Annotated in this window: 55 protein-coding genes, 1 other RNA gene and 2 pseudogenes (2 of these 58 cut by a window edge); 34 read left to right on the forward strand and 24 right to left on the reverse strand. The window is 65.3% G+C overall.

Annotated elements, in window-relative coordinates:
• Nucleotides 1-434 carry the start of a transcriptional regulator GcvA gene (gene gcvA, locus AC1RRE_RS17245; protein WP_492982708.1) on the reverse strand. It extends 472 nt beyond the left edge of the window, so only the first 434 of its 906 coding nucleotides appear in the window; it begins with the start codon at nt 432-434; its stop codon lies off the left edge, out of view.
• 108 nt (nt 435-542) lie between these two features.
• On the opposite strand from gcvA, the gene AC1RRE_RS17250 reads away from it, so the two are divergent.
• From AC1RRE_RS17250 to AC1RRE_RS17260, 3 genes are read left to right on the forward strand one after another with little or no spacing between them, the layout of a single operon-like run.
• Complete coding sequence (locus tag AC1RRE_RS17250) at nt 543-971, forward strand: rhodanese-like domain-containing protein (protein ID WP_492982710.1); 429 nt, start codon at nt 543-545, stop codon at nt 969-971.
• Nucleotides 968-1,576, forward strand: coding sequence for a glutathione S-transferase family protein (locus AC1RRE_RS17255; protein ID WP_492982712.1), 609 nt, complete (start codon nt 968-970; stop codon nt 1,574-1,576). Before AC1RRE_RS17250 ends, AC1RRE_RS17255 begins: the two co-directional genes overlap by 4 nt.
• A gap of 60 nt (nt 1,577-1,636) precedes the next feature.
• A complete protein-coding gene (locus AC1RRE_RS17260) occupies nt 1,637-2,929 on the forward strand; it encodes a cystathionine gamma-synthase family protein (protein ID WP_492982714.1) in 1,293 nt (430 codons plus the stop codon).
• A 40-nt stretch (nt 2,930-2,969) separates the two neighbouring features.
• On the opposite strand, the gene clpB is transcribed toward AC1RRE_RS17260, so the two are convergent.
• Entirely contained in the window at nt 2,970-5,576 is a 2,607-nt protein-coding gene (gene clpB, locus AC1RRE_RS17265; protein ID WP_492982716.1) for an ATP-dependent chaperone ClpB, read from the reverse strand.
• 214 nt (nt 5,577-5,790) lie between these two features.
• Nucleotides 5,791-6,567: a hypothetical protein gene (locus AC1RRE_RS17270; RefSeq protein ID WP_492982717.1), complete on the reverse strand. Its 777-nt coding sequence runs from the start codon at nt 6,565-6,567 to the stop codon at nt 5,791-5,793.
• 152 nt (nt 6,568-6,719) lie between these two features.
• Between AC1RRE_RS17270 and asnB the strand changes: the two genes are divergently transcribed.
• The 5 genes from asnB (at nt 6,720) to AC1RRE_RS17295 (ending at nt 11,926) form a co-directional block, all read left to right on the forward strand.
• Nucleotides 6,720-8,663: an asparagine synthase (glutamine-hydrolyzing) gene (asnB, locus tag AC1RRE_RS17275; RefSeq protein WP_492982719.1), complete on the forward strand. Its 1,944-nt coding sequence runs from the start codon at nt 6,720-6,722 to the stop codon at nt 8,661-8,663.
• Nucleotides 8,664-8,896: 233 nt separating this feature from the next.
• The gene (locus AC1RRE_RS17280) at nt 8,897-9,646 is read left to right on the forward strand and encodes an electron transfer flavoprotein subunit beta/FixA family protein (RefSeq protein ID WP_492982721.1); all 750 of its coding nucleotides are present in this window, start codon (nt 8,897-8,899) and stop codon (nt 9,644-9,646) included.
• Between the two features lies 1 nt (nt 9,647).
• Nucleotides 9,648-10,583 carry an electron transfer flavoprotein subunit alpha/FixB family protein gene (locus AC1RRE_RS17285; RefSeq protein WP_492982723.1) on the forward strand — a complete coding sequence of 312 codons (936 nt, stop codon included), beginning with the start codon at nt 9,648-9,650 and terminating at the stop codon, nt 10,581-10,583.
• A gap of 23 nt (nt 10,584-10,606) precedes the next feature.
• Nucleotides 10,607-11,479 (forward strand): 3-hydroxybutyryl-CoA dehydrogenase, encoded by an 873-nt coding sequence (locus AC1RRE_RS17290; RefSeq protein ID WP_492982725.1) that lies wholly within the window; start codon nt 10,607-10,609, stop codon nt 11,477-11,479.
• 54 nt (nt 11,480-11,533) lie between these two features.
• Entirely contained in the window at nt 11,534-11,926 is a 393-nt protein-coding gene (locus tag AC1RRE_RS17295) for a hypothetical protein (protein WP_492982727.1), read from the forward strand.
• A gap of 7 nt (nt 11,927-11,933) precedes the next feature.
• Here the strand turns inward: AC1RRE_RS17295 and AC1RRE_RS17300 are convergent, their stop codons facing one another.
• On the reverse strand, nt 11,934-12,473 hold the full coding sequence (locus AC1RRE_RS17300; protein WP_492982729.1) for a TlpA family protein disulfide reductase: 540 nt from the start codon (nt 12,471-12,473) through the stop codon (nt 11,934-11,936).
• A gap of 19 nt (nt 12,474-12,492) precedes the next feature.
• On the opposite strand from AC1RRE_RS17300, the gene argH reads away from it, so the two are divergent.
• From argH to AC1RRE_RS17325, 5 genes are read left to right on the forward strand one after another with little or no spacing between them, the layout of a single operon-like run.
• The gene (gene argH / locus AC1RRE_RS17305; RefSeq protein ID WP_492982731.1) at nt 12,493-13,947 is read left to right on the forward strand and encodes an argininosuccinate lyase; all 1,455 of its coding nucleotides are present in this window, start codon (nt 12,493-12,495) and stop codon (nt 13,945-13,947) included.
• The gene (locus tag AC1RRE_RS17310) at nt 13,944-14,102 is read left to right on the forward strand and encodes a hypothetical protein (RefSeq protein ID WP_492982733.1); all 159 of its coding nucleotides are present in this window, start codon (nt 13,944-13,946) and stop codon (nt 14,100-14,102) included. The genes argH and AC1RRE_RS17310 overlap by 4 nt, the downstream gene beginning before the upstream one ends.
• 30 nt (nt 14,103-14,132) lie before the next feature.
• Nucleotides 14,133-15,416, forward strand: a complete 1,284-nt coding sequence (gene lysA / locus AC1RRE_RS17315; RefSeq protein ID WP_492982735.1) for a diaminopimelate decarboxylase — start codon at nt 14,133-14,135, stop codon at nt 15,414-15,416.
• Nucleotides 15,392-17,956, forward strand: coding sequence for a TIGR02302 family protein (locus AC1RRE_RS17320; RefSeq protein WP_492982737.1), 2,565 nt, complete (start codon nt 15,392-15,394; stop codon nt 17,954-17,956). The genes lysA and AC1RRE_RS17320 overlap by 25 nt, the downstream gene beginning before the upstream one ends.
• A 28-nt stretch (nt 17,957-17,984) precedes the next feature.
• Nucleotides 17,985-18,218, forward strand: a complete 234-nt coding sequence (locus tag AC1RRE_RS17325) for a hypothetical protein (protein WP_492982739.1) — start codon at nt 17,985-17,987, stop codon at nt 18,216-18,218.
• Between the two features lie 64 nt (nt 18,219-18,282).
• On the opposite strand, the gene AC1RRE_RS17330 is transcribed toward AC1RRE_RS17325, so the two are convergent.
• The 3 genes and pseudogenes from AC1RRE_RS17330 to AC1RRE_RS17340 form a co-directional block, all read right to left on the reverse strand.
• Entirely contained in the window at nt 18,283-18,651 is a 369-nt protein-coding gene (locus tag AC1RRE_RS17330) for a response regulator (protein ID WP_492982741.1), read from the reverse strand.
• Nucleotides 18,652-18,866: 215 nt separating this feature from the next.
• Nucleotides 18,867-19,649, reverse strand: coding sequence for a hypothetical protein (locus AC1RRE_RS17335; RefSeq protein WP_492982966.1), 783 nt, complete (start codon nt 19,647-19,649; stop codon nt 18,867-18,869).
• A 69-nt stretch (nt 19,650-19,718) separates the two neighbouring features.
• A pseudogene (locus AC1RRE_RS17340) lies at nt 19,719-19,817 on the reverse strand (zinc-ribbon domain-containing protein); the annotation flags it as partial.
• 202 nt (nt 19,818-20,019) lie between these two features.
• Here AC1RRE_RS17340 and ftsE point away from each other — a divergent pair.
• Genes ftsE through AC1RRE_RS17365 form a run of 5 tightly spaced genes read left to right on the forward strand, consistent with a single transcriptional unit; the run spans nt 20,020 to nt 23,646 of the window.
• Nucleotides 20,020-20,685, forward strand: a complete 666-nt coding sequence (gene ftsE / locus AC1RRE_RS17345; RefSeq protein WP_492982743.1) for a cell division ATP-binding protein FtsE — start codon at nt 20,020-20,022, stop codon at nt 20,683-20,685.
• Nucleotides 20,682-21,572, forward strand: a complete 891-nt coding sequence (locus AC1RRE_RS17350) for a cell division protein FtsX (protein ID WP_492982745.1) — start codon at nt 20,682-20,684, stop codon at nt 21,570-21,572. Before ftsE ends, AC1RRE_RS17350 begins: the two co-directional genes overlap by 4 nt.
• Nucleotides 21,573-21,585: 13 nt before the next feature.
• Nucleotides 21,586-22,143, forward strand: coding sequence for a D-glycero-alpha-D-manno-heptose-1,7-bisphosphate 7-phosphatase (locus AC1RRE_RS17355; protein WP_492982747.1), 558 nt, complete (start codon nt 21,586-21,588; stop codon nt 22,141-22,143).
• Between the two features lie 19 nt (nt 22,144-22,162).
• On the forward strand, nt 22,163-22,930 hold the full coding sequence (locus tag AC1RRE_RS17360) for a YdcF family protein (protein ID WP_492982749.1): 768 nt from the start codon (nt 22,163-22,165) through the stop codon (nt 22,928-22,930).
• Complete coding sequence (locus AC1RRE_RS17365) at nt 22,927-23,646, forward strand: lysophospholipid acyltransferase family protein (protein WP_492982751.1); 720 nt, start codon at nt 22,927-22,929, stop codon at nt 23,644-23,646. The genes AC1RRE_RS17360 and AC1RRE_RS17365 overlap by 4 nt, the downstream gene beginning before the upstream one ends.
• Nucleotides 23,647-23,649: 3 nt before the next feature.
• Here AC1RRE_RS17365 and AC1RRE_RS17370 read toward each other — a convergent pair whose 3' ends face one another.
• Complete coding sequence (locus AC1RRE_RS17370; RefSeq protein ID WP_492982753.1) at nt 23,650-25,773, reverse strand: ATP-binding protein; 2,124 nt, start codon at nt 25,771-25,773, stop codon at nt 23,650-23,652.
• 139 nt (nt 25,774-25,912) lie between these two features.
• Here AC1RRE_RS17370 and AC1RRE_RS17375 point away from each other — a divergent pair, with 139 nt between their 5' ends.
• On the forward strand, nt 25,913-27,052 hold the full coding sequence (locus AC1RRE_RS17375; protein ID WP_492982754.1) for a substrate-binding domain-containing protein: 1,140 nt from the start codon (nt 25,913-25,915) through the stop codon (nt 27,050-27,052).
• 16 nt (nt 27,053-27,068) lie between these two features.
• Here the strand turns inward: AC1RRE_RS17375 and AC1RRE_RS17380 are convergent, their stop codons facing one another.
• Both AC1RRE_RS17380 and AC1RRE_RS17385 read right to left on the reverse strand, forming a co-directional pair.
• Entirely contained in the window at nt 27,069-27,821 is a 753-nt protein-coding gene (locus tag AC1RRE_RS17380; RefSeq protein ID WP_492982756.1) for a YkgJ family cysteine cluster protein, read from the reverse strand.
• A gap of 9 nt (nt 27,822-27,830) precedes the next feature.
• The gene (locus AC1RRE_RS17385) at nt 27,831-28,259 is read right to left on the reverse strand and encodes a YchJ family protein (RefSeq protein ID WP_492982758.1); all 429 of its coding nucleotides are present in this window, start codon (nt 28,257-28,259) and stop codon (nt 27,831-27,833) included.
• 356 nt (nt 28,260-28,615) lie between these two features.
• Between AC1RRE_RS17385 and AC1RRE_RS17390 the strand changes: the two genes are divergently transcribed.
• From AC1RRE_RS17390 to AC1RRE_RS17405, 4 genes are all read left to right on the forward strand, one after another.
• Complete coding sequence (locus AC1RRE_RS17390; protein ID WP_492982760.1) at nt 28,616-30,961, forward strand: adenosylcobalamin-dependent ribonucleoside-diphosphate reductase; 2,346 nt, start codon at nt 28,616-28,618, stop codon at nt 30,959-30,961.
• Nucleotides 30,962-31,026: 65 nt separating this feature from the next.
• Nucleotides 31,027-31,698, forward strand: a complete 672-nt coding sequence (locus AC1RRE_RS17395) for an HAD-IA family hydrolase (protein WP_492982762.1) — start codon at nt 31,027-31,029, stop codon at nt 31,696-31,698.
• A complete protein-coding gene (locus tag AC1RRE_RS17400; protein WP_492982764.1) occupies nt 31,695-33,224 on the forward strand; it encodes a class I adenylate-forming enzyme family protein in 1,530 nt (509 codons plus the stop codon). The genes AC1RRE_RS17395 and AC1RRE_RS17400 overlap by 4 nt, the downstream gene beginning before the upstream one ends.
• On the forward strand, nt 33,224-33,760 hold the full coding sequence (locus AC1RRE_RS17405) for a DUF6817 domain-containing protein (protein ID WP_492982765.1): 537 nt from the start codon (nt 33,224-33,226) through the stop codon (nt 33,758-33,760). The genes AC1RRE_RS17400 and AC1RRE_RS17405 overlap by 1 nt, the downstream gene beginning before the upstream one ends.
• A 7-nt stretch (nt 33,761-33,767) precedes the next feature.
• Here AC1RRE_RS17405 and AC1RRE_RS17410 read toward each other — a convergent pair whose 3' ends face one another.
• Together AC1RRE_RS17410 and AC1RRE_RS17415 are read right to left on the reverse strand one after the other, a co-directional pair.
• On the reverse strand, nt 33,768-34,394 hold the full coding sequence (locus AC1RRE_RS17410) for a gamma-glutamylcyclotransferase (protein ID WP_492982767.1): 627 nt from the start codon (nt 34,392-34,394) through the stop codon (nt 33,768-33,770).
• 2 nt (nt 34,395-34,396) lie between these two features.
• A complete protein-coding gene (locus tag AC1RRE_RS17415) occupies nt 34,397-35,302 on the reverse strand; it encodes a DMT family transporter (protein ID WP_492982769.1) in 906 nt (301 codons plus the stop codon).
• A 118-nt stretch (nt 35,303-35,420) separates the two neighbouring features.
• Between AC1RRE_RS17415 and AC1RRE_RS17420 the strand changes: the two genes are divergently transcribed.
• On the forward strand, nt 35,421-36,446 hold the full coding sequence (locus AC1RRE_RS17420; protein WP_492982771.1) for a DUF2125 domain-containing protein: 1,026 nt from the start codon (nt 35,421-35,423) through the stop codon (nt 36,444-36,446).
• Here the strand turns inward: AC1RRE_RS17420 and AC1RRE_RS17425 are convergent.
• Genes AC1RRE_RS17425 through pheA form a run of 3 tightly spaced genes read right to left on the reverse strand, consistent with a single transcriptional unit; the run spans nt 36,409 to nt 39,351 of the window.
• Nucleotides 36,409-37,371 (reverse strand): prephenate/arogenate dehydrogenase family protein, encoded by a 963-nt coding sequence (locus AC1RRE_RS17425; protein WP_492982773.1) that lies wholly within the window; start codon nt 37,369-37,371, stop codon nt 36,409-36,411. The two genes, AC1RRE_RS17420 and AC1RRE_RS17425, sit on opposite strands and share 38 nt — an antisense overlap.
• Nucleotide 37,372: 1 nt before the next feature.
• Nucleotides 37,373-38,461, reverse strand: a complete 1,089-nt coding sequence (gene hisC / locus AC1RRE_RS17430) for a histidinol-phosphate transaminase (RefSeq protein ID WP_492982775.1) — start codon at nt 38,459-38,461, stop codon at nt 37,373-37,375.
• Between the two features lie 32 nt (nt 38,462-38,493).
• A complete protein-coding gene (pheA, locus tag AC1RRE_RS17435) occupies nt 38,494-39,351 on the reverse strand; it encodes a chorismate mutase (protein WP_492982777.1) in 858 nt (285 codons plus the stop codon).
• Between the two features lie 243 nt (nt 39,352-39,594).
• On the opposite strand from pheA, the gene metX reads away from it, so the two are divergent.
• A complete protein-coding gene (metX, locus tag AC1RRE_RS17440) occupies nt 39,595-40,785 on the forward strand; it encodes a homoserine O-acetyltransferase MetX (RefSeq protein WP_492982779.1) in 1,191 nt (396 codons plus the stop codon).
• Nucleotides 40,782-41,411 carry a methionine biosynthesis protein MetW gene (metW, locus tag AC1RRE_RS17445; protein ID WP_492982781.1) on the forward strand — a complete coding sequence of 210 codons (630 nt, stop codon included), beginning with the start codon at nt 40,782-40,784 and terminating at the stop codon, nt 41,409-41,411. Before metX ends, metW begins: the two co-directional genes overlap by 4 nt.
• 9 nt (nt 41,412-41,420) lie before the next feature.
• On the opposite strand, the gene AC1RRE_RS17450 is transcribed toward metW, so the two are convergent.
• Nucleotides 41,421-42,182, reverse strand: coding sequence for a class I SAM-dependent methyltransferase (locus tag AC1RRE_RS17450; RefSeq protein ID WP_492982783.1), 762 nt, complete (start codon nt 42,180-42,182; stop codon nt 41,421-41,423).
• 45 nt (nt 42,183-42,227) lie between these two features.
• Between AC1RRE_RS17450 and gloB the strand changes: the two genes are divergently transcribed.
• Nucleotides 42,228-43,001, forward strand: coding sequence for a hydroxyacylglutathione hydrolase (gene gloB, locus AC1RRE_RS17455; RefSeq protein ID WP_492982960.1), 774 nt, complete (start codon nt 42,228-42,230; stop codon nt 42,999-43,001).
• A 3-nt stretch (nt 43,002-43,004) separates the two neighbouring features.
• On the opposite strand, the gene AC1RRE_RS17460 is transcribed toward gloB, so the two are convergent.
• The 6 genes and pseudogenes from AC1RRE_RS17460 to ffs form a co-directional block, all read right to left on the reverse strand.
• Nucleotides 43,005-43,718: a substrate-binding periplasmic protein gene (locus AC1RRE_RS17460; RefSeq protein WP_492982785.1), complete on the reverse strand. Its 714-nt coding sequence runs from the start codon at nt 43,716-43,718 to the stop codon at nt 43,005-43,007.
• 140 nt (nt 43,719-43,858) lie between these two features.
• Nucleotides 43,859-44,626 (reverse strand): hypothetical protein, encoded by a 768-nt coding sequence (locus tag AC1RRE_RS17465; RefSeq protein WP_492982787.1) that lies wholly within the window; start codon nt 44,624-44,626, stop codon nt 43,859-43,861.
• Between the two features lie 95 nt (nt 44,627-44,721).
• Complete coding sequence (gene recR / locus AC1RRE_RS17470; protein WP_492982789.1) at nt 44,722-45,315, reverse strand: recombination mediator RecR; 594 nt, start codon at nt 45,313-45,315, stop codon at nt 44,722-44,724.
• A gap of 10 nt (nt 45,316-45,325) precedes the next feature.
• Nucleotides 45,326-45,649 carry a YbaB/EbfC family nucleoid-associated protein gene (locus tag AC1RRE_RS17475; protein ID WP_492982791.1) on the reverse strand — a complete coding sequence of 108 codons (324 nt, stop codon included), beginning with the start codon at nt 45,647-45,649 and terminating at the stop codon, nt 45,326-45,328.
• A gap of 11 nt (nt 45,650-45,660) precedes the next feature.
• Nucleotides 45,661-47,424: pseudogene (locus tag AC1RRE_RS17480) on the reverse strand (DNA polymerase III subunit gamma/tau); the annotation flags it as partial.
• Nucleotides 47,425-47,491: 67 nt separating this feature from the next.
• An RNA gene (gene ffs / locus AC1RRE_RS17485) (signal recognition particle sRNA small type) lies at nt 47,492-47,587 on the reverse strand.
• A gap of 117 nt (nt 47,588-47,704) precedes the next feature.
• Between ffs and nudC the strand changes: the two genes are divergently transcribed.
• The gene (gene nudC, locus AC1RRE_RS17490; protein ID WP_492982793.1) at nt 47,705-48,709 is read left to right on the forward strand and encodes an NAD(+) diphosphatase; all 1,005 of its coding nucleotides are present in this window, start codon (nt 47,705-47,707) and stop codon (nt 48,707-48,709) included.
• A 3-nt stretch (nt 48,710-48,712) separates the two neighbouring features.
• Here the strand turns inward: nudC and AC1RRE_RS17495 are convergent, their stop codons facing one another.
• Complete coding sequence (locus tag AC1RRE_RS17495; RefSeq protein ID WP_492982795.1) at nt 48,713-49,336, reverse strand: TetR/AcrR family transcriptional regulator; 624 nt, start codon at nt 49,334-49,336, stop codon at nt 48,713-48,715.
• A gap of 217 nt (nt 49,337-49,553) precedes the next feature.
• Here AC1RRE_RS17495 and AC1RRE_RS17500 point away from each other — a divergent pair, with 217 nt between their 5' ends.
• Entirely contained in the window at nt 49,554-50,237 is a 684-nt protein-coding gene (locus tag AC1RRE_RS17500) for a glutathione binding-like protein (protein ID WP_492982797.1), read from the forward strand.
• The gene (locus tag AC1RRE_RS17505) at nt 50,234-50,839 is read left to right on the forward strand and encodes a DsbA family protein (RefSeq protein ID WP_492982799.1); all 606 of its coding nucleotides are present in this window, start codon (nt 50,234-50,236) and stop codon (nt 50,837-50,839) included. The genes AC1RRE_RS17500 and AC1RRE_RS17505 overlap by 4 nt, the downstream gene beginning before the upstream one ends.
• 44 nt (nt 50,840-50,883) lie before the next feature.
• Here the strand turns inward: AC1RRE_RS17505 and meaB are convergent, their stop codons facing one another.
• On the reverse strand, nt 50,884-51,888 hold the full coding sequence (gene meaB / locus AC1RRE_RS17510; protein ID WP_492982801.1) for a methylmalonyl Co-A mutase-associated GTPase MeaB: 1,005 nt from the start codon (nt 51,886-51,888) through the stop codon (nt 50,884-50,886).
• Between the two features lie 143 nt (nt 51,889-52,031).
• On the opposite strand from meaB, the gene AC1RRE_RS17515 reads away from it, so the two are divergent.
• From AC1RRE_RS17515 to ffh, 4 genes are all read left to right on the forward strand, one after another.
• Entirely contained in the window at nt 52,032-52,547 is a 516-nt protein-coding gene (locus AC1RRE_RS17515; RefSeq protein WP_492982803.1) for a hypothetical protein, read from the forward strand.
• 130 nt (nt 52,548-52,677) lie between these two features.
• A complete protein-coding gene (locus AC1RRE_RS17520) occupies nt 52,678-53,559 on the forward strand; it encodes a DUF3108 domain-containing protein (protein WP_492982805.1) in 882 nt (293 codons plus the stop codon).
• 17 nt (nt 53,560-53,576) lie between these two features.
• Nucleotides 53,577-53,951 (forward strand): response regulator, encoded by a 375-nt coding sequence (locus tag AC1RRE_RS17525; protein ID WP_492982807.1) that lies wholly within the window; start codon nt 53,577-53,579, stop codon nt 53,949-53,951.
• A gap of 279 nt (nt 53,952-54,230) precedes the next feature.
• On the forward strand, nt 54,231-54,974 hold the 5' portion of the coding sequence (ffh, locus tag AC1RRE_RS17530) for a signal recognition particle protein (RefSeq protein WP_492982809.1). 642 nt of this gene lie beyond the right edge of the window; only the first 744 of its 1,386 coding nucleotides appear in the window; it begins with the start codon at nt 54,231-54,233; its stop codon lies beyond the right edge, outside the window.

Raw genomic sequence — 54,974 nt, forward strand, 5'->3', positions numbered from 1 at the left:
ATCGCGATATCGACATCCTCGCGCGAGAAATCCACCAGCCGCCTCGACGTGTCGATGCGCAGATCGATGCCGGGATAAAGCCCCCGGAAATGCCACAGCCGCGGCACCAGCCAGCCCGCTGCGAAAGACGCGAGCGTGGTAACGGTGACCAGACCGGTCTCGCCGCCCTCGCGCAATCGCGCGGTCGCGGCTGCCATGCGGTCGAGCGCATCGCTCAAGCCCGGCATATAGGCGCGGCCGGCATCAGTGAGCGTGAGCCCGCGCGCCTGCCGGCGGAACAGCGGCACCTGCAGCTGATCCTCCAGCCCCTTCACCTGCTGGCTGATCGCAGCCGCCGTGACGCCCAGTTCGACCGCGGCCAAGGCAAAGCTGCCATGGCGGGCGGCGGCCTCGAAGGCGCGCAGGGCATTGAGGGGCGGCAGGCGGCGGCGCATGGGCCCAGTATCATGCCTTAGCTTTCCTAAGCCAATACCCTAGAAACACTCGTTTGCGCCTTAGGCAGGCTTACGCGACCATCCGGACAGCAACCACGGGAGCCTCCGATGCCCAGCTATGTCGCCGAAACCCCTGCCGCGCCGGCCGCCGAAGCCCGGCTGCATTTCGCCCGCAAATTCACCTTCGAGGCCGACTGCTGGGACGTGCATCACGGCCTGAGCCATGGCCAGCGCGACTTCGTGCTGCTCGATGTGCGCGGCCGCAAGGCCTATGCCGAGAATCATGTGCCCGGCGCGATCAGCCTGCCGCAGGCCGACATCACCGCGGCGCGCATGACCGACAATTTCGCCGACGACACCTTGTTCGTCGTCTACTGCGCCGGGCCGCATTGCAACGGCGCCGACCGCGCCGCGCTCAAGCTGGCGACGATGGGCTATGCCGTGAAGATCATGATCGGCGGCATGACCGGCTGGGCCGATGAAGGATTTTCTTACGCCCGGGGCCGCGAGCCCGGCATGGTGGAGACTGCGCAATGATGACGCTGTATGACTACCTCGATTCCGGCAACGGCTATAAATGCCGCCTGCTGCTGGCGCATCTCGACATTCCCTATCGCCGCGTCGAACTCGATCTCGACAAGGGCGAGACCCGCACGCATGCGTTTCTGGCCAAGAATCCGAACGGCCGCATTCCGGCGCTGGAGCTGGAAGACGGCATCGTGCTGCCGGAAAGCAACGCCATCCTGTGCTACCTCGCCGACGGCACGAAGTATCTGCCCGACAGCCGGCTGGCCAAGGCGCAGGTGATGCAGTGGCTGTTCTTCGAGCAGTACAGCCATGAGCCCTACGTCGCCACGCCGCGCTGGATTCTGCGGCATCTGGGCCGCGAGCATCCGCGCATGGCCGAGATGCCCGAGCGGCTGGAAAAAGGCCGCGCGGCGCTGGCCGTGATGGAGAAGCATCTGCAGACAGGCGACTTCTTCGTTGGCGGCAGCTACTCGATCGCCGATATCGCGCTCTATGCCTACACACACCGGGCGGATGAATCCGATCTCGACCTCAAGCCCTTCCCCGCCATCCGTGCCTGGATGGGACGGGTCGCCAGCCAGCATGGCCACGTGAAGATGTTGCCGTCAGACTGACGAAACCACGCTTTTGCCATTTTGGGTGCGCTATCTTCTGTCCCAGACAGGAGACCCAAGATGGCAAAACGCACCGAGACCAAGACCCGGGCCGGCGACCGCGACCTGCATCCCGAAACCCAGATGATGACCTACGGCTACAACCCCTTCCTCTCGGAAGGCGCGGTGAAGCCGCCGGTCTTCCTCACCTCCACCTTCGCCTACAAGACGGCGGAAGACGGCGCCGCCTTTTTCGACCTAATGGCAGGCCGCACCAAGCTGCCCGAAGGCGAGAAGGCCGGCCTGATCTACAGCCGCTTCAACCATCCCAATCTCGAAATCGTCGAGGACCGCCTGGCACTGCTCGAAGGCGCGGAAGCGGCGGCCGTCTTTTCCAGCGGCATGGCGGCGATTGCCAGCGCCTTCCTCACCTTCCTGCGTCCCGGCGACACGCTCCTGCATTCCTCACCGCTGTATGGCGGCACCGAGACCATGATCCGCAAGGTGCTGCCCGAATTCGGCATTCATACCGCCGAATTCCATGACGGCCTGCATGACCGCGACATCACGGCGGCTGCCGGCACCGCCAAAGGTCGCATCGCCATGATCTTCATCGAGACGCCGGCCAACCCGAACAACGCCATGGTCGACTTCGCCATGGTGGCCAGGACCGCCGATGCCATCGCCAAGAAACAGGGCGGCCAGCGGCCCATCGTGGTCTGCGACAACACCATGCTGGGCCCGATCTTCCAGAAGCCGCTGCAGCATGGCGTCGATATCGCGGTCTACTCGCTGACCAAATATGTCGGCGGCCACAGCGACCTGGTGGCCGGCAGCGCGGTCGGTGCGAAACACCATCTCGACCGCATCCGCAGCTACCGCAACACCTTCGGCAGCCAGCTCGACCCGCATTCCAGCTGGATGATCGCCCGCTCGCTGGAAACGCTGGTGATCCGCATGACCCGCGCGGCCGAGACCGGCCGCAAGGTGGCACAGTGGCTCAACACCAATCCGCATATGAAGGTCACGGTGCGCCACCCGGACCTGATCCCCGACAACACCTATCAGACCGTCTACCAGCGCCAGTGCTCAGGCCCGGGCTCGACCTTCTCGTTCACGCTGGAAGGTGCTTCGCGGCAGCAGAGCTTCAGGCTCATCAACGCACTGCGGCTGTTCAAATCCGCCGTCAGCCTGGGCGGCACGGAATCACTGGTCTGCCATCCGGCCTCGACCACGCATTCGGGCGTCGGCACCAAGATCCTCGACGTGCTCGGCGTCACCGAAGGCCTGATCCGCGTCTCGATCGGCCTCGAACATCCCGACGACCTGATCGACGACCTGGAGGCAGCGTTTAAAGAAGCCGCACACACTTAACAAACCTGCAAGGGCCCCGGGTTACCGGGGCCCTTTCCATTTACTCCGCCGCCACGTCGACGATGCGGTCCTGGATCGTCAGGCCCTGTGGGCCGGCGCTCACATTCACCGTCACGCCATCGGCGATCTCGCCTTCCAGGATCATGCTGGCCAGCGGGTTCTGCAGCGAACGCTGGATCACCCGTTTCAAGGGCCGCGCGCCGTAGACCGGATCGTAGCCGGCATCAGCCAGCCACTTCTTCGCCGCATCATCCAGCTTGAGTTCGATCTTGCGATCGGCCAGCAGCTTGCGCAGCCGCATGAGCTGGATGTCGACAATGCCGGTCATGTTCTCGCGGCTCAGGCGGCGGAACAGGATCACCTCATCCAGACGGTTGAGGAATTCCGGCCGGAAGCTGGCGCGCACCACTTCCATCACCTGATGGCGCAGCGCCTCGTCGATCACTTCACCTTCGGCGCGCGCGAGATATTCACTGCCCAGGTTGGAGGTCAGGATGATCACGGTATTCTTGAAATCCACCGTGCGGCCCTGACCATCGGTCAGCCGGCCGTCATCCAGCACCTGAAGCAGCACGTTGAACACATCGGGATGCGCCTTTTCGACCTCGTCGAACAGGATCACCTGATAGGGCCGGCGGCGCACGGCCTCGGTGAGCGCGCCGCCCTCGTCATAGCCGACATAGCCCGGGGGCGCGCCGATCAGGCGGCTGACCGCGTGTTTTTCCATGTATTCCGACATGTCGATGCGCACCATGGCGCTGTCGTCATCGAACATGAACTCAGCCAGCGCCTTGGTCAGCTCGGTCTTGCCCACGCCGGTGGGGCCGAGGAACAGGAAGCTGCCGATCGGGCGGTTGGGGTCCTGCAAGCCGGCGCGTGCACGACGCACCGCATTGGCGACGGCCACCAGCGCCTCGTCCTGGCCGACCACGCGGCTGCCCAGCCGCTGTTCCATCTTGAGCAGCTTTTCGCGTTCACCCGACAGCATCTTGTCGACCGGAATGCCGGTCCAGCGCGACACCACACCGGCGATGTCACTCTCGGTGACGGCCTCGCGCACAATCGCCTTGTTATCCTTGCCGCCACCTTTTTCCGCGTCCTGCAGCTTGCGCTCCAGATCGGGAATCACGCCATACGACAATTCAGACGCACGATTCCAGTCGGCCTTGCTCTTGGCCTGGTCGAGATCAAGGCGCGCCTGATCGAGCTGTTCTTTCAGCTTCTGCGCATCGCCCAGCTTGGCCTTCTCGCCTTCCCAGGCAGCCGTCAGCGCGGCCGAGCGGCTTTCCAGATCGGCCAGTTCGGATTCCAGCGTGGTCAGCCGGTCTTTCGAGGCGACGTCGGTCTCTTTCTTCAGCGCCTCGCGCTCGATCTTGAGCTGCATGATGCGGCGGTCGAGTTCGTCCACCGCTTCGGGCTTGCTGTCGACTTCCATGCGCAGGCGCGAGGCCGCCTCGTCGACCAGATCAATGGCTTTATCCGGCAGGAAGCGGTCGGTGATGTAGCGGTTGGACAGCGTGGCGGCGGCCACGATGGCGCTGTCGGTGATGCGCACGCCATGGTGCACCTCATACTTCTCTTTCAGGCCGCGCAGGATCGAGATGGTATCTTCCACCGTCGGCTCGCCGACGAAGACCGACTGGAAGCGCCGCGCCAGCGCAGCGTCCTTCTCGATATACTTGCGGTATTCATCCAGCGTGGTGGCGCCGACGCAATGCAGCTCGCCGCGCGCCAGCGCGGGCTTGAGCAGGTTGGAGGCATCCATGGCGCCATCGGCCTTGCCGGCACCGACCAGCGTGTGCAGCTCGTCGATGAACAGCACGATCTGGCCCTCGGCCGCGGTGACTTCCGCCAGCACGGCCTTCAGCCGTTCCTCGAATTCGCCACGGAATTTCGCGCCGGCGATCATGGCGCCGAGATCGAGCGCCATCAGCTTCTTGTTCTTCAGGCTTTCCGGCACGTCGCCCTTGACGATGCGAAGGGCGAGACCTTCAACAATCGCGGTCTTGCCGACGCCGGGCTCGCCGATCAGCACGGGATTGTTCTTGGTGCGGCGCGACAGAACCTGGATCGTGCGGCGGATTTCCTCGTCGCGGCCGATGACGGGATCGAGCTTGCCCTGTTCGGCGGCCTCGGTGAGATCGCGGGCATATTTCTTCAGCGCATCGTAAGCCTGTTCGGCCGACGCGGAATCGGCCTTGCGACCTTTACGCATATCCTGAATCGCCTTTTCCAGAGTTTGCGGCGTGACGTTGCCGGCCTTCAGCGCGTCGCCCGCCGGCGTGCCGGTAGAGAGCGCCAGCGCCTGCAACAGCCGCTCGGCGGCGACGAAACTGTCGCCGGCCTTTTCACGCAGCTTTTCGGCGGTTTCGAACAGGCGCGCCATCTCGGGCGCCATATACAGGCTGCCGGCACCACCGCCTTCCACCTTGGGAATCCTGGCCAGCGCCTCTTCGGTTTTGGCCTTCACGACCTCAGGCTGGCCACCAGCAGCGCGGATCAGGCCGGCCGCCATGCCTTCCGGATCGTCATTCAGGACTTTCAGCAGATGCTCGGGCGAAAAGCGCTGATGCCCGCGGGCCAGCGCCATGGTCTGGGCAGCCTGAAGGAAGCCGCGGCTGCGCTCGGTGTATTTCTCGAAATCCATGTCGAACTCCTTGTCCGGCAGTCCTTAAATCCGGTGCCCCCGCTTGGCGGCTGGCTCCGGGGCGGACCCCGCACCGGAAATGTGGGAAGCCCGCCGCAGGCTACAAGAGGGGCCGTTAAAGAATGCTGCCGGAAACAATGCCGCAGGGGCGCAAGAGTTCGCCTTGATCCAGGTCAGGATGGGCCGGGCCCGGTTTCACTGCGGGGTGGCCCGATCAGACCCGCTTCCCGCAGCCGGGCGAGGTCGGGCCCCTCCAGATCAACAATGGTGGGCGGGCGCGTCCCGACAGGCGGGAGGTCCACCATCCGCCGAGGCTCGCCCTCCTTCGTTTCCGTTCGTTTGGCTTCGTTTGCGTTCGTTTGGCTTCGTTCTCGTTCGTTTTGGTTCGTTTCAGTTCGTTTGGCTTCGTTTGGTTCGTTTCGGTTCGCGCGGCTTCGTCCGCTTCACGGGTCTCGGCCGCGCGCGCCGTCATCAGCGCGACATGCTGGCTTATGCTCTGGGCCACGAAGGCATCCATCTCCCGCCGTTCGTCGGCGATGCGCTTGCGCAAGGCCATGTTGGGCGGCCGCGCGCCGGTTTCGCCCAGCGTTTCGATGCGTTTTTTCACATCGCCGGCAGAGCCTTCCATCGCCTCCTGATCCAGCAGGCAGCGCAACATCTCGGCGTCCAGCGCTTCGGATTCCAGGCTGCGATTGAGCAGGGCGGCGCGGCCACCGGCGGCCAGACGCAGGCCGACAAGTTGCCGCTGGCGCTCCAGCGCCTGCCCCAGCAGGAAGCGGAACCGCAGGCTGCGCTTCAGATGCTCCCAGATGCGGTCTTCCCTGATCGCGAGCGCCGCCGCAATCGCAACCGGCTTCTCACCCTCGGCGAGACGGCGGGCGACCGCCTTCCAGTCGATCATGACCGGGGCTTTGCGCCTCTTCCTTGGCAGCGGCGGCTCGTCCGGGGTGCCCAAGGTTTCATCCTTGAACGGATCATATCGCTCGCCCATGGCGGTCTCCTGTGGATGATTGACATCGCGATAGAGAACATATAGAGTATATAGGAATAAATGTCAATCCGGAGTCCCGCCGTTTACGTGGCTGCGGCGCTCCCCTAAACACTGAGGCAGCCCTCCCCGCGTTTGAACGGACCGAGTCATCTATGTGCGGCATCGCAGGCATCCTGACCGGACGCGACACCCCGGCCGATACGCTGGGCCGTCGCGTCACCGCGATGACCGATGCCATCGCCTATCGCGGCCCTGACGCCGCCACATCCTGGCTGGATGCGCCGGCAGGCCTGGCCTTTGGCCATCGCCGCCTTGCCATCGTCGACCTGACCGAGACCGGCGCGCAGCCGATGCTGAGCGCCAGCGAGCGCTTCGTCATCTGCTACAACGGCGAGATCTTCAACGCCGCCGAAGTGGCGCGCGATCTTCCCGGCATAAACTTCCGTGGCACGAGCGACACCGAAGTGCTGCTGGAAGCCTGCGCCGCCTGGGGCGTGGAAAAAGCCATTCCGCGCTTCATCGGCATGTTCGCGTTTGCGCTGTGGGACCGCAAAGACCGCGTGATGTGGCTGGTGCGCGACCGCCTTGGCATCAAGCCGGTCTACTGGAGCAAACAGACTACGAGCGAAGGCCCGGCCCTGCTGTTCGGATCGGAGCTGAAGGCGCTGACCGCCTATCCGGGCTGGACGCCGATGCTGGATCGCGATGCGCTGGCCGGCTATCTGCGCTTTGGTTATGTGCCGGCGCCGCGCGCGATCTATGCCGGCGTGCAGAAGCTGCCCCCGGGCCATATCCTGCGCGTCGATCCGGATGGCAGCACCACGCTGAGCTGCTTCTGGGACCTGCGCAAGATCGCCGCCACCGGGATGCGCAACCGCGACACGCGCAGTGAACCCGAGCAGCTGGAAGACCTGCATGTCCTGCTGAAAGATGCCGTGAAGCGCCGCATGATGGCCGATGTGCCGCTGGGCGCGTTCCTCTCGGGCGGCATCGATTCATCAACCGTCGTCGCGCTGATGCAGACGCAGTCGACCCAGCCGGTGCAGACCTTTTCCATCGGGTTCACCGACGAGGCCTTCAACGAGGCCGACCATGCCCGCACGGTGGCCAAACACCTGGGCACCGACCATACCGAACTGGTGATCGATCCCGGTCACGCCCGCAACGTGATCCCGAAACTGGCCGAGATGTATGACGAGCCGTTTTCGGACTCGTCCCAGATTCCCACCTATCTTGTCTCCGAGCTGGCGCGCAAAAGCGTGACGGTGTCGCTGTCGGGCGATGGCGGCGACGAAATCTTTGCCGGTTATGTGCGCTATCAGGGCATCGACCGGCTGTGGAATGCCGTCGGCCCCGTGCCGGCCGCGATGCGCAGCGGTGGCGGCGGGTTGCTGAAGATGCTGTCGCCGGACGCCTGGGACGCGGTGTTTTCGCCGGTGCCGCAGCGCTACAAGCCTAAATTCATCGGCGACAAGATTCACAAGGCCGCCGGCATCATGGCCGAGGCCGACGCCGATGCGATGTATGCAGCCCTGGTCACGCAATGGGACGGCGAAAGCATGGTGCATGGCGCGCATCCGCGTGCAGCGCCCGACCTGCGGCTGGCCGGCGAACTGCCCGAAACCGTGGCGCGCCTGCGCTATCGCGACATGACGACCTATCTGCCCGACGACATCCTGACCAAGGTGGACCGCGCCAGCATGGCGGTCTCCCTGGAAGCGCGCGTGCCGCTGCTGGATCACCGCGTGGTGGAATATGCCTGGACCCTGCCGCCGGATCGCCTTTTGCAGGGCGGGCAAGGCAAACGCCTGCTGCGGCAGGTGCTGTACAAGTATGTGCCGCGCGAGATGGTGGAACGGCCCAAGACCGGCTTCGGCATTCCGGTCGGCGACTGGCTGCGCGGGCCGTTAAGGGACTGGGCCGCAGACCTGCTCTCAGAGCAGCGGCTGAAAGCCGATGGCCTGATCGATCCGGGTCCGGTGCAACAGCGCTGGCGCGAGCACCTGAGCGGCCGCCGCAACTGGCAGCACAGCCTGTGGACGGTGCTGATGTTCCAGGCCTGGCGGCAGCGCTGGCCGGGCGTCGCACTGGCCTGACAGAATACCGAATTTCCCTAACGGCACGGTGACTTGGCGAGGCTTTCGGGAACTCTCCGGCCGCATGGCGGTTCGTTGACAGCCCCCCAAGCGGGTTATAGTGTGCAGCGCGAAAAACGTATGCGCGGCCCCGGTTTCCTTGGGATTTCTTTGGGGTTTGACGGGCTGCGCACCGTCTCAAGTGTCACTTTCGCCTTAAATTACTCGCTCGCAACAACCAAGGTTTGACGTCCATGAAGGTTCTGGTCGCGGTCAAGCGCGTGGTAGATTTCAACGTCAAGATCCGCGTGAAAGCGGACAAGACGGGTGTCGATCTCGCCAACGTAAAGATGTCGATGAATCCCTTCGACGAAATCGCCGTCGAAGAGGCCGTGCGGCTCAAAGAAGCCAACACCGCCACCGAAGTCATCGCCGTCTCCATCGGCCCGGCCCAGGCACAGGAGACTCTCCGCACCGCGCTGGCCATGGGCGCCGACCGCGGCATCCTGATCAAGACCGACGCCGACGTGCAGCCGCTGGCCGTAGCCAAGCTGCTGGCCAAGATCGTTGAAGCCGAGCAGCCGCAGCTTGTCATCGTCGGCAAGCAGGCCATCGATGACGACAGCAACCAGACCGGCCAGATGCTGGCCGCCCTGCTGAACTGGGCCCAGGGCACCTTCGCCAACAAGGCCGCCTTCGCCGATGGCAAGGCCACCGTGGTGCGCGAAGTGGACGGCGGTCTGGAGACTGTCGAGCTCAAGCTGCCGGCCGTGGTGACCACCGACCTGCGCCTGAACGAGCCGCGCTATGCCTCGCTGCCCAACATCATGAAGGCGAAGAAGAAGCCGATCGATGAAAAGACCCCGGAAGACCTGGGCGTCGACATCGCGCCGCGCCTGAAGACGCTGTCGGTGGACGAGCCGCCGAAGCGCAAGGCCGGCGTCAAGGTGCCCGATGTGGCGACGCTGGTGCAGAAGCTGAAGACCGAAGCGGGAGTGATCTGAGATGAGCGTCCTCGTCATTGCTGAACACGACAACGCCTCGCTCAAGGCGCCCACGCTGAACGCCGTCACCGCCGCCGCCAAGATCGATGCGGATGTGCATGTGCTGGTCGCCGGCAAGGGCGCCGATGCCGCCGCCGCCGCCGCCGCCAAGGTCGCCGGCGTGAAGAAGGTCATCCAGGTCGAGGGCGAGCAGTATGCCCATGGCCTGGCCGAGCCGCTCGGCGCGCTGGTCGCCACTATCGGCAAGGGCTACGCCGCGATCCTCGCGCCGGAGACCACCTCGGGCAAGAACGTGCTGCCGCGCGTCGCCGCGCTGCTGGATGTGGCCCAGATCTCGGGCATCGTCGAGGTGAAGTCTGCCGACACCTTCGTGCGTCCGATCTATGCCGGCAATGCCATGGCGACCGTGCAGTCCACGGATGCCATCAAGGTCATCACCGTGCGCGCCACTGGTTTCGCTGCCGCCGCCGCCGATGGCGGTTCGGCCGCCGTTGAAAAGACCGACGGTGCCGCCGATGCCGGCCTGTCCAAGTTCATCGGCCAGGAGCTGCAGAAGTCGGACCGTCCGGAACTGACCTCGGCCAAGATCATCGTCTCCGGTGGCCGCGGCATGGGCTCGGGCGAGAATTTCAAGCTGATCGAGGCCGTCGCCGACAAGCTCGGCGCCGCCGTCGGCGCCAGCCGCGCCGCGGTGGACGCCGGCTTCGTGCCGAACGACTACCAGGTCGGCCAGACCGGCAAGATCGTCGCGCCGCAGCTCTATGTGGCCGTCGGCATCTCGGGTGCGATCCAGCATCTGGCCGGCATGAAGGACTCGAAGGTGATCGTCGCCATCAACAAGGACGAAGAGGCGCCGATCTTCCAGGTCGCCGATTACGGCCTGGTTGGTGACCTGTTCAAGATCCTGCCCGAACTCGAAGCCGAGCTCGGCAAGTAAGTAAAGCGAACGGTGGGAACCGCATGATCAAGACCATTGGGGTGATCGGCGCCGGCCAGATGGGCAATGGTATCGCCCATGTCTGCGCGCTGGCCGGCTATGATGTCGTGCTGCAGGACATCAACGCCGAGCAGCTCGGCAAGGCGCTGGAAACCATCGGCGGCAACATGGCCCGCCAGGTGGCGCGCGGCAAGATCACCGAGGCCGACAAGGCCAAGGCGCTGACGCATATCCGCACCTCGAACGACATCCGCGTTTTCGCCGATACCGATTTCGTGGTCGAAGCCGCCACCGAGAACGAGGGCCTGAAGAAGAAGATCTTCGCCGACCTTTGTCCCGTCCTGAAGCCGACGGCGGTTCTGGCGACCAACACCTCGTCGATCTCGGTGACCCGTCTGGCCTCATCGACCGACCGGCCGGAAAAGTTCATGGGCATGCATTTCATGAACCCGGTGCCGGTGATGCAGCTGGTCGAGCTGATCCGCGGCATCGCCACCGACGAAAACACCTTCAAGATGGTGCGCGAACTCACCATCAAGCTGAACAAGACCCCGGCCAACTCCGAAGATTTCCCCGCCTTCATCGTCAACCGCATCCTGCTGCCGATGATCAACGAGGCGATCTACACGCTGTATGAAGGCGTGGGTTCGGTCGAAGCCATCGACACCGCCATGAAGCTGGGCGCCAACCATCCGATGGGGCCGCTGCAGCTTGCGGATTTCATTGGCCTCGATACCTGCCTCTCGATCATGCAGGTGCTCTACGAGGGCCTGGCCGACAGCAAGTATCGCCCGTGTCCGTTGCTGGTGAAGTATGTCGAGGCCGGCTGGCTCGGCCGCAAGACCAACCGCGGCTTCTACGACTATCGCGGCGAACATCCGACGCCGACACGGTAAAACGGATCAACAAAAGCCCGCCCAACCGGCGGGCTTTTTTGTTAGTGTCAGACCATGAAATTCGGCATCTTGAAATCCATCGGCCACAATATCGCGCACTCACTGGCCAGCGGCATCGGCTTGATGATCGGCGTCTACGAAACCGACATTTTCGCCGAGGCCAGACAGTCGCCGGAAGGTTTCATCACGGTCGATTTTTTGACTGCGGCAACGACCGGAGCGCCGCCGTCAACCAAGCTGCAAGGCGCACTCCGCCTGTATGGCGATACGCTGGCCGACCTCTGCAAGAGGCAGGGCATCGATCCCGCCGAATTCGCCGTTCTGACGGCTCGCTTTGGCACTGATGTCGCGTATGGACCGCATTTCACGGTCACTATCGAAGACCGGAAAGGGCGTCGATCGGAAGACGTGTATACCGGATTCGACGGAACGAAGCCGTTCCCATAGAAAAGGCCTATTTCTCAGCGATGGCCGCGTCGATCAGCTTCAGCGCGTCCGGCCCGTCCCAGGTGGCGGCGCCGATCAGGCGGCCGATTTCGCGGCCCTGGCGATCGATCAGGATGGTGGTCGGCAAGCCCACCGAGCCCCAGGCGCGGCCCGACTTCATGCTGCTGTCCATGTAGGTGCCGAGCCGGCGGGCGCCGACATCGCCCAGGAAGCGCTCGACCTTGCCGCGGCCGGCGCGATCCTGCGCCACCGCCACCACCTCGAAATCCCTGGAGCCGCGCAGGCCCTGCAGATTGTCCAGCGCCGGCATCTCTTCCCGGCAGGGAATGCACCAGGTGGCCCAGAGATTGAGCAGCACCACCTTGCCCCGGAAGGCCTCCAGCGTGACGGTCTGGTCCTGGGGGTTCTGGAATTCGGCCAAGGCGACTGGCTTCCGCTCGGCCGAGAGGTTAAGTTTGCGCATCTCGCCGTGACGGGGGAGTTCGGCGGCGAAAGCGGGCTGGGCGACCGCGACGGCCAGGGCCAAAATCGTCAGAAACCGTTTCATACCAGCCATTATCCCGATCATGTCCGCACGCAAGAAATCAGATAAGTCGCAGTCTTCAATTAAGGCTGGGGCCAAGGTTAAGCAAGCCAACACCATGTGGGGTGGGCGCTTTGCCGCAGGCCCGGCGGCGATCATGACCGAGATCAACGCCTCGATCCGCTTCGACCAGAAGCTCTATCGCCAGGACATCCGTGGCTCGATGGCGCATTGCCGCATGCTGGTACGACAGGGCCTGATTTCCTCTGCCGAGGGCAAGAAGATCATCGGCGGGCTGGAGACAATTCTGCGTGAGATCGAGGCCGGCAAGCTGAAGATCGATCCCGCACTAGAAGACATCCACATGCATGTGGAGGCGCGGCTGGCCGAGCTGATCGGCACGCCGGCCGGACGCCTGCACACCGCGCGCTCGCGCAACGACCAGGTGGCGACCGATTTCCGGCTCTGGGTGCGCGACGCCATCGACCGCGTCGATGCGGGCCTGAAGGACCTGCAGCTGACCCTGCTGCGCCGCGCCGACGAATATGCCGCCACCGTGATGCCGGGCTTCACGCATTTGCAGGCTGCCCAGCCCGTCACCTTCGGTCATCACCTGATGGCCTATGTCGAGATGATCGGCCGCGACCGCTCGCGCCTGCAGGATGCGCGCGCACGCCTGAACGAAAGCCCGCTGGGCGCCGCCGCCCTGGCCGGCACGTCGCTGCCCATCGACCGCGCCAGCACGGCCAAGGAGCTGGGCTTCCGCGCGCCGATGTCGAATTCGCTGGATGCGGTGGCCGACCGCGACTATGCGCTGGAATTCCTGTCGGCCGCGTCGATCTGCGCCGTGCACCTGTCGCGCCTCGCCGAAGAGATCGTGATCTGGACATCCGCCCAGTTCCGCTTTATCTCGCTCAGCGATGCCTTCACCACCGGCTCGTCGATCATGCCGCAGAAGCGCAATCCCGATGCGGCCGAACTGGTGCGCGGCAAGGTGGGACGCATCGTGGGCAGCCTGAACGCGCTGCTGATCACCATGAAGGGCCTGCCGATGACCTACGGCAAGGACATGCAGGAAGACAAGGAGCCGACGTTTGATGCCGTCGACAGCCTGGAACTCTGCATCGCCGCCACCGCAGGCATGATCGGCGACCTGAAGGCCAATGCGCCGCGCATGCAGGCAGCAGCCGGCGAAGGCTATACCACCGCGACCGACCTGGCCGACTGGTGCGTGCGCAAGATCGACATGCCGTTCCGCAAGGCGCATCATGTCGCCGGCAGCCTGGTGCGCATGGCCGAGCTGCAGGACAAGCCGCTGGAAGCCCTGACGCTCAAGGAGATGCAAAGCGTCGAGCCGCGCATCACCAAGGATATCTTCGCCGTGCTGGGCGTGCAGAATTCGGTGAAGAGCCGCGTGTCCTATGGCGGCACCGCGCCGGCCAATGTGAAAAAGCAGGTGGCGCGCTGGCGCAAGCTGCTGGCGAAGAAAGGCGGATGAGCATGCGACGCGCCAAAGCCTTCGCCCTGCTGCTCATCCTCGGCCTGACCGGGCTCGCGGCCTGCGGCCGCAAGGATGTGCCCGAATATCCGCCCGATGCGATCGAGCGTCCCGGCACGCTGCCGCCGCGCCGCGAAAGCATCCGCTATTACTGATCTTCCAAATCTTTTCCTGTCGAGACTGCTATGTCCGGTTTTCCCTGGTTCCCCTATCGTGACGGCGCGCTCTGCGCCGAGAACGTTCCGCTGTCCAAGATCGCGGCCGAGGTCGGCACGCCGGCCTATGTCTACAGCAGCGCCGCGCTGACCGACCGCTACAAGAGCCTGTCGGATGCCTTCGCCGGCATGAACCACCTGATCGCCTATGCGATGAAGGCCAATGCCAGCCTGGCCGTGCTGCGGCATTTCCGCGACCTGGGCGCCGGCGCCGATGTCGTCTCCGGCGGCGAGCTGCAGCTGGCCATGAAGGCTGGCATCGCGCCGCAGAAGATCATCTTCGCCGGCGTGGGCAAGACGCGCGATGAAATGGCGCTGGGCCTGAAGAGCGGCATCCTGCAGTTCAACGTGGAATCCGAGCCCGAGCTGCAGGCGCTGTCCGAGGTGGCGAGCGGCTTAGGCGTAAAGGCGCCGATCGCCATCCGCATCAATCCCGATGTCGATGCCAAGACGCACAAGAAGATCACCACCGGCAAGGCGACCAACAAGTTCGGCATCGCCTACAACCGCGCGCTGGAGGTCTATGCCGAGGCCGCGAAGCTGCCCGGCATCGAGATCGTCGGCGTGCATGTGCATATCGGCAGCCAGCTGACCGATCTGGCGCCCTATGACGCCACCTTCGCCAAGCTGGCCGACCTGATCACCAGTTTGCGCGCGGCGGGCCACAACCTGCACCGCTTCGACCTGGGTGGCGGCATCGGCATCCAGTATGACGACGAAACGCCGCCCGATCCGCGCGCCTATGCCGATCTGGTGCGCAAGCATATCGGCAAGCTTGACTGTGAACTGGCGCTGGAGCCCGGCCGCTACCTGGTCGGCAATGCCGGCCTCCTGCTGACGCAGGTAACCTATGTGAAACATGCCGAGCAGAAGACATTCCTGATCCTCGATTCCGGCATGAATGATCTGATCCGCCCGGCGATGTACGAGGCCTTCCACCGCATCGTGCCGGTTAAGTCCCCGAATCCCGGCGCAAATCAGGCGCCGGTCGATATCGTCGGCCCGGTCTGCGAGACCGGCGACACCTTTGCCGAAGACCGGCCGATGCCGCCGGCGGATGCCGGAGATTTGTTGGCCATCCTGTCTGCGGGTGCGTATAGTTCAGCCATGGCCTCCACTTACAACGCCCGTCCGCTGGCGCCTGAAGTGCTGGTCAGTGGCGACCGGTTTGCCATCACGCGCCGGCGCGCCACCATTGACGAGATGACCGCCCTGGAGACCCTGCCGGCATGGCTCAGCGAGGCGAAGGCGTAGAGCACACCGATCCGTCCCAACCGGTTCCAACCACCGGTCTGGTCGCGGCGCTCGCGCCTATCCTGGAACGTCGCCTCGGTCTCGCCCGCGCCGCCCTCTTCTGGGAGCGTTTCTGGCCCGCCCTGATGCCGGCCGCCGCCGTGCTGGCGGTGCTGCTGATCCTGGCCGGCTTCGACATCTGGCGCTTCACCCCGGTCTGGCTGCACTGGCTGATGCTGGCCGGCTTTGCCGCCGCCTTCGGCGCCCTGCTGTGGCGCGACCTGCGTCCCTTGCGCTGGCCCAGCCGCGCCGACGCCATGCGCCGGCTGGAACGCATCAACCTGCTGCGGCACCGCCCGCTGGAAGCCGTGGCCGACAAGCTGTCGGCCGAACAGCACGACCCGATTGCGCTGGCCATCTGGGACCTGCATCGCCAGCGCGCGCTGGCGCAGCTGGCCGAGGTGCGCGTCGGCACGCCCGAAGCCGGCTGGTGGCGCCGCGACGTCTGGGGCTTCCGCGCCGCCCTTGGCCTGCTGCTGGTCGTCGCCTGGGCCAGCCCCGGCGAGGATCGCGGCCAGCGCCTGGCCGATACGCTCAATCCCGGCACGGTGCTGCCCGCCGGCACGCAACTGGCCATCGAGGCCTGGATCACGCCGCCGGCCTATACCGGCCGCGCGCCGATGTTCCTGACCCGCGACGGCAAGCCTGTGCAGGCTTCTGCCGGGCCGAACGGCCAGCAGGGCAGCACAGCCCCGCTCTCCGTGCCCACCGGCAGCCTGCTCAAACTGCGGCTGGCCGCGCCGCCATCCGGCTTCACCCTGCGCTTCGGCAAGAGCGAGCAGGCGCTGCATGCCATCGACGAGCGCAACGGCGAACTCGATCTCGCGCTCGACCTGACGCAGGGCGAGCATCCCACCCTGGCGCTGATGCGTCGCGACAAGGCTTTCGCCGAATGGCCGCTGCGCGTGGTGCCCGATCTGGCGCCGAAGATCCGCTACAGCGAAGACCCCAAGACCGCGCGCCGCATCGAACTGGAAGTCGCCTTCACCGCCGAAGACGATTACGCCGTGCAGCAGGTGCAGCTGGAACTGACCCGCGACGGCGCGGAACAGCCCGTGCTGGTCGACTGGCCGGTGCCGCTGGGCGGCGGCAGCCAGATCAGCGACAAGCAGAGCTTCGATTTCACCGCCCATCCCTGGGCCGGACTGCAGGCCAGCATGACGCTGGTGGCCAAGGATGCGCTGGGCCAGACCGGCCGCAGCGAGCCGGTGACCGTGACCCTGCCGGCGCGGCGCTTCAACCATCCGGTCGCCAAGGCCATCGTGGAACAGCGCCGCGAGCTGGCGCTGAAGCCCGGCCAGTGGCAGCGCGTGGTGACGGCGCTGAACGCGCTGAGCCTGGCGCCGGAACGCTATCGCGACGATTACACCGCGCATCTGGGCCTGCGCATGTCGGCCACCCGCCTGCGCCTGAACCGCAGCGCCGCATCGGTGACGGCCGTGCAGGACCTGCTGTGGCAGACGGCGCTGCATATCGAGGATGGCCGCGCCAACCAGGGCGAGAAGGACTTCCAGGCCCTGATGGACAAGCTGCAGGATGCCATCGACCGCAATGCGGACGACGAGGAAATCCAGAAGCTGATGCAGGAAATGCGGCAGGCGATGGATCGCATGCTGGAGCAGATGATGCGAGACGCCATGGAACGCATGGCGCGCGGCGAGCAGCCCGAAGAACTGGGTGAAGACGAAGAAGCGATGAGCGACGACGACCTGCAGGACATGATGGACCAGGCGCAGGACATGGCGCAGATGGGCGATCGTGACCAGGCCAAGGACATGCTGCAGCAGATGCAGCGCATGATGGAGGCGATGAAGAACGGCCGCATCGTGCGCATGCCCGAGGGCCGCCAGAACCAGCGCGCCCAGCGTGGGCAGCGGGGCCAGCGCGGCCAGGGCCAGCAAGGCCAGATGATGCAGGAATTCGGCGAGATGCTGCGCCAGCAGCAGCAGTTGCTGGATCGCAGCTTCCGCCGCAGCCAGCAGTTCGGCCGTGGCGAAGGCACGCCGCAGCAGCGCGCCGAGAACGAGGCTGATGCGCGCGCGCAGGAAGAGCTGCGCCGCAAGCTGGGCGACATGATGGGCCGGCTGGGCGAGCGCAATGGCGGCCAGCTGCCCGACCAGCTGGGCAAGGCCGAACGCTCGATGCGCGATGCGCGCGAGTCCCTGCGCCGCGGCGAACCGGGTGAGGCCATGCAGGGCCAGACCGATGCGCTGGACCAGATGCGGCAGGGCCTGAACCAGATGCAGCAGGCCCAGCGCGGCAATCCGAATGGTCAGGCCGATGCCGCCGATTCACGGCAGAACCAGCGCAATCCGGTGCGCGATCCGCTGGGTCGCAACATGACCGGATACGAGAATGCCGGCGAGGCCACCCGCGTGCCCGACATGGCGCCGGTGGAACGCGCGCGCCGCATCCTGGAAGAATTGCAGCGCCGCGCCGGCAACCGCGAGCGCACGCCGCAGGAACTGGATTATCTCGACCGACTGCTGCGCCGCTTCTGAGTGCGGCTTTTATGGAAGGCGTGTCATCATGACCAAGTCGCTGATGATTGCCGCCCTGCTCACCGTCCCCCTGCTCTCCGGCACTCCCGTCGCCGCCTTCGCGCAGGCCGCCGTCATTATCACCCAAAGCGTGCAGAGTGCCGTGGCAGGCGCCACGGCCTCGGCCAACCAGAGCCTGCAGGGTCCGGCCACGGCGCCAGCTACGGCTGCAGGTACGACGACGACCGCGCCGGTCGCGGATGCCGGCGAGAAGAAGAACTGACGGTTCTCCCGATCCCCCATCCCCCATTCCCGCGAAAGCGGGGACGACGAATGATACTTGGCGACTACGTCTCCGCCGCCGCCAGCGCCGCTTCCACCGCCTCGTTGAGATCGACCATGCTGAACGGTTTCATCAGCACCGGCGGCGCGGTTTCGGCAACGTCATGCACGCGGGGCTGCTGCGCCGCATAGCCCGTCATCATCAGCACCGGCAGCTTGGGCCAGTCGCGCGCCACATGCAGCCAGAGTTCGATGCCATCCATGTTGGGCATGGCGATATCGGTGAGCAGCAGGTCGAAGGGGTGGCGCGCCAGCCGGACCAGCGCATCGGCGCCATCGGACACCGTCATCACGTCATGGCCGCGTGATTCCAGGATGCGGCGGATATATTCCCGCATCGGCGCTTCATCCTCTGCGACCAGAATACGTGCCATCATCCCCTCGCCGACGGCCGTCGCCTGTGCGGCAAGTTCTTGCCGGCGACACACCACCTGTTCTGGAATCAGCTCGGGCGACCGACCCGCGTCGCGGCGCGCCCCTGGAGCCAGACTACGCCCGAGGCCGGCAAAAGAAAACGCGCATTATCATTGTGGAAACGGCTGCCGGGGGTGCTGCGCCGGCCGCAGGCCGCAACGCATCCGGATGCTGATCAGTTCGCCGTCTGGCTGGAGAAGGCCACTTCCAGATCGACGACCTCGCCCTTGGGTGCCGGCAGGCGGACGTCGAAGCTCAGGCGCTCGCCGGCGGCGACACTGGACTGTTCCAGCTTGATCATCACCGCGCCAAGATCGGCGCCGCCGGCGCCGCGCATGGCGACGCGGATCGGCGGCAATGCGCGTTCGGTGTCGCTGACATTGACCACATCGCCCGATACCGCGATGCGGGTCTCGCCGCTATCCAGCACCGTGGCGGATTTCAGGTTATGCAGCTCCAGGCCCAGCCACTGGGCGGTGTCGACCGGGATACGCAGATATTCATAGAGCTTGACCAGCGGCGGATAGAAGGCCACCAGCTCGACGCGCTTTTCATAGCCGCCACCCACGATGCCGCCGATCACGGCCAGCAGCAGCAGCCAGCCGGTCCAGGCCCAGGAGCGCGGCTTGCGCGGCTTGGGCGGTTCGCGGGTGACGCCGGCCTCGGCCAGGCGGGCGCGGCGGCGGTTGAGCGCCTCGTCGGGGTCGCCTTCCTCGGGCAGGGAGGAGCTGAAGGGCTCGTCCAGCGGCGGATGCAGCGGCGGCCGGTCCATATGCTTCAGATCGAGCTCGACCTCGTCGTCGAAGCCGGTGATGCGCGGCGGCGCGGGCGGCTCCAGGTCCATGACCGGCGGGGGTTTGATCGCTTCGGCCTCGGGCGCCTTGCCGCCGGGCGGCGGCGGCGGCACCCAGTCGTCGTCGTCCAGGGGCTCCGCGGCACCGGCTCCGTGACCAGCCATGCCTGCGGCTTGCACCACCGAGGGGACGGGCTGGGGCTCGGGTTCGGGGAGCGGTTCCTGGTCCCACACGGCGCGGCAGCGCGAGCACCGGACCTTCCGCGGCGCTGGGCCGAAGAGGGCGGGTTCAACGTGGAACCGGGTCTCGCAGCTTGGGCAGGTAAGAATCATGCCTTAAGTCAGCCTGAAGCCAGCCCTTTTGCGTTTCCGGATGCTTTCCCTTATAGGACGGACAGGGCGGTTGAAGCAAGGCTACAGCCTTGCAAGATATTGTGCTGCAAGGCTTTGGTCGATTCGGCACGATTCGCCCCATGAGCAACCCAGTGGGGCAGCCCAGTGGGGCAGCCCGTGAGCAGCAAGGAGTTGGGACTTGGTGCGTTTCCAGAACGTCGGCATGCGGTACGGCCCCGGGCCGGAAGTCTTGCGCGACGTCAACTTCGAGCTGGCCGCCGGATCCTTCCATTTCCTGGCCGGCCCCAGCGGCGCGGGCAAGACCTCGCTGCTCAAGCTGCTCTATCTGGCCCAGCGCCCGAGCCGCGGCCTGATCACCATGTTCGGCCAGGATGTCTCCACCGCCAGCCGCTCAGCCCTGCCCATGCTGCGCCGGCGCATCGGCGTGGTGTTCCAGGATTTCCGCCTGCTCGACCACCTGAGCGCGCTCGACAACGTGGCGCTGCCCTTGCGCATCGCCGGCGCCGACGAGAAGCGCACGCGCGAGCATGTCAGTGAACTCTTAAGCTGGGTCGGCCTCGGCGACCGGCTGGAAGCGCGGCCGGCCACCTTGTCGGGCGGCGAAAAGCAGCGCGTGGCGATCGCGCGCGCCGTTATCGCGCGGCCCAGTCTTTTATTGGCGGACGAACCCACCGGCAACGTCGACCCGGAGATGGCCGAGCGGCTGATGTATCTGTTCGTCGAGCTGAACAAGCTCGGCACCGCCGTCGTGCTGGCGACGCATGACACGCATCTGCTGCAGACCTTCCGCTTTCCGGTGATGCGCCTGCGCGCCGGACAATTGCTGATCGAGAGGAATGCGGCATGAGTGCGCGCAAAGCCCCTCGCCCCTCCGACCTGCAGCTTGAAGCCGACAGCGGCGCGCGCTTCCTGCCCTGGGCACTGGCGGTGATGGTGTTCCTCGCGGCATTGGCACTGGCCGGCGCGCTGGCGCTGGATGGCAGCATCGATGGCTGGCGTCGCGGCGTCGCGGCCAAGCTGACCGTGCAGATCGCCGACCGCCCGGGTCAGCCGATGGCGCCGCGTCTGGAAGCCGCGCTTGGCGTGCTGCGCGGCGTGCCCGGCATCGAGAAGGCCGAAGCGATGGATCGTCGCGCGGTCGAAGCGTTGCTCAAGCCCTGGCTCGGCGCCGAGGCGCTGGAATCCGACCTGCCCCTGCCCGGCATGATCGACGTGACGCTGAGCGACTCCGCCGCGCTCTCGGTCGATGCGCTGTCGGCGCGACTCAGCAACGCCGTGCCCGGCGCGCGCATCGACGACCCCAAGCCATGGCTGGACCGCCTCGTTCAGATCGGCCGCCTGCTGCAGTCGCTCGGCGGCGGCATCGTGCTGCTGGTCGGGCTGGCCACGGCGGCGATGGTGATCTTCGCGACACGCGCGGGGCTCGCCGCGCGCCGCGACACGATTGAACTGCTGCATCTGATCGGCGCCGAAGACGGCTATATCGCGCGCCAGTTCCAGCGCCATGTCGCCTCGCAGGCCGTGCGCGGCGGCATCATCGGCGCCGGGATGGCCGTGCTGATTATCGTGGCGATCCAGCTGCTGGCCGGCGGCGTCGGCGCGGGGCTGCTGCCCGGCCTGGCACTGCTGTGGTGGCACTGGATCACGCTGCTGCTGCTGCCCGTCGCCGCGACCCTGCTGGCGATCGTCACCGCGCGCCTGACCGTGCTCGGCGCGCTGAAAGCCATGGTATGAAGAAGAACTGGGCATGACCATGCTGGTGCTGCTGGATCGTGACGGCGTGCTGAACGAGGACATCCCGAACGGCTATGTGCTGTCGCCGGCCGCGCTGCGCATGCTGCCCGATGTGGGCAAGGCCGTGGCGAAGCTGAATGCGCGCGGCTGGCATGTGGCGATCTGCACCAATCAGAGCTGCGTCGGCAAGGGCCTGATCGACGAAGCGATGCTGGAGCGTATCCACAATACCCTGCGCGACCATCTGGCCCGCGACGGCGCGACGATCGACGCGATCTTCTTCGCGCCCGACCCCTCGCATGCGCCGACCGAACGGCGCAAGCCCGGGCCGGGCATGCTGCGCGAGGCGATGGCGCGTTTCCGCACCGGACCGCAGGAGACCGTGTTCATCGGCGACAACGTGATCGACCTGCAGGCCGGCAAGGCAGCGGGCTGCCGCCGCATGCTGGTGCGCACCGGCAAGGGCGCATCGATGCTGGCAAAAGGCTTGCCCGAAGACGTTTTGCCGGTCACGGTGGTGGAAAACCTGACCGAGGCTGTCGAGCGCCTGCTGGCCGAGACGGCGAACTGATCATCGAGTACTGACTGACATGGCGCGCCGTTCCGAATCCTCCTCCCTGTTTGCCCGTTTGCAGCGCTGGCTGCTGGCGCTGATCGCCATCGGCCTGATCTGGCTCGGCGGCGCCATGGTCTATATCGAGCGCGTCGAGCAGATGATCACGCCCAGCCAGGAGCGCACCGACGCCATCGTGGTGCTGACCGGCGGCGCCGCGCGCATGAGCACGGCGCTGCGGCTGCTCAACGACAACAAGGCCGAGCGCCTGCTGGTTTCGGGCGTGAGCCAGAGCGCCACCAAGGCCACCCTGCAGGAAGCCGTGCAGAAGGCGATGCCCGATGCGGCGCAGCCCAGCACCAACTGGCAGGGCATCGATCTTCAGCTGCTGTTCGAATGCTGCACCGACCTGGGCTTCGAGGCAGGCGACACCGCCGGCAATGCCACCGAGACCGCAAGCTGGGCCGCCGCACGCGGCTACAAATCGGTGCGCGTGGTGACGGCGAATTACCACATGCCGCGCACCCTGGTCGAATTCGGCTACCGCATGCCCGGCGTCACCGTGGTGCCGCATCCGGTGCGCTCGGATGCCATGCGGGTGGAGGACTGGTGGCAGCGCCGCCAGGCCACGCTGTTCCTGCTGGGCGAGTACAGCAAATATGTCGTGGCGCTGATGCGCATGCATCTCGACCGCCAGCTGGCCGCCACGGTGGAAGAAAAGAAAGCGGACGAGCGCAAGCCGGTGGACGCCGAGCCGCCGGCCGTGATCCCGGTCCCCAATACCGCCCCGGAGAAAAACCAGTGATCTGGATCCGCTCGCTGGTGTTCCAGGGCACCTTCTATGCCTGGACCACCATCGTGGCGGTTTACAGCCTGGTGCCGATGGCGCTAAACCGGCGCGCCCATGTCTTCGCCATGAACGCCTTCTGGGCGCGCAGCCTGAATGTGCTGCTGCGCGTAATCTGCAATATCGAAGTCCGCATCGAGGGCCGCGAGCATATCCCCGCCGGCCCCGCCCTGGTGGCGTCCAAGCACCAGTCGTTGTGGGATACCGCGATCATCTTCGATCTGTTCGGCACGCCCGCCGTGGTGATGAAGAAGGAACTGCTGAAGATTCCGATCTACGGCTGGCTCACCCGCATCCAGGGCATGATCGCGGTCGACCGCGATGGCGGTGGCGCGGCGCTCAAACAAATGTTGAAAGACGCGCGCGCCATCCGCGATGCCGGCCGCAAGATCGTGATCTTCCCGCAGGGCACGCGCACCAGGCCGGGTGAAGTGGCCGAATACCAGTCCGGCGTCGTCGCGCTCTATCGCGATCTCAAGCTGCCGGTACTGCCGGTGGCGCTGAACTCCGGCGTCTTCTGGCCCAAGGTCGGGCTGCTGCGCCCGCCGGGCACGCTGATCCTGCGCTTCCTGCCGGTGATTCCGGCCGGGCTGGAGCGTGAGGAATTCACCGCGCGGCTGGAAGGCAGCATCGAGACCGCGACCAGAGAGCTGGAAGCGCAGGCGCTGCGCTGATCGTCACGCCACCTGCGGGCGCGCTTTTTCCAGCACATCGGCCAGAGCAACCTGCAGGGCGGCCAGATCATAGGGCTTGCGCAGGATGGTGAAGCCTTCCTCGGCAGCAGCCTTCGCGCGCTCGCTATAGCCGGTGGCTAGGATCACCGGCAACGCCTCGCCATTTTGCTGCATCACCCAGCGCGCCAGATCGAGACCGCTGGCTTCACCTGGCATCACGATATCGGTCAGCACGACGTCGACGCGGTCCCGACCGTTCTGCAGGACGGCCATGGCCGCTGCTGCATCGGCACTCCAGATCACGGTGCAGCCCAATTCCTCCAGCAGTCCCTGCGTCACCATGGCGACGCTGGCGTTGTCTTCCACCAGCAGCACGCGCACATTCTGGCGCACCACCTGCCGCTGCGCGGCGGCATCGACGCCCTCGGCATCCACCATTCCGGCCGCGCGCGGCAGATACAGCGTCACCGTCGTGCCCCGGCTCGGCTCGCTGTCCACGGTGGCCATGCCGCCAGCCTGCTGCGCGAAGCCATAGACCTGCGACATGCCCAGACCCGTGCCCTTGCCCACTTCCTTGGTAGTGAAGAAGGGCTCGAAAACACGGCCGATGATATCGGCGGGAATGCCCGCGCCCGTATCCGTGATCGCGACGGCAACAAAATCGCCATCCAGATCGAGGACATTCGGCTGCGCGAAGGTGATATTGCGCGCCGACAGCCGCAGCGTGCCGCCGGCAGCCATGGCATCGCGGGCATTGACCGCCAGATTGAGCAGCGCCAGCTCGAATTCACCCATATCAACGTGGATCGCCCAGACATCCGCCGATATGGATGCCTCAACGGCGATATCGCCCCGCAGGCTCGCCTGCAGCATGGCCTGCAACACTGGCAGACGATCCTTCAGGTCGATGGTCCGGGCCTCATGTGCCTGCTGGCGCGAGAAAGACAGAAGCTGCCGCGTCAGATTGCTGCCGCGGCTGACCGCGATCTCGATGGCCTCCAGCGCCTGGCGCATGCGGTCATCGGCGGCAAGCGTGCGTTTCATCCGGCCGGCATTGCCGCTGACCACCATCAGCAGGTTGTTGAAGTCATGCGCGATGCCGCCGGTCAGCCGGCCAATGGCCTCCAGACGCTGCGCCTGCTTGAGCGCGGCCTCGGCCACCTCGCGGCGCGCCACCTCTTCATGGAAGCTCTGGGCGCGGCGCAGGGCGTAGAGCGTCAGCAGGAACATGGCCAGCACGATAGGCAGTCCGACGGCAAGCTGGGTCAGCACGGTCGATCTGAATTCCGCCGCCAATGCAGCCGTCTCTATGCCAGCCACGACATAAACCGGAAAATCCGGCACCTGCCGGTAGCCATAGCGGCGCTCCTTGCCGTCGGAGCGCGAGACCGAGGTATAGAAACCACCGGCTGGATTATCGCGCGCGGCCTCCGGGATTCGCATCGACGGCGCGGCCTCGCTGAGCGGCACTTCCGGATAGCGGGCAAGCCGTATGCCATCGGCGCGCACCAGACCGAAGACATCATGGCCGCGCGACAGCTTGGCGTAGAACTCACTGAAATGCTGCGGCATCACCGTCACGGCGATAACGCCGTTGAACTGGCCGGCCTCGCCGCCCTGACGACGGCCGCTGACGACGAAAAAGGCCAGCGAGCCAATGCGCGCGCGGATCACCTCGCTGATGAAGATATCCGCGCCGGGCTGCTTCTGGGCGGCGAAATAGCTGCGGTCAGAATTGTCGAGGCCACGCGGTACCGGATACACGGTGCTGGACACCAGCGGACTGCCGTTGCGGTCGAAGGCCCAGACCGCTTCGATCTGGGGCAGCGCCTGCTGCGTGCGCTTGAGGCGGAGATACAGATCGGCCTCACGCTGGCGGATATCCTCCTCGGAGGCATCGCCCAGGACTTCATTGATTTCGGATATCGAACGCTCGACCGTCTGCAGCGCCTTCAGCGCATGCTCCTGCAGCACATCGAGGGCACGCTCGATCCGCTCATGCGCCTGCGCATCGATCTCGCGATGGTTTTCCCAGGTGGCATAGGCGAAAATAATCGCCGGTCCGATCAGGCTGAGGGCCGCGATCAGACGCAGGGGCCAGAAGAAGACGAGCTTTGACTGTGGCACCGGCGGATTTAAACATTCCGCCTGTCTTTTTCCAAGCAGACCGCTTACGAACTCAACCTGGAACCAAAACCGGGATTGGCTGTTTCCCATTGTTTTCCCGGCGCTGTATACTGCGCCCAACAACAAACCGTGGGGGAGCATGTTCATCAAGGCGGTTATTGCGCCGGCCATTCTCGTGGCAGCTGCGGCATTGACCCTTCCGGGTTATGCACCGGCCCAGACCGCAAGCCCGCGCGAGTTGATGGCGCCGCTACCACTGACGCCGACCGGCCAGCCCGTGCCGGGCTTTCCGCAAGGTGCACCCGCCGCGCTGCCCGACACGCTGGCGCTGACCAGCACCGAGATAGACCGGCTGAAGGCCGGCAAGTACAAGGCGGGGATCGCCATGCAAGCGCTCGACACGCCGTGGAACGCGCTGCAGGTGGAGGCAATCACCGCGACGCTGGCGCGATATGGCGTCGAGGTCGTCACAGTTACGGATGCCGCGCAGAACCCGGTGCGGCAGGCCGGCCATCTGAACGGCATGATCAGCCGCAAGGTGGATATCATCTTCTCGGTGCCGATTGATCCCTCGACGCAGACGATGGCCTACCGACGGGTCACGGAGGCCGGCATCAAGCTGGTGTTCATGGACAACGTTGTTCACAATATGACGCCAGGAAAGGACTACGTTACTGTTGTCGCATCGGATAACGCGAAGAACGCCGCCTATGCCACCGAAGAACTGGTGAAGGCCATTGGCGGCAAAGGCGAAGTCGGGCTGATCACCTATTCCTTCGATGCCTATCACTCGGTGACTACGCGGCGCGAAAGCTTCCTGAAGGTGCTGTCGGCTTATCCCGAGGTGAAGCTGGCAGCGACCGAACGCTTCACCCAACCGCGCGAGGCCTATCAAAAGACCATCGCGATGCTGACCGCGCATCCAAACATCAAGGGCATCTTCGCCGTTTGGGGCGATCCGGCCATGCAGGCCGTGGCCGCCGCCAAGGCGCTCGGCCGGCATGACCTCGTGATCACCACCAACGACCTTGGCCCCGATACCGCGATGTATGTGGCGCGCGGCGAAATCCTCGCCATCGGTGCGCAGCTTCCTTACGACCTCGGCGTGGCCGAGGCGAATGCCGGGGCGCATGCCCTGCTGGGCAAACCGGTGCCGCCCTATATCTCGCTGCCGGCTTTGCGCGTGAAAAAAACCAACCTGATCCCCGCGCTGGAAATGGTGACCAAGCGCGAGACGCCCGCGGAAGTGAAGCAGCTCTGCGGCACGGAGTGCCGGTAGGCGGCGCCAGCCTTCGTCAGCCCACTAACTCCAGACGCTGAATGGCATCGCGGTAATACTGGTGGAACTGCGCCATCGCCTTGTCGGATGCGGTCAGGTCGGCATAGCGGCGAAGGACCGGCAACTGCGCCTCAGCGAAAGCCGCCAGATTCGCCTCCGGCAGTCTCGGGAGTATGCCCGTGAACGGCAGGGCCATGCGGCCGCCATTGGGCTGCTTGCTCAGCATCTCCAGTTTTCCGACAACGCCAGAGACCGAGGCCACGATCCGGTCCGCATAGGCTTTGACAATCGGCGCCTGCGCTTCCAGCTCACGACGCTCCGCGTCGAAATCGGCGCGATCCACGATGCGGCCATCCTGGTACACCAGGGGCGCGGCCTTGGAGATGTCGCAGGTCCAGCCGGCGCGCGGCAGCAGCATCTCAGCCTGATCGCTTTCTTCCTTATAGGCCAGGAACGGCATGGCGCGGCAACGGATCGGCTTTTCAGCATGGATGCCGCACAGGCCGTCGCCCGTCAGTTCCGGACATGCCACCGCAGGCGGCAGATAGGCCATGGGACTGACCTGGACAGCGACCTGGGTCTTGCGCGCCACCTGAACCATCGTCCCGAGCCGCGCGGTCAGGCCGAAGGATTTGTCGCCCTGCCGCACCACTGTCCAGACCATGGCCAGCGGGAAGCGGCCAGCATGGAACAGGGCCTCGCCCAGCGTCAGGGGCAATGAACCGCTGCAGCATTTTCCGCAGGCCGTGCAGTTGAAATGGTGCTGCATGCCGGCGGCCTAGGCGCCGCAGCATTTCTTGAACTTCTTCCCCGATCCGCAACGGCAGGGATCGTTGCGCCCCATTTTCTCGACATGCCGCGGCGGCGATTTGGGATCGACCTCGCCGCCGGTGCAGAGCCAGGTATCGCCGTCGCGCTTGAAGGTCGCCCGCTCATGGTGAACGCGCTGCTGGCCATTGAGGCGGAACTTGGCGGCATATTCGACAACGCCGTCCTGATCGTTGGCGGTGCCGGCCGTGGTCGAGAGAATATCCATGCCCAGCCATTCGGCCGAGGCTGCGACATTCCTGGTTTCAACCGGATCGAATTCCGCGCGGGCCTCGGCCGACAGCGTGCGCCCCAGATAATCGATGTCGGCCTGGGTATAGGCAGTAAAGCGCGCGCGCATCAGCGCCAGCGCTGTCGGCGCCGGAGCTCCGGCCAGCAAAGGGCCGCAGCATGCATCGCGTGAGAGACCGGAGGTACAGGGGCATTGTGTCATCGGTTCACTATTAGCGATCTGGGCGTCGATGGCGATGCTCCGCCCGGGAGCGGCAGGACGGGGAAGCCCCTGTGGATAATCCGGTATAACTGCACCAGCCCCTCTTGCGGATCGTGGGGATAACTCCGATTTGTCAGGAGTTACAAGATATTGATCGCCACACCCCGGTTGATCAATCTGTAGAAACATTATGAGAACATTACGCTGGACTCTCGTCTTTCGGGCGATAGAGTCAGCCTGAGTTTTCTGCGGCGCGGATTTGATGTCCTGCGCCGCTTTCCGTCTTTTGCAGGATCACGTCCATGTCGCCCATCGCGCCGATTTCCCAGCAGATCTGGGACATGAAATACCGCCTGAAGGGCGCGGACGGGAATCCGGTCGACCAGTCGATCCCCGATACCTGGAAGCGCATCGCAACGTCGCTGGCGCAAGCCGAGACCGATCCCGCCGCCCATGAAGAAAGCTTCTACGGCGCGCTGGAGGATTTCCGCTTCCTGCCGGCGGGCCGCATCGTCGCCGGCGCGGGTACCGCGCGCAAGGTGACGCTGTTCAACTGCTTCGTCATGGGTACCGTGCCCGACGACATGGGCGGCATCTTCGAGCATCTGAAGGAAGCAGCCCTTACGATGCAGCAGGGCGGCGGCATCGGCTATGACTTCTCGACGCTGCGTCCGCGCGGCGCACCGGTGAAGGGCGTGGGCGCCGATGCCTCGGGCCCGCTGTCGTTCATGGATGTGTGGGACGCCATGTGCCGCACCATCATGTCCGCCGGCAGCCGTCGCGGCGCCATGATGGCGACGCTGCGTTGCGACCATCCCGATATCGAGGCCTTCATCGAGGCCAAGCGCGAGGCCAACCGCCTGCGCATGTTCAATCTGTCGGTGCTGGTCACCGATGCCTTCATGAATGCCGTAAAGCAGAACCTGCCCTGGGAGCTGACCTTCAAGGGCGTGTCCTATCGCACCGTGCAGGCGCGCGAGCTGTGGGACAAGATCATGCGGGCGACCTACGCCTATGCCGAGCCCGGCGTGATCTTCATCGACCGCATCAACAACCGCAACAACCTGCATTACTGCGAGACCATCAGCGCCACCAATCCCTGCGGCGAGCAGCCCCTGCCGCCCTACGGCGCTTGCCTGCTGGGCTCGATCAACCTCGCCCGTCTGGTGAAGGCGCCGTTCGAGGCCGATGCTGCTTTGGATCTCGACCTGCTTGATGATCTGACCCGTCGCGCCGTGCGCATGATGGACAACACCATCGATGTCTCCAACTTCCCGCTGGAGGCGCAGGCCGCCGAGGCGCGCAACAAGCGCCGCATCGGTCTGGGCGTCACCGGCCTGGCTGACGCGCTGATCATGGTCGGTGCGCGCTATGGCTCGGCCAAGTCGGTTCAACTGATCGAAACCTGGATGAAGCGCCTGCAGCGCGCCGCCTATCTGGCCTCGGTCGATCTGGCCCGCGAAAAGGGCGCCTTCCCGCTGTTCGACCGCGACCAGTATCTGGCCGGCGAGAGCATCGCCGAACTGGATGCCGATGTGCGCGCCGCGATTGCCGAGCACGGCATCCGCAACGCCCTGCTGACCTCGATCGCGCCGACCGGCACGATTTCGCTGTTCGCCGACAATGTGTCGTCCGGACTGGAGCCGGTGTTCAGCTTCACTTATACCCGCACCGTGCTGATGCCCGATGGCAGCCGTCGCCAGGAAGACGTCAGCGATTACGCCTATCGTCTCTATCGCCAGATGAAGGGCGACAACGCACCGCTGACCGAAGCCTTTGTCGATGCGCAGAGCCTGGCGCCCGCCGACCATGTGCGCGTGCAGGCCGCCGTGCAGAAATACATCGACAGCTCGATCTCCAAGACCATCAACGTCCCTGAAGAAATCGATTTCGAGAGCTTCAAGGACATCTACCAGATGGCCTATGACCAGGGCTGCAAGGGCTGCACCACCTATCGCCCGAATGACATCACCGGCTCGGTGCTGACCATCAAGAAGGACGAGAAAAAGGCCGAAGCGCCGCAGCAGCAGGTCGAACTGCCGCTGGTCTCCAGCGCCAAGCCGGTGCAGACCATCAAGCCGCGCGATCCGCTGGCTGCCGGCGGCGTGATCTACATGACCAAGCCGCTGGACCGCCCCGAGGCGCTGCCCGGCCGCACCTACAAGATCACCTGGCCCGATTCCGAACACGCGATGTACATCACGCTGAACGACATCCTGCAGGATGGCCGCCTGCGGCCGTTCGAGGTGTTCGTCAACTCGAAGAATACCGAGCATTATGCCTGGACCGTGGCGCTGACCCGCATGATCTCGGCCGTATTCCGCCGCGGCGGCGACGTCTCCTTCGTGGTGGACGAGCTGAAGGCGGTGTTCGACCCGCGCGGCGGCCACTGGATGAATGGCCGCTATGTGCCGTCGCTGCTGGCGGCCATCGGCGAGGTGATCGAGCAGCACCTGATCGCCATCGGCTTCATGGCCGATCCCAATGCCAAGCGCGAGGAAAGCGCCGTGCTGGCGCTGGCCGTGAATGCCGAGACGCCGAAGCCGCTGTCGGGCCTGCGCCAGTGCCCGAAATGCGGCCAGCCCGGCCTGATCAAGTCCGAGGGTTGCGACACCTGCACCTCCTGCGGCTATAGTAAGTGCGGATAAGGCACGGCTTTACGCGCGCGTAAGACCCTGCCGCAGGGGAAACGTTTCGCCGCGTAGCAGGGTCAATGTCGCCGTCGATCAAAGCCGTCCAGCCTATCAAAGCCGTATTGTGGGATTTCGGCGGGGTGATCCTCACCTCGCCCTTCGAGGCCTTCCGCCGCTTCGAGGATGAGCGCGGCCTGCCGCGCGATTTCCTGCGCAGGGTCAACAGCACCAATCCGCACAGCAATGCCTGGGCTTGTTTCGAGCGCGGTGAAGTGGATGCCGCGCGCTTTGGCGAGATGTTCCTGAGCGAAAGCACCGCGCTGGGGCAGGCCGTGCATGGCCGCGACATCCTGGCGCTGCTGTCGGGCGAAGTGCGCCCGCGCATGGTGGCGGCGCTCAAAAAAGTGAAAACCCGGTTCAAGGTCGCCTGCCTGACCAACAACATGCCGATCGGCCATGGCTCCGGGATGAGCGTGACGCCGGAAAAGGCCAAGGCGGTCGCCGAGGTGATGGCGCTGTTCGACGTCATCGTGGAATCGAGCAAGGTCGGCGTGCGCAAGCCCGAGCCGGCCTTCTACATGCGCGCCTGCGAGCTGCTGGATATCAAGCCGGGCGAGGCCGTGTTCCTCGACGATCTCGGCATCAACCTGAAACCCGCCGCCGCCATGGGCATGCAGACCATCAAGGTGGAAGACCCCGACAAGGCGCTGCGGGATTTAAGCGCCATCATCGGCATGGAGTTCGCCGCATGAGTAAAGCAGACGACATCCTGAACAGCAGCTTCAGCACGCTGTCCGAGCTGGTCCGCGCCTATGCGGAAGAACGCCCAGATCATCCGGCCGTGATCGACACAGACGGCACGCTGACCTATGCCCAGCTTGACCGCCGCGCCGACCGCGTGGCTGCCGCGCTGCAACGCGATGGCGCGACAAAAGCCATCAGCATCGTCAGCGCCTCGCGCAACGACTATGTGACTGCCTATCTCGGCGGCCTGCGTGCCGGGCTGGCTGTGGCGCCGCTGGCGCCGTCGTCGCTGCCCGAACAGATCGTCGCCATGGCGAGCGACGCCGATGCGACGCATCTGTTTGTCGATGAAGAAAATGAAATAGCGTTGAAAGATGTGCTGGGCCAGCTGCCGAAGCAGCGCCTGCGCCTCGACACACCGGCCTTCGAGCACTGGCTGGCGCCCGATGGCGCCAAGCCCAAGCCGGCGGCGATCACGCCGGAGATGCCCTTCAACATCATCTATTCATCCGGCACGACGGGAACGCCCAAGGGCATCGTGCAGCCGCATGGCATGCGCTGGGGCCATATGCAGCGCGCGAATTCCTATGGCTATGACCGTAACGCCGTAACGCTGCTCTCCACGCCGCTCTATTCCAACACCACGCTGGTCAGCCTGTTTCCCACCCTGGCCGGCGGCGGCACCGCCGTGCTGATGGCGAAATTCGACGTGGCGAAATACCTGGAACTGGCGCAGAAACACCGCGTCACCCACACCATGCTGGTGCCGGTGCAGTATCGCCGCATCATGGCGCAGCCGGATTTCGACAGTTACGACCTCTCCGCCTTCCGCGCCAAGTTCTGCACCAGCGCGCCCTTTGCGGCCGAACTGAAGGCCGACATCCTGAAGCGCTGGCCGGGCAAGCTGGTGGAATTCTACGGCATGACCGAAGGCGGCGGCACCTGCATCCTGGTCGCCGACGAATTTCCCCACAAGCTGCACACCGTCGGCCGCCCGGCCGAGGGCCATGACATCCGCCTGATCGGCGAAGACGGCAAGAGCGTTGCGCCCGGCGAGATCGGCGAGATCGTCGGCCATTCCGGCGCGATCATGACCAACTACCACAAGCAGCCGGGCAAGACGGCGGAAGCCGAATGGTATGACGAGACCGGCCGGCGCTTCATCCGCACCGGCGACATGGGGCGCTTCGACGCAGACGGCTTCATGCAGCTGATGGACCGCCGCAAGGACATGATCATCTCCGGCGGCTTCAACATCTATCCCAGTGACCTGGAAGCGATCGTGAAGCAGCATGAGGCGGTGTTCGATGTCGCCATTGTCGGCGTGCCGTCTGATGCCTGGGGCGAGACCCCGGTGGCTTTCGTGGTCAAGCAGCCGGGCAAGGACATCGGTGCCGATGCGCTGCTGGCCTGGGCCAATGCCAAGCTGGGCAAGATGCAGCGCATCTCGGCCATCCGCTTTGAAGACAGCCTGCCGCGCAGCGCCATCGGCAAGGTGCTGAAGCGCGAGTTGCGCGACACCTATAAAGCCTGATGGTCGAGGATCAATACAGGGCTCTGCTGGTCGATGACCTGCAGGCTGACCGGATTGCCCATGGAAAATCCAGCCTGTATGAGCATCTGGCCGGTGTGCACGATCTGCTGAAGGCCTGGGGAAATCCCGATGCCGTATGTCTGGCCGGATTGTTTCACAGCATCTACGGAACCGTGCAATTCCAGCATGCGACGCTGCCCTTCGACAACCGGGAGCCGGTTCGCAGCCTGATCGGACCCGAGGCCGAAACCCTGGCCTATCTGTTTTGCGTCATCGATCGCCCGCGCGGCCTGATCGAACACTGGGAACGTGCTGATTTCGTCGTCACTGATCGCCATCTGGACAGGCAGGTGACACTCGACCGGCAGACCGCCCTGCATCTGCTGGAGATCGAAGCCGCCAATCTTGTCGAGCAGCGCGCCGGCGGATGGCGCTATGTCCCAAGGCTTCTGAACATCCCGCTATCGCCTGCCGCACAGCAGGCCCTGCGGCAATACGATGCCGGCATGCAGCAGCCCAACCCTTTCCAGAGCTGAAGCCCCGTCAGATATCCGGGCAGCGCTTCTTCACGGCCTTGAGCAGACCATGCAGCGGACCGTCGGCAATGCCGAGATCGTCCAGATGCTGCACGGTATTGGCCAGATACACCGCATTGGGGCCGCGCGCACCGCAGCAGGTCGCGATCGTATCCACCACCTGCTTCTGGCTCAGATAGCCGGCATACTGCTTGTGATGCGGATCGGCGACGAAGGCCAGTACGCTGATGCGCTCGCCATTTTCCATCGCCGCGCGATGAAAGCCCGGGCGGTAGACGCCCGTCACCATCTCACGACGGTAGAGATAGTCGATCACGGCAGCCTCGTCGCCGCGCTTTACGCGGAAGGCCTTGCCCGTGCAAGAACCGCCGGGCATCAGGCCCAGCACCAGGCCGGGCTTTTCCGGCGTGCCGCGATAGCGATGCGACCAGACGCAGAAGCCGCGATGGAAACCCCAGAGCCGCGCCGTCATCTGCTTCGTATAGGGGAAGCCCGGGTCCCACATCAGCGAGCCATAGCCGAAGACCCAGAGCGGCTGGCCGCGCTCGGGCTTGATCTGCGGGAACGGCGGCGCGTCTTCGCCGGGCAACGGCTCTTCGTGATCGAAGGGAATATGCCGCCGCTTCTGCACCATGGTTATTTCCGGTTCACCAGCGCGACGCCGGCCATGGTGATCACCATGCCGGCCAGCGCCAGCGGGCTCAGCTGTTCGCCGAACAGGAAGAAGGCGACCAGCGCCGTGCAAGGCGGCACCAGGAAGAACAGGCTGGAGACGGTGGAGGCCGCGCCGCGCTTGATCAGGATGAACAGCAGCGTGATCGCGCCCAGCGACAGCACGACGCAGAGCCAGCCGAGCGCGAAGATGAATTCACCGGTCCACTGCACCTGCCGCGTCTCGAACAGCAGCGCAAAGGGCGCCAGCGCCACGGTGGTGGCGGCGAACTGGATGGCGGTGCCCGACCGCAGGTCGATGGCCGGGCAATAGCGCTTCTGATACAGCGTGCCGATGGTGATGCCGAACAACGCGATCACCGAGAGCGCATAGCCCCAGACCGTGCCGATGCCAAGATCAAGCTTGGTCCAGACCACCAACACCACGCCGCCCAGACCGAGCACCAGGCCAAGCCACTGGCGGCGCGTCACCGTTTCGCCCAGCACCGGGCCGGCGGCGGCGGCAACCAGCAATGGCTGAATCCCGACGATCAGCGCCGAGATGCCGGCCGGCACGCCATGGAAGATCGAGGCGAAGACGCCGCCGAGATAGACCGCCTGGAGCAGGAGTCCCGCCACCGCGATATGCCCGGCCTCGCCCCAGCTTTTCGGCCAGGGGGCGTTGCTCAAGGCAGCGAAGCCGCAGAGCAGGATGGTGACGATGGCAAAGCGCAGGACCAGGAAGGTCATCGGCTCGGCATAGGGCAGGCCAAGCTTGGCACCGATGAAGCCGGTCGACCACAGCAGCACGAACAGGCCGGGCATGACGGCGATGGCCCAGGCCATCTGTCGATTGGGGGCAGGTGAAAGAGCAGGCGTGGAAGCGGACATGGCCAAGACTGTATGGGCGAGACTGTTCGGGGGGCCGTTTTTTGACACTATTCTACGGCTGATCATCTATGGCAAGCACACCCTGTGACAACCTCCGCTCTCCTGCTATATCGGTGCCATGCGCTATTTCATCCTGGCCGGCCTGATTGCCGGCGCCCTGCTCGGCTACTACGTGCTCTGGTCGCATCTGGTCGACCAGGTGGCGGTGCAGGCTGATGCCTGGATCGACAGCCAGAAAAAGCTCGGCCGCGAGACCGGCTATGAGAGCCGCCGGCTCTGGGGCTTCCCCTATCGCCTGTCGATGACCCTGACCCGCCCGCGCTGGCACGATCCGCAGAGCGCGGTCGGCTGGAAACTGGAGGCCGACGAGGTCACGGCGCATCTGCAGCTCTGGGACCTGCATCACGTCATCTTCGAGCTCGGCCCCAACCAGAAGATCGGCTGGCGCGTCGACAACACGGACCAGGCGATGGCGATCAACACCAGTAACGGCCGCGCCAGCCTGGTGCTGGACGGTGCCGGCAACTGGCTGCGCGTTTCGGCCGACCTGAGCAAGCCGCGCCTGTCGGGCAGCCTGTTACCCGCCGGCGAACTCTCCGCCGACAAGCTGCTGCTGCATGCGCGCCGCACCGGCAATGTGCCGCCGGCCACCGATGTCGCGCTGCAGGCCGAAAACGTCATGCTGCCGCCCAATGCCGACAGTGCGCTGGGCCGCCAGATCGGCCAGCTCAAGCTGGTCGGCAATGCGCGCGGCGCGGCTTACGGCAAGACGCCCGAGGAGCTGCTCGGTTCCTGGCGCGACAATGGCGGCGTGGTCGACCTGAACAACATCGGCATCCAGTGGGGCGCGCTGAAGCTGGATGGCAGCGGCACGGCGACGCTGGACAAGCAGTTCCGCCCGATCGGCGCGATGAGCGGCGAGCTGCGTGGCGCTGATGCGGCCCTGGATGCTTTGGCGGCTGCGGGCAAGATGCGGCCGCAGGATGCGACCTTTGCCAAGGCCGCCGTGCTGGGCCTGGCCAAGCGCGACGACAAGGGGCAGCCCTTCCTACCGGCGCAGCTGAGCGCGCAGGAGGGCAAGCTTTACCTGGGGCCGGTGGCCCTGCTTACTCTGACTTCGATTTTGCCGCAGGCTCAGCCGTAGCCGCAGGCGCAGCGGTTCGGCCGAAATCGGTTGCGGCGATTTCCTGGCCCGCGTCGATGATGGCGCGGCGGATGGCGCGGGTGCGCGTGAACAGGTTGAACAGCGTCTCGCCCTCGCCCCAGCGGATCGCACGCTGCAGCGCGATCAGGTCTTCCGTGAAGCGGCCCAGCATCTCCAGCACGGCGTCTTTGTTATTGAGGCAGACGTCGCGCCACATGGTGGGATCGGAGGCGGCAATGCGCGTGAAGTCGCGGAAGCCGCCGGCGGAATACTTGATGACTTCCGACTTCGTCACGGTTTCAAGGTCATCCGCCGTGCCGACGATATTATAGGCGATCAGATGCGGCACATGGCTGGTGATGGCCAGCACCAGATCATGATGCCGCGGCTCCATCACATCGACCATACTGTCAAACGCCGTCCACAGCGCCTTCACCTTCTCGACCGCCGCCGCATCGGTGCCGGCTTCCGGCGTCAGGATGCACCAGCGGTTGGCGAACAGCGTGGCGAAGCCGGCTTTCGGTCCCGAATGTTCGGTGCCGGCGACCGGATGGCCCGGCACCAGATGCACGCCAGCGGGCAGATGCGGCCCGATATCGCGGATCACGGCCTGCTTCGACGAGCCGACATCGGAGACGATGGCGCCTTTTTTGAGCGCCGGGCCGATATGGGCGGCCACGGCGGCATTGGCGCCCAGCGGCATGCAGAACATCACCAGATCGGCGTCCTTCACGGCTTCCGCCGCATCGCCATGCACGCTGTCGCCCAGCTTGAGCGCCTCGGCTTCCTTGCGGTGCGGTTCGCTGGCATCGGCGATGGCGATATGGCGCGCTAGGCCATTCGCGCGCACGGCACGGGCGACGGACGAGCCGATCAGGCCGATGCCGATAATGGCGACACGATCAAACATCGGCGTGACAGACATCTCAGGCCTTCATGACATCGGTCAGCGCCGCGATCACCATGTCGTCCTCTTCCACCGTACCGATGGACAGACGCAGGGCTTCAGGCAGGCCATAACCGGTCATGCCGCGCAGGATCAGGCCGCGCTGGCGCAGCGCTGCATCGGCGGCCTTGGCCTGTTCGGCGCCCTTGGGGAAGATCATCAGCAGGAAGTTGGCCACCGAGGGCACAACCTTCAGGCCGATCTTCTGCAGGGCGGCGGTCACGCGGATCAGTTCGGCATCGTTATGGGCGCGGCTCTTGTCGAGCCAGGCGGTGTCATTGATCGCCGCCGCGCCGGCGGCCTGGGCCGCGGCGTTGACGTTGAAGGGCCCGCGCACGCGATGCAGCACCGACACGACCTCGGCCGGCGCATAGGCCCAGCCCAGACGCAGCGCGGCAAGGCCATAGATCTTGGAGAAGGTGCGCAGCATCATGGTGTCGTCGCGCGAGCGCACCAGTTCCATGCCGTCGGAGTAATCGTTGCGGCTGACATATTCGGCATAGGCCGCATCCACCACCAGCAGTACGCCGGCCGGCAGGCCGTCGCGCAGGCGGCGCAGTTCGGATGCCGAGATATACGTGCCGGTCGGATTATTCGGATTGGTGAGGAACACCACGCGGGTCTTCGGCGTCACGGCGGCGAGCAGCGCATCGACGTCGGAGGTGAAGTCCTTTTCCTTCGCCACGACGGGCTTGGCACCGCGCGCCATGGTGGCGATCGGATACATCATGAAGCCGTATTGCGAATAGACCACCTCATCGCCCGGGCCGACATAGGCCGCGCAGATCAGCGAGATCATCTCGTCCGAACCATTCGAGCAGACGAGATTCTCGGCCGGCACGCCGTAATGGGTGGCCAGCGCCTTGCGCAGGACTTCCACGCCGCCGTCGGGATAGCGATGCAGTTCGCCCGCCATCTGGCGGAACACATCCATCGCCTTCGGGCTGGGGCCGAGCGGGGTTTCGTTGGAGGAGAGCTTGTGCACCTTGGTCACACCCGGCACGGCAGCCTCGCCGCCCTTGTAGGGCGCGATGTCAAGAATCCCGGGTTGCGGTTTCGGTGCAGTCACAGCACACACTCCCTTACGTCACCAAAGAAGACTTACGCCACCACCGGTGCGGCATGGGCACCGATCACGACGATGTCGGCGATGCCGGCTTCGGCATCGGCCATCGGCGCCAGACGCGGGTCGCCATCGGCCAGGAAGCCGGTGATTTCCAGCAGCACGCGGGCGCCGTAGTCGCCCTGACGATACTGGGCCAGGACGCGGCCCTCCAGCCTTGCACGGCCCAGCAGGGTCGAAATCCGCGCCAGGCTGGGCGAGGCCTCGGTCATGTTCAACACGGCCAGCGTGCGGTCGTCGCCCGATTCCTCGGGCGCAATATTGGCGATCACGTAAGCGCCCAGATCGGCGAACTGGCCCTTGGGATTGGGCACAAACGGCAGGCGAGCGATGATGCGCGGGGTCTCGGGCGAGCGGCCAGCCAGCAGCGGCCACCAGCTTTCCTTCTCGCCATCTTCCGGCATCGCCATGATGCCCAGCATGGTGGGCTGGCCCGACATGGCACGCAGCACCGCGCTGGCGGTGAGGCAGAGCTGCAGCGGCGTGGTCGAGCCGTAATAGTCGCGCGCCAGGTCCCAGCGCGCCGCCGACTTGTTGGGCGCATGCACGGCGGCCTTCACCGGCGCCTGCAGCGGATAGAGCGAACTGATCATCTCGCGCCAGATACGGCTGAGCGCCGCCGCCGGCAGGTCGCCGCGATGGCGGCTCAGCAGCCGGCGCAGGATCTGCGCCTCGCGACCCGGCCGCAGCACGCTGCCCGGCTCACCCTCACGCGCCTTGGCGCCGGCGACACGATGCACGGCCTCAGCGCGACGGCGCAGCAGGTCCTGGATCTGGTCGTCCAGCACATCAATGTCGCGCCGAAGATCGGCAAGGCTCGGAATGTGATCGCTCATACGGATAATCTAAGGGGCTGAAAAAGGCCGCATAGTCATAGGGTCAGCCGGTCCGGGCCGCAAGGCCGCCAGCCCCCGCTCCGCAGGGCCGAAAGGTGTCAAAACAGGCATTGACAGGGGGGGCCGGGGTCCGTAAGCACGGGGTCCTCGCGCCGGACAGGGTCCCGGCCGGGGGTCAGGTTCAGAATATGTACTGATCCCGACGCCTTCGCTCCAAGCCCTGTAGGATATTAACGGCTGCCTATGAGTGCCGCGCTACCCCCGCTACATAGCCTCGACCTGATCGGGCCCGGACACCGCGTCACGCTGGGCGAAGCCCTGCCGCTGAAGCTGGACTGTGGCCTCGATCTGGGCCCCTTCCGCATCGCCTATACGACCTATGGCACGCTGAATGCCGACAGGTCGAATGCGGTGCTGGTCTGCCATGCGCTGACCGGCGACCAGCATGTGGCCAACACCAACCCCGTGACCGGCAAGCCCGGCTGGTGGAACACCATGGTGGGCCCCGGCAAGGTGATCGATACGGATCGTTTCTTCGTGATCAGCTCCAACGTGTTGGGCGGCTGCATGGGCTCGTCTGGCCCCAGCGATATCGATCCCGCCACCGGCCAGCCCTATGGCCTGAAATTCCCGGTCATCACCATCCGCGACATGGTGAACGCCCAGGCCATGCTGCTGGATCACCTCGGCATCCATCAGCTGTTCTGCGCCATCGGCGGCTCGATGGGCGGCATGCAGGTGCTGCAATGGGCAGCCAGCTACCCCGAGCGCGTGTTCGCCGCGATCCCGATCGCCTGCGCCGCCAAGCATTCGGCGCAGAACATCGCCTTCCATGAGGTGGGTCGCCAGGCGATTTATGCCGATCCGGACTGGCGCAAGGGCGCCTATAACGATCATGACGTGATCCCGCGCGCCGGCCTGGCGGTCGCGCGCATGGCCGCGCATATCACCTACCTGTCGGAAGCAGCCCTGCACCGCAAGTTCGGCCGCAACCTGCAGAACCGCGAACGCATCACCTACGGCTTCGAGACCGAATTCCAGGTCGAGAGCTACCTGCTGCATCAGGGCTCGACCTTCGTGGAGCGCTTCGACGCCAACTCCTATCTCTACATCACCCGCGCCATGGACTATTTCGATCTGGCGGCGCAGGCGAGCGGCAGCCTGGCCAATGTATTCCAGGGCACCAAGACGCGCTTCTGCGGCGTCTCCTTCACCTCCGACTGGCTGTTCCCGACGGCCGAGAACAAGGACATCGTGCGCGCACTCAATGCGGCCGCCGCCAATGTCAGCTTCGTCGAAATCCAGACCGACAAGGGCCACGACGCCTTCCTGCTGGATGAGCCCGAGATGTTCAGCACGCTGAAGGGCTTTGTGGATGGTTGCGCCGAACAGCGCGGCCTGAACGGCCAGGGTCAGGCGGGAGTGCGGTCATGACCGAGCAGCGCACGCTTACACTGGCCGGTCATCGCGATATCCGCCGCGACCTGCTGCTGATCGCCGAGATGGTGGCACCGAAGACGCGCCTGCTCGATGTCGGCTGCGGCGACGGCGCGCTGCTGGAATATCTGGCGCGTGAAAAGCATGTCGACGGCCGCGGCATTGAAATCCGTCAGGCCGGCGTGAATGCCTGCGTGGCGCGGGGCCTGAGCGTCATCCAGGGCGATGCCGACAACGACCTGCCCGACTATCCCGATGCCGCCTTCGATTACGTGGTACTGAGCCTCACCCTGCAGGCCACCCATAATCCGCGCAAGGTGCTGCACGAGATGCTGCGCATCGGCCATCGCGCCATCGTGTCCTTCCCCAATTTCGCCTACTGGCGCGTGCGCGCGCAGTTGCTGCTCGGTGGCCGCATGCCGATGACGGCGGCGCTGGACGATCCCTGGTACCAGACGCAGAACATCCACCTGTGCACGATCGCCGATTTCGACGAGCTTTGCGCGAAAGACGGCATCGTGGTGGAGCAGCGCATCGCGGTGGACGGTCAGGGCCGTCGCCTGCAGAATGCGCCCGCCAACTGGTTCGGCGCGCAGGCCGTGTATCTGCTGCGTCGTCGATAAATTATCGGGCTAGTCGTCAGCCTTGAGGCTGTGCGCGCCGCCGAGATGGGCCGGCTGCGTATTGGGCTTGAGCAGAAACTGCTTCTTGGTCTTCATCGCCTTGACCGGCATGCCGGCATAGACCTGCTTCTCGGCCTCGACCAGCAGCACGCCGGAAAAGCGACTCCACAGGATTTCGCCGGTCTTCTCCCAGGCATCCACCGCCTTGATCACGAAGGCGCGGTCGGACGGCGGCACCCAGAGCGCGGCCTGCGAGGCAGTGGGCGAGAACAGCGCATCGCGCATCAGCCGGGTGAGCTGCGGCGGCGTGTAGGGATGGCCCTGACCGAACGGCGTTGCCTCGATATGCGCCCACAGGCCGCGGCGGTTGGGCACCACGGCCAGCAGCCGGCCCTGCGGCGTCAGCACGCGCCAGACCTCGCGCAGCAGGGCGCGGATGTTTTCCGAATTCTCCACCGCATGCATCAGCAGCAGGCGGTCGACAGACGCATCGGGCAGCGGCAGGTCGTCCTCGTCCACCAGGGTGACGCGGCCGGGCAGGCCGCGCGGCCAGCGCACGACCCCTTGAGGTCCCGGCATGGCGGCGATGACGCGCTCGGCCTCGCCCTCGAAAATCCGCAGGTACGGCGTGGCGAAGCCAAGGCCGAGCACTGTTAATCCATGAACATTGGGCCATAAATCGCGGATGCGCTGGCGCAGCAGGCGGCGCACCGCGCGCCCCAGCGGGCCGGCGTAAAATTCGCGCAGATCGATCACATCAGGACGCAGCATCGCGCTATATTATCCACGTTCCAGCCCCCGTTGATAGAGATGGTTATGCCCCTCGAGATCGTCCAGATCCCCGTCCTGAACGACAATTACGTCTACCTGCTGCGCGAGCCGCAATCGAATGCCGTCGCCGTGGTCGATCCGGCCGTGCATGAGCCGGTGCAGGCCGAGCTGAAAAAGCGCGGCTGGACGCTGACCCATATCCTCAACACCCATCACCATCCCGACCATGTCGGCGGCAACATGGCGCTGAAGGAGGCGACCGGCTGCACCATCGTCGGACCAGAAGCCGATGCCGACCGCATCCCCGGCATCGACATCGCGGTGGCCGACAACGAGGGCATCAACCTGGGTCAGGAGATGGCCAAGGTGTTCGACGTGCCGGGCCATACGCGCGGCCATATCGCCTACTGGTTCGCCGACTCCGAAGCGCTGTTCTGCGGCGATACATTATTTGCACTGGGCTGCGGCCGGCTGTTCGAGGGCACACCGGCGCAGATGTGGGACAGCCTGTCCAAGCTGCGCCGCCTGCCTGATGCCACGCGCATCTATTGCGCCCATGAATACACGGAATCGAATGCGCGCTTCGCCGTCACCGTCGAGCCGGACAACGCGACGCTGCAGCAGCGCTATGCCAGCATCAAGGTCCTGCGCGCCGCCGGCAAGCCGACGGTGCCGTCCACGCTGGGAGAGGAAAAGGCGACCAATCCCTTCCTGCGTCCGATGAGCGCCGGCATCCGCGCGGAACTGGGCATGAAGACCGCCGACGATGTCGCGGTCTTTGCCGAGACGCGCAAGCGCAAGGACAATTTCAGGGGCTGAAAGCTAGCGATAGGCCAGCCCGCGTTCGCGATATACCGTATCGCGCTCACGCTCCAGGCCGACCCAGAAGGCTTCCACGAAAGCCCGGTTCTTCTCATGGAACGCCCGGGTGAAGGGAATGTAGAAATTCTCGGCCCAGAGCGGCGGCACCAGCTTGACCACCTCGGCATTCTCGAACCAGCCGAGATAGGCATCGCCCGCCAGCCCCACCGTGGCCACGGCCGCCACCCGCCGTCGCACCAGCATGCTGAACAGCTGGTGGCTCGAGGGCGCCTCCACGATCTCGACCTTCATGTCGCGCAGATTGCGCAACGCCGTGACGCCACTGGGGATACCGATCATGCCACCATCAAGATGGCTCAGCATCCGGCCGTCCCATTGCAAGGGCGTATCCTTGATGGTGTAGAGGTAATACGCGATGTGTCCGAGATGGCGGTGCTGGTCTGGCTTGCCATCGGCGAAGGGATAGACCATCAGCGCCGCGCGATCCTCGGTGTAGCGCGTCCCGATCAGGCCATCCTGCCGGCCAGCGCGGATTTCCTCATGCAGGCGGCGGGCCGGAAGGCGCGTCAGCACCAGCCGGTAGGGAGTGCCGGCGACAAGCTGCCGCACCAGTTCAATGGTAAGGCCGGGCCGATCGGGAATCTCTGCACCTTCGCCGATCAGATAGGGGGCAATCTCCTGATCGGTATAGGCCAGCCGCAGATCCTGCGACATTGCCGCCTGCGCCGCACATACCGATACCAATCCGATCAGCCACCCCCGCATGAGCGGCAGCATAGCAGGCAACAGCAAGGTTCCGCGTCACGCTTATGGCGAGCAGATATGCGGCGCTACTGCACTCAGGGTGCGAAAGGTCAGAACAGATAGGTCGGGGTCAGCTCGGCATAGGTGGCTTCGCGCAACTCGCCCATCAGGCGCCAGAGCTGGTCGGTAAACTCGCGGTTGGCGGCGTAAAAGCGCTGCGAGACCGGCGCATAGAAATCGATCACCTGCACCGGCGGTGACAGCTTCTCGAACCGCACGTCGTTCGTCGACGTCAGCATCTCGCGGTCACCGATCACATCGAGGGTGACGGCGGCATCGATGCGGCGCGAGGCCAGCATGTTGAACAGCTGGGTCGAGGACAGCACGCTGATCGGCTCACTCCCCATGAGGCGCAGGTAATCGATGGTGGTCAGGCTGGCCCCGACCGGGCCGTTGAGGCCGGTCAGCTTGCGGCCATCCCACTGCACCGGATCGCCGGCCCGGCGATAGAGTGAATGCGCCAGTCGCGCGACGCGGCGTTCGGCATCGGGCTGCCCGTCGCGCATGGGAAAGACCATGTCGCCGAGGCGGCTGTCGATATAGCGCAGGCCCAAGGCACCATCCTGGTTGCCGGCCTTGACCTCCTCGACCAGACGGCGGCTGGTGATGCGGCTGACGGTCAGCCGGCCGCCCAGCCGTTCGGCGCAACGCTTCACCAGCTCCACCGCCATGCCGGGGCGGGCCGGAATCTCGGTGCCGCTGCCCATCAGATAGGGCCGCACTTCCTGCTCGGTGTAGACCAGCCGCAGTTCGGTGGCGCCCGCCATGGGCGCCAGCAGCAGGAGCAGGACAGAAAGGCCGGTAACAAGCCGATTCATGCTGACCAGCCTAGCGCGGGGCCGGCGGTCGCGACAGTGATCTTTGCAGGGAACTAAAGCAGGCGTCGCGCCTTCAGCGCGGCCCAATATCCGGATCAAAGGAGGCGCCGCGCCTTCAGCGCGGCGCCGAGGGTGCCGTCGTCGAGATAGTCGAGCTCGCCCCCCACCGGCACGCCATGCGCCAGCCGGCTGACCTGCACATTGAGCGGCGCCAGGCGGTCGGTGATGTAATGGGCCGTGGTCTGACCCTCGACCGTGGCATTGGTGGCGATGATGACCTCTTTCACGCGGCCGGCCTGCACACGGCCGACCAGACCATCGACATTGAGATCGGACGGCCCGACGCCGTCCAAAGCGGACAATGTCCCTCCAAGAACATGGTAGCGGCCACGGAACACGCTGGCGCGCTCCAGCGCCCAGAGATCGGCCACGCTTTCCACCACGCAGAGCAGCGCCTCGTCGCGCCGTGAATCCGTGCAGATGCCGCAGGGGTCGCGGCTGTCGAGATTGCCGCAAGACGAACAGGCATGCACGCTGTCGCCAACCTCTTTGAGCGTCGCGGCCAGGGGCAGCATCAGGGCGTCTTTTTTCTTCAGGAGATGCAGCACGGCACGCCGCGCAGACCGCGGCCCCAGACCTGGTAAACGCGCCAGCAGCTGGATCAGCCGCTCGATCTCCGGACCGGCCACGCCTCTATCCTCAGAACGGCAGCTTCATGCCGGGCGGCAGCGGAATGCCCGCCGTGACCTTCTGCATCTGCTCGGCCATCTCGCGGTCGGCGCGCTGCTTCGCGTCGGCATGGGCGGCCTTGATCAGGTCTTCCAGCACTTCACGCTCGTCTTCCTTCATCAGCGCGGGATCGATCTTGATGGCTTTCAACTCGCTCTTGCCGTTCAGCGTCACCGTCACCATGCCGCCGCCGGCCGCGCCCTGCACTTCGCGCAGCTCCAGCTCGGCCTGCATCTCCTGCATGCGCTGCTGCATCTGCTGCGCCTGCTTCAGCATGTTGCCCAGGTTCTTCATGGCGGAACTCCTTAATCCAGCTCGTCGAGCGGATCGACATCGTCGGTGACGTAGCCATCGGCCGTCGCCACGCCTTCGGGCTCGGCTTCGGGCACCGGCGGCGCGACCTCGCGCACGTCTTCCAGCACCGCGCCGGGGAAGGCGAGCAATACGGCCTGCACCAGCGGATGCGCCTGCACATGGGCGCGGCGCTTGGAGTCCTCGGCCAGCTCCTGCTCGGCCAGCGTCGGTTCGCCCGGCAGCTTGCTTAAGCTCACCACCCAGCGCTGGCCGGTCCAGGCCTTCAGCTTCTCGATCAGGCGGCCGGGCAGATCGTGATGCGCGCCGCTGTCGAGCCGCAATTCGATGCGGCCCGGCTCGAAGGTGACCAGATGCACGTCGTTGATCAGTTCGCCGGCCAGCATGCCTTCGCGCATCTCCTTGGCCAGCGCGACGACGCCGGCAAAGGTGGCGGGCATCGCAGCAAGCGCCACGGTCTCGCCGGGCTGTGCCAAGGCGCGTTCTTGGGCGGCAGCCATGGCGCGCGGCTGCGTGGCGACCGCAGCGGATGCACCGCCACCGCCGGCACTGCCGCCGGTGGGACGCGCGGGCGGGGCCACGCCGGGACCGCCCTTGTCGCGCCACTCTTTCGCGAGATCGCCGGGCGACGGCAGGTCGGCGGCATAGGCAAAGCGCACCAGCACCATCTCGGCGGCAGCCAGCGGCACGGGCGCAGCGCGCACCTCCTGCAGGCCCTTGAGAAGCATCTGCCAGCTGCGCGCCAGCACCGGCATGCCCAGCTTGGCCGCCAGTTCCTTGCCGCGATTGCGCTGGCTCTCGGGCAGCGTGATGTCATCAGGCGATCCGCCGATCACCTTCACGCGCGTCAGCCAGTGCACGAGATCGAGCATGTCCTGCAGCACCACGGCCGGATCGGCGCCGAGGCTGTATTGCGCCTGCAGGCTTTCCAGCGCTTCGGGCAGCTTGCCGTGCAGCAGCATGTCGAGCAGCGCGAAAATCTGGCCGCGATCGGCCAGGCCCAGCATGTCGCGCACCAGTTCGGCCTTCACCTGACCGGCGCCATGGGCAATGGCCTGATCGAGCAGCGACAGACCGTCACGCACCGAGCCTTCAGCGGCGCGGCTGATCAGCGTCAGCGCGTCCTCGTCGATCTCGGCCTTCTCTTCACCGGCGATGCGCTTGAAATGCGCGTTCAGCACGGCGATATCGACGCGCTTCAGATCGAAGCGCTGGCAGCGCGACAGCACTGTCACCGGCACCTTGCGGATTTCGGTGGTGGCGAAGACGAATTTCACATGCGGCGGCGGCTCTTCCAGCGTCTTCAGCAAGCCGTTGAAGGCCGCCGTGGACAGCATGTGCACTTCGTCGATGATGTAGATCTTGTAGCGCGCCATCGACGGCGCATAGCGCACGGCCTCGATGATCTCGCGGATGTCGCCGATGCCGGTGCGGGACGCGGCGTCCATCTCGAAGACGTCCGGATGCCGGTCCTCGGCGATGGCCTTGCAGTTGTCGCAGACGCCGCAGGGGCTGATGGTCGGCCCGCCCTTGCCGTCGGCGCCGGTGCAGTTGAGCGCGCGCGCGATGATGCGGGCGGTGGTGGTCTTGCCCACGCCGCGGACGCCGGTGAGGATGAAGGCCTGGGCGATGCGCCCGGTGGCGATGGCATTGGTAAGGGTGCGGACCAGCGCATCCTGACCGATCATCTCGGCAAAATTGCTGGGGCGGTATTTGCGCGCGAGAACGCGATAGGGCGCCGGTTGACTCATAGCCGTACCATGCCGCGCCGGAGCCTGTTTTTAAAGGGCAGGCTCACAGGAAAAACGCTGGAAGATGAATGAGGTGGGAGGCTGACAACGACCCGAACGGAAACTCGTTACGGCTGCTTCCTTCCGGACCTGACCGGGTTGGCGAGACGCTCGTCCACCGCCAACCTCCCGGGGCCTTATATCAAGCATCGGGACGCGCAATTCAAGCCGTCCCAGATGCGATTCCCGGGCGATTCTCTTAAGGCGGGCAATGGACGGATGCCCGGCAATATGCCAGCGTTTCAGCATGGTTAGCCCCGAGAACCCCAAAAAGACTGCCCAGCCCTCTGGCCGCCCGATCGGTTTCACCGGTTCCCACCTGGACCGCGCCGGCAATCCGCGCCGCGATCCGGACTGGCTGACCGCGCAGCGCCGCCGCCCCGACAGCCGCTTCCTGGTGCTGCGCGAGCTGAAGGCGCTGATCGACATCACGGGTAAGCCGGCGCGAATCGCCTGGCTCAATCAGGACTGGGCCAGAGACCACGAGTCGCTGCCCAGCGTGTTTCTCGGCCTCGATCCGGACGGCATCGCGCATTTTGTCGTCGACGGCGATGCCGATGCAGGGACGGCAAGCCTGCATAGCGAGACCACCAAATACATCGACGTGCGCAGCATCGCCGCCCAGCTCGTGCCTGAAGAGGCGGCGATCCTGGCGCAGGCGCGCAGCCTGGTCGACTGGCACCAGCGCCACGGCTTCTGCGCGCAATGCGGCGCAAAGACCGAAGCCGGTGATGCCGGCTACATGCGCAAATGCACATCGGATACCTGCGGCGCGCAGCATTTCCCGCGCACCGATCCCGTGGTGATCATGCTGGCGGTGCGCCGCGACGAGAAAACCGGCGAGGACATGGTGCTGATGGGCCGGCAGTCGCGCATGGCGCCGGGCATGTATTCGGCACTCGCGGGCTTCATGGAGCCGGGCGAAAGCCTGGAAGAGGCCGTGCGCCGCGAGATCATGGAAGAGGCCGGCGTGCGTACGGGCGCGGTGCGCTACCTGATGTCGCAGCCTTGGCCCTTCCCCTCGTCGCTGATGATCGGCTGCGTGGCCGAGGCCACCAGCGCCGAGATCACGGTGGATGTCACCGAGCTGGAAGACGCGCGCTGGTTCCGCCGCAGCGAGATGGCCGAGATGCTGGAGCGCGGCAAGACCCGCCTGCCCAACAGCGAGACCTCACCCGATGATCCGCCCTGGATGCCGCCGCCGCTGAGCCTGGCGCACCAGATCGCGAAGAAGTGGCTGTCTGAGGGCTGAGGCTCAGCGGGCCAGCTTGAGCCGGGCCACGGCCAGCGCGGCCATCGCTTCGATATCGCTGCCGAACAGCTTCAGCCGCCCCGCACGATTCAGCATCAGCAATCCAGCCAGCATGGCATAGACCAGCGCCTCTTCCTCTTCGCTGCGGCTTTTGCCCGGCGCGACACCATAGACCACATAGGCCATGACGGCCCGGAACTGCGTGTTCAGTTCACGATTAAGGTCTGCGCCCAGCCCGAGCGGCGCCTTGCGGTCATAGAGATACAGACTGAGGGAAAAGTCGGACGGCCGGGCGGCGTAAAAGCGCGCAAAGGCCATGAAGCGCGCGGCAAAGCCCTTCGGTCCACCATCGGCCTGCCGTACATCGACGTCCAACGCCTGCAGCGAGCGCCGCAGCAGCTCAGCATAGATTTCTTCCTTGCCGCTGAAATGGCCATAGATCGCCCCGGTGGTGCAGCCAGCTTCAGCGGCGATGGTGCGCAGCGATGCACCCTCCAGGCCCTGGGCGTCGAAGACCGTACGCGCCGCATCGATAATCAGATCGCGCTTGAATTCCTTCACCCGGGCGGTGCGCCGGGCGACCGGAGTCTGTGTCGCCTTGCGAGCTTTTGCCTTTGCCGCCGTCATCGAAGCCTGTCCGTCCCTGCGATCCGCGCCCTGCACCCTTGGGGGTGAAGCGTCCGCAAAAATAACATCGTTACAATCACATAGCTACCCACCCGCCATGGCCGCAGGATTACCGCTGTGAATTAAAAATATAACACTGTTATTTTTATTGATGCACCGTTATAAGTGCCGCCCGAAAAGCGGCACGCCCCTTCGCGGACGCCGCAGGAGACCTGCCATGATCACCCTGTTCAGCTGGCCCACCCCGAACGGCCATAAAGTCCACATCATGCTGGAGGAATGCGGCCTGCCCTATCGCGTCTCGCCCGTGAATATCACCAAGGGCGAACAGTTCGAGCCGGGCTTCACCGACCGCATTTCACCCAACGCGAAGATTCCTGCCATCCTCGACGACACGCATCCCAACGGTCCACTGACCATTTTCGAAAGCGGCGCGATCCTACTGTATCTGGCCGAAAAAAGTGGCTGCCTGTTGCCCAGGACGGAGCACGCGCGCTGGTCGGTCATGCAGTGGCTGATGTGGCAGATGGGCGGCCTGGGACCAATGCTGGGGCAGGCGCAGCATTTCCATCGGTATGCTCCGGAGAAGGTCCCCTATGCGCTCGACCGCTACCAGCGCGAGGGCCGCCGGCTGATGGGCGTGCTGGATACTGCACTCGGCCAGCACGCTTATCTGGCGGGCGACAGCTACACCATCGCCGACATCGCCGCCTTCCCCTGGATCCGCATCAACAGCCTCACCGGCGTGCCGATGGAGCCCTACACGAACGTCACCCGCTGGTATGGCGAAATCCGCGCCCGGCCCGCCGTCAGCCGTGGCCTGGACCTGCTGCGCGACCGGTGGGTCGATGTTTCCAAAAGCGACGAAGCGAAAAAGAACATGTTCGGAGCGCGGCCGTGACCAACAACACCCTGACTTTCTATTTCGATATCCGCAGTCCCTATGCCTATCTGGCCCATGCGGAGATTCAGGCGATCGAGACCGAGTTTGCTGTTGCCGTCGCCCGCCTGCCCTATGCCATCGCCCTGGAGGCGGCCTTTGGTACGCCGGACAGCCGCAGCCCGCGCGACACCCGCAAGGTGAAATACCTCTATATGGACGCGCGCCGGCTGGCGAACGAGCGGCAGCTCACCCTGCGCGGCACTGTTCGCGTGTTCAATCCGCGCGTGGCGCATGCAGCCTATCTCTTTGCCGGCCGCCAGGGACTGGCTGAAGCCTTTTATCAGCGTCTGCTGCCGCTGTTCTGGGATCGCCGCTGCGATATCGAGGATCAGCAGGCCATCGTCGCCCTGCTGCATGAGACCGGCGCCAATGTCGACGACTTCGATGCCTATCTCCGGACCGTCGCCGACCTGCAGCTTGAGCTGATCGCGCGCGACGCCGAGGAGAAGGGCGTGTTCGGCGTGCCCAGCTTCTCGTTCAACGGCGAGCTGTTCTGGGGCAACGACCGGCTGCCCCTGCTGCGTCGCCGCCTGACCGAGGCGGGGCTCGCCCGCTCATGATGCAACCCAGCATGCCCAGGCACGCCGCGAGCCGCCTATGAACTTTATTTCCCCAGCATCGCGAGCAGCTTGCGCGCTGCCGCACTCGGCGTGATCTTGCCCGCCGCCACGGCCTTCTGCTGCTTCGGCATCTCGCCGGCAATCGCCGCATCGGTTTTCAGCCAGTCGAGCAGGCCGTCCTGCAATTCACGCAGCAGCCAGCCTTCGGCCTGGTAGCGGCGCTGCGCCGTGAAGCTGCCACTCTGCTCCAGCGCCGCGCGGAACTTGCCGATCTGCGCCCACACCGCATCGATGCCCTCGCCGAACAGCGCCGACACCAGCAGCACTTCGGGAATCCATTCGGGATGGCGCGGCCGCATCAGCTGCAAAGCCATGCGGTAATCCGCCGCCGCAAGGCGGGCTGGCGCAAGAAGGTCGCCATCGGCCTTGTTGACCACGATCAGGTCAGCCAGTTCCATGATGCCGCGCTTGATGCCCTGCAGATCGTCGCCACCGCCCGGCGCCAGCAGCAGCACGAACATGTCGACCATGCCGGCCACCGTGGTTTCCGACTGGCCGACGCCGACGGTTTCCACCAGCACCACATCGAAGCCCGCCGCCTCGCAGAGCAACATCGCCTCGCGCGTGCGCCGCGCCACGCCGCCGAGCGAGCCGCCCGAAGGCGAGGGCCGGATGAAGGCACTGTCGTCGCGCGCCAGCTGTTCCATGCGCGTCTTGTCGCCGAGGATCGAGCCGCCCGAGAGCGCCGAGGACGGATCGACCGCCAGCACGGCGACTTTCAGTTTCTGTCCCGTCAGGAACAGGCCGAAGCGTTCGATGAAACTGGACTTGCCGACTCCGGGCGTGCCGGAGATTCCAACGCGAATTGCACCGCCGGTCCTGGGCAGCACAGCCTGCAATAGATTCTCGGCCGCCGCCTGGTCCGCCGCATGGCTCGATTCCACCAGCGTGATGGCGCGGGCCAGCGCACGCCGATCGCCCTTGAGCAGGCGGTCGGCGAGATCGGCAGGATCGGCGGCGCGCCGCGAACTGGTGGTGGTTGCAGACATGCCTGCGACCTTAGCGAAGGCTCCCTCGCCCTCCAACTGTCATGCGCATGTATGATCACGCGCTTTTTCCAATTCTTCCGGCAAGTTGATTCGATTGTGTGATTGACAGGGAGTCACCGGGATTCGTATGTCCTTATACGGACATGGCGAATCGGACCGACCCTTTTCCGACTGACGACCAGCGCAGCGATCCCGTCCGGGATCCGATGCGGCGGCTGGAGCAGGCGCGCGCCGATCTGTCGCGCACCGCCAGCAAGACCGAACCCGCGGCGCTGCCGGCCGGCCGCCACATCCCCTATGACCCCGCCGCCGTCGCCGCGCGCATCGACCTGATGCGCGGCCGTTTCGGCAAGGCGCGCAGCGATGTGGTGTCGGCGTTGCTGTTCCTGGGCGACGCGCAGCGCGATTGTGATGTCTTGTCGGAAGCCTGCACCGACAATGGCTGGACCATGATGGCCGGCGGCGTGTCGCTGTTGAGCGACGTGCTGCGCCGGGCGCTGCCGTCAGAACCGCGCCATCTCGATCTGGTCGCCCTGCTGATCGATGCGCTCTATGCGCTGCGCCGCGCCGAAACCCGCCCCGACATGGGCCGGGCCGGCGCCGACCTGCTGCGCGGCCTGAAACTGGCCGCCAACCGCGAACTGCCCGCTTCGGCCTGAAATCAGCCTGCGGAGCAGGTGCTGCCGGGATCAGATTCCCGTGAACACCCGCCCGCAATCTGCAAGAAATCACAAATTCAGTCTCGGAAAAGCCGGGATTCAGACCTAGATTCCAGGCATGGGTAAACCCATGCCGCATGCACTTCCCTATGCCTTGATTGCCGGCCTGCTGGCCGGCATCACTGTCGCCGTCACCTCGCCGCGGGCCGCCGCCGATCCGGAAGAGTCGCTGCAGTCGGCCGAGATTTCCTTCAGCCTCTATGCGCTCGGGTCCAAGGGCATGGATATCGGCATGACCATGCGCCGCGATACCGAAACGCTGCAGGTCGAAACCGCCATGCGCACATCGGGCATGGTGGATTTCCTCACCCGCTTCACGATGACCGGCATCACGGCGGCGCGCATCGCCGACGACCGCTTCATTCCCACGCGCTACATCACCGAAAGCGACGGCCGTTGGTCGAAGCGCGCCACCAGCATGAGCTGGGGCGCCGATGGCCTGCCGGTGGCGATCCTGCAGCCGCCCAATGACGAGGACGACCGCGAGGACGTGCCCGACCTGCTGAAGCGCGATACGCTGGATCCCACCACGGCGATCATGGCGCGCCTGCTGAAGCCGGGGACCACACCGTCCTGCGAAGGATCGGATGCGATCTACGACGGCCGCCGCCGCTACAACGTTCATTACACGCCGCTGGGGCCCGACACGGTGGCACCGCATAACCGAACCGCCTATAGCGGTCCGGCCTTCAAATGCCAGACCAAGCTGGAGCCGGTGGCCGGCTACAGCCGCAAATACCTGGCCGAATGGAGCGAGAAGGATGAGCAGCCGGCCTTCATCTGGCTGGTGCAGCCGCCGGGCTATGCCGCCTGGGTGCCGGTGCAGATGGAGGCCAACGGCCGGATCGGCGCCACCCGGGTCTGGATCAGCGCCGCCACGCTGAACGGCCGCCAGTGGCTGCAGCCGCTGGGCCTGATCCGGGCCGAGATCCCGCGCGATCCTGCGCCTTAAGCCGCTATACTCGCCTCATGAGCCGCAGAATCCTGGTTGCCGATGATGCCACGGTGGGCCGCGCCGTGTTCGACAAGCTATTGAATGCGCTCGGCTTTGAGCCGATTTTCGCCAAGGATGGCCGCGATGCCGTCAACCTGTTCGTCGAATACCGCGAGCTGGCAGCAATCCTGATGGACGTGCGCATGCCCGGCCTGAACGGCATCAAGGCGACCCAGGAAATCCGCCTGTGCGGCCGGCCCAACAGCCTGACCATCCCGATCATCGGCATTACGGCTGCTGATGGCGAGGAGGTGCGGAAGGAATGCCTGCTCAGCGGCATGACCGAGGTGCTGGTCAAACCGATCGACCCGCGCGCCCTGCTCGAAACCCTGCGCCGACTTGTTCACTAAACAATTGATTATCATGGAAGAATGTCACTTCTGGGCTTGCCCCCAGAGTCCACGCCCACCCTCCGCGCGGCGGGCCGGGCAGATGGACCCCCGGAATAAATCCGGGGGTGACGGCCGGAGAGGGGTCTTAGGGTTGACTTAAAGTCCCCAAAGGGCTTTATTCCGCCCGCTTTCTGAAGCTTTGGAAGCAATCCGGTCCGAGGACCGCCGTCCGTCCGCGAGTGTCGCGCACGGGCGTCGTTTTGCTTGTGGCCATTATTGAGGAATTTCAGGGTCGACATGTTCGAATCTCTGAGCGGCAAACTGGGAGACGTCTTCGAGCGGCTGCGCAAGCGCGGCGCGCTGTCGGAGTCTGATGTCTCGGAAGCGCTGCGCGAGGTTCGAGTCGCCCTGCTGGAAGCCGATGTCGCGCTTCCGGTCGTGAAGACCTTCATCGATGGTGTGAAGGCGAAGGCTGTCGGCCAGGATGTGCTGCGCTCGGTGACGCCGGGCCAGATGGTCATCAAGATCGTCCACGATCATCTCGTCGAGATGCTGGGCGGCAACGAGGCCCCGGGCGAAGCCGATGCCGGCATCAGCCTGAATGCCGTGCCGCCGGTGCCCGTGCTGATGGTCGGCCTTCAGGGCTCGGGCAAGACCACCTCCACCGCCAAGATCGCGCTGCGCCTGATCACCAAGGAGCGCAAGAAGGTGCTGATGGCGTCGCTCGACGTCTATCGCCCGGCCGCCCAGGAACAGCTCAAGATTCTCGGCGAGCAGAACAACATTCCGACGCTGCCGATCGTCGCCGGCCAGATGCCGGTCGATATCGCCAAGCGCGCCGTGCAGGCCGCCAAGCTGGGCGGCTATGACGTGGTGATGCTGGATACCGCCGGCCGACTTCATGTCGACGAGACGCTGATGCTGGAAGTCGCCGCTGTGCGCGACGCCGTGCAGCCGCATGAGACGCTGCTGGTCGCCGACAGCCTGACTGGCCAGGACGCCGTCAATGTCGCGAAAAGCTTCAACGAGCGCGTCGGCGTC

The sequence above is a fragment of the Ferrovibrio sp. GW821-FHT12D07 genome, assembly GCF_058807275.1.

Excerpts from the sequence above, each read along its gene's own strand:
- AC1RRE_RS17250 (WP_492982710.1), top strand. The coding sequence starts at position 543 with ATGCCCAGCTATGTCGCCGAAACCCCTGCCGCGCCGGCCGCCGAAGCC.
- AC1RRE_RS17255 (WP_492982712.1), top strand. The coding sequence starts at position 968 with ATGATGACGCTGTATGACTACCTCGATTCCGGCAACGGCTATAAATGC.
- AC1RRE_RS17260 (WP_492982714.1), top strand. The coding sequence starts at position 1,637 with ATGGCAAAACGCACCGAGACCAAGACCCGGGCCGGCGACCGCGACCTG.
- clpB (WP_492982716.1), bottom strand. The coding sequence starts at position 5,576 with ATGGATTTCGAGAAATACACCGAGCGCAGCCGCGGCTTCCTTCAGGCT.
- AC1RRE_RS17270 (WP_492982717.1), bottom strand. The coding sequence starts at position 6,567 with ATGGGCGAGCGATATGATCCGTTCAAGGATGAAACCTTGGGCACCCCG.
- asnB (WP_492982719.1), top strand. The coding sequence starts at position 6,720 with ATGTGCGGCATCGCAGGCATCCTGACCGGACGCGACACCCCGGCCGAT.
- AC1RRE_RS17280 (WP_492982721.1), top strand. The coding sequence starts at position 8,897 with ATGAAGGTTCTGGTCGCGGTCAAGCGCGTGGTAGATTTCAACGTCAAG.
- AC1RRE_RS17285 (WP_492982723.1), top strand. The coding sequence starts at position 9,648 with ATGAGCGTCCTCGTCATTGCTGAACACGACAACGCCTCGCTCAAGGCG.
- AC1RRE_RS17290 (WP_492982725.1), top strand. The coding sequence starts at position 10,607 with ATGATCAAGACCATTGGGGTGATCGGCGCCGGCCAGATGGGCAATGGT.
- AC1RRE_RS17295 (WP_492982727.1), top strand. The coding sequence starts at position 11,534 with ATGAAATTCGGCATCTTGAAATCCATCGGCCACAATATCGCGCACTCA.
- AC1RRE_RS17300 (WP_492982729.1), bottom strand. The coding sequence starts at position 12,473 with ATGAAACGGTTTCTGACGATTTTGGCCCTGGCCGTCGCGGTCGCCCAG.
- argH (WP_492982731.1), top strand. The coding sequence starts at position 12,493 with ATGTCCGCACGCAAGAAATCAGATAAGTCGCAGTCTTCAATTAAGGCT.
- AC1RRE_RS17310 (WP_492982733.1), top strand. The coding sequence starts at position 13,944 with ATGAGCATGCGACGCGCCAAAGCCTTCGCCCTGCTGCTCATCCTCGGC.
- lysA (WP_492982735.1), top strand. The coding sequence starts at position 14,133 with ATGTCCGGTTTTCCCTGGTTCCCCTATCGTGACGGCGCGCTCTGCGCC.
- AC1RRE_RS17320 (WP_492982737.1), top strand. The coding sequence starts at position 15,392 with ATGGCTCAGCGAGGCGAAGGCGTAGAGCACACCGATCCGTCCCAACCG.
- AC1RRE_RS17325 (WP_492982739.1), top strand. The coding sequence starts at position 17,985 with ATGACCAAGTCGCTGATGATTGCCGCCCTGCTCACCGTCCCCCTGCTC.
- AC1RRE_RS17330 (WP_492982741.1), bottom strand. The coding sequence starts at position 18,651 with ATGGCACGTATTCTGGTCGCAGAGGATGAAGCGCCGATGCGGGAATAT.
- AC1RRE_RS17335 (WP_492982966.1), bottom strand. The coding sequence starts at position 19,649 with ATGGCTGGTCACGGAGCCGGTGCCGCGGAGCCCCTGGACGACGACGAC.
- AC1RRE_RS17350 (WP_492982745.1), top strand. The coding sequence starts at position 20,682 with ATGAGTGCGCGCAAAGCCCCTCGCCCCTCCGACCTGCAGCTTGAAGCC.
- AC1RRE_RS17355 (WP_492982747.1), top strand. The coding sequence starts at position 21,586 with ATGACCATGCTGGTGCTGCTGGATCGTGACGGCGTGCTGAACGAGGAC.
- AC1RRE_RS17360 (WP_492982749.1), top strand. The coding sequence starts at position 22,163 with ATGGCGCGCCGTTCCGAATCCTCCTCCCTGTTTGCCCGTTTGCAGCGC.
- AC1RRE_RS17375 (WP_492982754.1), top strand. The coding sequence starts at position 25,913 with ATGTTCATCAAGGCGGTTATTGCGCCGGCCATTCTCGTGGCAGCTGCG.
- AC1RRE_RS17380 (WP_492982756.1), bottom strand. The coding sequence starts at position 27,821 with ATGCAGCACCATTTCAACTGCACGGCCTGCGGAAAATGCTGCAGCGGT.
- AC1RRE_RS17390 (WP_492982760.1), top strand. The coding sequence starts at position 28,616 with ATGTCGCCCATCGCGCCGATTTCCCAGCAGATCTGGGACATGAAATAC.
- AC1RRE_RS17395 (WP_492982762.1), top strand. The coding sequence starts at position 31,027 with ATGTCGCCGTCGATCAAAGCCGTCCAGCCTATCAAAGCCGTATTGTGG.
- AC1RRE_RS17400 (WP_492982764.1), top strand. The coding sequence starts at position 31,695 with ATGAGTAAAGCAGACGACATCCTGAACAGCAGCTTCAGCACGCTGTCC.
- AC1RRE_RS17405 (WP_492982765.1), top strand. The coding sequence starts at position 33,224 with ATGGTCGAGGATCAATACAGGGCTCTGCTGGTCGATGACCTGCAGGCT.
- AC1RRE_RS17410 (WP_492982767.1), bottom strand. The coding sequence starts at position 34,394 with ATGGTGCAGAAGCGGCGGCATATTCCCTTCGATCACGAAGAGCCGTTG.
- AC1RRE_RS17415 (WP_492982769.1), bottom strand. The coding sequence starts at position 35,302 with ATGTCCGCTTCCACGCCTGCTCTTTCACCTGCCCCCAATCGACAGATG.
- AC1RRE_RS17420 (WP_492982771.1), top strand. The coding sequence starts at position 35,421 with ATGCGCTATTTCATCCTGGCCGGCCTGATTGCCGGCGCCCTGCTCGGC.
- AC1RRE_RS17425 (WP_492982773.1), bottom strand. The coding sequence starts at position 37,371 with ATGTCTGTCACGCCGATGTTTGATCGTGTCGCCATTATCGGCATCGGC.
- pheA (WP_492982777.1), bottom strand. The coding sequence starts at position 39,351 with ATGAGCGATCACATTCCGAGCCTTGCCGATCTTCGGCGCGACATTGAT.
- metX (WP_492982779.1), top strand. The coding sequence starts at position 39,595 with ATGAGTGCCGCGCTACCCCCGCTACATAGCCTCGACCTGATCGGGCCC.
- metW (WP_492982781.1), top strand. The coding sequence starts at position 40,782 with ATGACCGAGCAGCGCACGCTTACACTGGCCGGTCATCGCGATATCCGC.
- AC1RRE_RS17450 (WP_492982783.1), bottom strand. The coding sequence starts at position 42,182 with ATGCTGCGTCCTGATGTGATCGATCTGCGCGAATTTTACGCCGGCCCG.
- gloB (WP_492982960.1), top strand. The coding sequence starts at position 42,228 with ATGCCCCTCGAGATCGTCCAGATCCCCGTCCTGAACGACAATTACGTC.
- AC1RRE_RS17460 (WP_492982785.1), bottom strand. The coding sequence starts at position 43,718 with ATGTCGCAGGATCTGCGGCTGGCCTATACCGATCAGGAGATTGCCCCC.
- AC1RRE_RS17465 (WP_492982787.1), bottom strand. The coding sequence starts at position 44,626 with ATGAATCGGCTTGTTACCGGCCTTTCTGTCCTGCTCCTGCTGCTGGCG.
- AC1RRE_RS17475 (WP_492982791.1), bottom strand. The coding sequence starts at position 45,649 with ATGAAGAACCTGGGCAACATGCTGAAGCAGGCGCAGCAGATGCAGCAG.
- nudC (WP_492982793.1), top strand. The coding sequence starts at position 47,705 with ATGGTTAGCCCCGAGAACCCCAAAAAGACTGCCCAGCCCTCTGGCCGC.
- AC1RRE_RS17495 (WP_492982795.1), bottom strand. The coding sequence starts at position 49,336 with ATGACGGCGGCAAAGGCAAAAGCTCGCAAGGCGACACAGACTCCGGTC.
- AC1RRE_RS17500 (WP_492982797.1), top strand. The coding sequence starts at position 49,554 with ATGATCACCCTGTTCAGCTGGCCCACCCCGAACGGCCATAAAGTCCAC.
- meaB (WP_492982801.1), bottom strand. The coding sequence starts at position 51,888 with ATGTCTGCAACCACCACCAGTTCGCGGCGCGCCGCCGATCCTGCCGAT.
- AC1RRE_RS17515 (WP_492982803.1), top strand. The coding sequence starts at position 52,032 with ATGGCGAATCGGACCGACCCTTTTCCGACTGACGACCAGCGCAGCGAT.
- AC1RRE_RS17520 (WP_492982805.1), top strand. The coding sequence starts at position 52,678 with ATGCCGCATGCACTTCCCTATGCCTTGATTGCCGGCCTGCTGGCCGGC.
- AC1RRE_RS17525 (WP_492982807.1), top strand. The coding sequence starts at position 53,577 with ATGAGCCGCAGAATCCTGGTTGCCGATGATGCCACGGTGGGCCGCGCC.